Origin of the sequence: Bradyrhizobium viridifuturi, from assembly GCF_001238275.1 — a bacterium.
Lineage (GTDB): Bacteria > Pseudomonadota > Alphaproteobacteria > Rhizobiales > Xanthobacteraceae > Bradyrhizobium > Bradyrhizobium viridifuturi.
On record NZ_LGTB01000010.1, the window covers coordinates 115,344 to 173,014 of the forward strand.

Here is a 57,671-nt window from a genome sequence, read left to right on the forward strand (position 1 = left end):
CACCGTCGATCTTGATGATGTCGATGGCGCAAACACCACACTCGCCGCGCCGGCAACGCAATCACCTCGCAACCGGATTCATTGAGTACGTCCAGGAGCGAGCGAGCGCGCGGCAAAACGGCAGTACCCGCTGAGTTCGACCTCGCCGGCGCGCATGCCCGACCGCATCTCGCCCCAGAATCTGCGTTGACCTCATATGGCGATCTGCTGGGTCCCTAACCTGATCGGGCTCTCAGCACGGCGCACTGACTGGCCGGCAGCATAGCCCTCCCCCTTTGCAGGGATCGGACGTGGAGGTCATACTCCCGAGACCGGCCCGCACTCACGATTCATCTAGTGCGTCGCGCCCGCGATCTTTGGCAGCCCTGCGCTATATGCACGTCGCTTCTCAAGCGTGCGGCTCCAGATAAGCGCAACCTCCAGCGTGCGCAGCGGCCGCGCGATAGCCCGAGATCGGATCAAGCTTGGTACCTCCAGGAGAAATGGGCAGCGCGAATGGCAGCACTTTATTGATGCCGATATCATGCAGAAGCGCGCCCCGAAGCGATAGCAAAATCCGATGGGCGACATTCGACACCCAAGCTGAAGGCGCCATTAGTCCGTGCGATCCGGCCGCGACAGTCGGTGATGGCCTCCGCCAATTTGCCGAAGTGCGCCTCTGCGCTATTTATGATAGTGGCAGCCCCTCCCCCAATGCGCACGGATGGCGTGAAGGCGCGTTGCTCAGGCATCGCGCATGCTTGGACAATCCGATCAAAACCATGGAATCAGTGCGCCCATTCATGTTGCGCCGCGGCAGCCGCGCTGCATGCGCCCGTGCTCGGAGATTCTCATCGAACGACGATTCGGTTTTGTAGCGCGCGCCTACATGCGGGAGCTTTCGCAGCATGTGCGGTGTTCTCATTCGATTTGAAGCCCTATTCAACGCTGGCGGCGCCATATCCCTGGTCAACCGCGAGGCCGAGCAGCGGCGACGGTAGCCCGTCTTGAGGTGCCACGTTGCCCACTGAATCGGCAACAGACGGAAGACTTCAAGGGTCATAAGATTGCTTCTTCTTGGAAGACCTCTGCGCGCTCTTGTACGCACAAGCAGATGTCCGCCGTCTGCTGAACTGTGCGGTCACTTCACCTGGAGACAAACGCCCAGCGATCGGACATGCTTTGCCGGTAGCGAAAATGCAGCGCTCCCATCTCAGAATTTGTAGGCAATCGGGTTCTAGATCTTCGATGTGCCGGACATCCATTGCGTGAATGCCTACGATCGAAACTATCGATTTTACCAATCTCACGCAGTGTTGCATCAATCTTATCAGTCAGCGCATACCGATCACGCTAGGCTTCTAGGTCGAGAAGTGCCCACCCTACGCCCAGCCGACCAAAGATCCGTATTATGCCGCCACGTCATGTTCGGGCTTGCGACCGCGGTGCGAGCATTTGGATCGAGCCAATGGCGAGTTTATCCCCGAACACTTGATTGGCCGCAGATCGGGCATCTGGTGCATATCTTGCTTAGCGAAAAAAGATAACCTAACTGGACGCCTGCCTTTGGGATGACGCGCCGCCTCGCGGATCGTCTTCAATCGGACACGGCTAAAACAACGAGCCTCGCATGATGCTGTCGCCTCTCAACGACGCGGCGGCTTGCATTCGAGTATATTCGGGAAGGAAGCGTCATGACCACCATGGCAACCGCGGCACCCGCGCGCGCGTCGCAGACTTGGTATAAGATCCTCTACATCCAGGTGTTGATCGCCATTGTGGTTGGTGCCTTGGTCGGTTGGCTGTGGCCATCTGTCGCGACCAACGATTGGGTCAAGGCGCTCGGTGACGGATTCATCAAACTCATCAAGATGGTGATCGCACCGATCATCTTCTGCACCGTCGCATCCGGCATCGCGCACATTCAGGATGCAAAGAAAGTCGGTCGCGTCGGCGTCAAGGCATTGGTCTATTTCGAGATCGTCTCCAGCTTTGCGCTGCTGTTGGGCCTTATTATGGGTAATCTGGTCCAAGTCGGTCATGGCCTTGCAGTCAAGCCGGACGCTGCAGCGGTCGCCAATTACGTCAAGCAAGCGGAAGCCTCCAAGAGCGTCGATTTCTTTCTCAATATCATTCCCGATACCGTGGTCAGCGCGTTCGCTCGCGGCGATGTTTTGCAGGTGCTCCTGTTCGCGATCTTGTTCGGTTTTTCTATGATGGCGCTGGGAGAACGCGGGGAGCGGCTGCGCGGCATGATTGACGACGTCGCGCACGCGGTGTTCGGTGTAATCGCCATCATCATGAAAGCGGCCCCGATCGGAGCCTTCGGCGCCATGGCCTTCACGATTGGCAAGTTCGGGCCGGCGGCGCTCGGCAATCTGATCGGTCTGATCGCGCTATTTTACGTTACGGCTGCGCTTTTTGTCGTGGTGGTGCTCGGTGTCATCGCGCGCATCGTCGGCTTTTCGATTTTCAAGTTTATTGTCTATATCAAGGACGAGCTTTTGATCGTGCTCGGCACTTCCTCCTCGGAAAGCGCGCTGCCGCAATTGATGGAGAAACTTGAGCGGCTGGGCTGCTCCAAGCCCGTGGTCGGCCTAGTGGTTCCAACTGGGTACTCCTTCAACCTCGATGGCACCAACATTTATATGACGCTTGCTACATTGTTCATTGCCCAAGCGCTCGGAGTCGATCTCACCTTTGGCCAACAGCTCACGATCTTGCTCGTGGCAATGCTGACCTCCAAGGGGGCAAGCGGCGTCACCGGCGCGGGCTTCATCACGCTCGCCGCAACGTTGTCGGTCGTCAACCCAGCGCTGGTACCGGGTATGGCAATCGTGTTCTCGATCGACAAGTTCATGAGCGAGGTACGCGCCCTTACCAACATCACGGGCAATGGCATTGCAGCCGTGTTCGTATCCTGGTGGGAAGGCGAGCTTGAGCACGCGACGTTGCACGCTCGGCTCGACCGGCTCACCACTGTCGACACAGGGAGGTAGGCCGCGGATCTTGGTCGCCGTCATTGCAAGACGCGTCGAATCCAAGCGCAACCGCATTCACGATTCTTCGTAGTTTAAGTCGGCATGCACCGTGCCTGATCTGCGAATCCGAGCTTTCTCCCACGGCATCCCCAGAACGCAGCTCTTGCTCCGCGTCACGCCCTCGGCAGTCGCCTGTGAGGGGTTACCGCACGCGATAAGGAGCTGCAGTTTTAGAAAGTCATTTTCAAGCGTGGTCTTTCGAGGTCAGGCTTCTGGCCAGCCGGGCGCCTGTGCAATATTGCCGAGCCAGACAGTAAGGCTGCGAAAGAACGTATCCAGCTTGACGGACCAAGGTGTTGGCCCGCCCACAAATGCCCAGGTGCGTGGTCAACACACTTGCCTCGCCCGGCCGACGAGGCGGTAGCGTCTTCCGTGCAACTCAGTACTACGGTGCGTATCAGATCGCGATGGATGTGATCAGCGCGGACTAGATTGGCACCTTGACAGAGACGAGGCAGCTCGCGGAAGCAAGTATCGGCTCGGCCCTCATATACCCCCCTGGATTCCGGCTGACGCTTCGTCGGCACCGAGCCTGGGCGGACATGGCCGCGAGGCATAGATAGCAGTTGCATAACTTCGCCCTGCTATCTCGCACATTACATTGCCCTCCCGTCCGCATGATCAATTGCGAGATGCGTGGTCCCGCAGCTTGCACCTGGCCTTTCCGGGTTCGACGAGGGGCCTGCTTTTTCGGCCGCGACGTCCTGGCTGAACTGAAGTCCTTGTCCTCGTCGTGGGTGCCACGGGGTCGCGGTCCTCGGCCGCAGCCTCGAATGCCTGCCCCAAAGGTCACCGGCGGCGGAGGAAAGCAGACAACCCAGCCTCGATGTACAGAGGTCAGATGCAATATTGAAAGGTTTAGGACAACTATACGTACGTTTGTAATGCGTCTTCCTTCGGCGCGTGCTGAGTTCAAAAGAAGGCAATCAATCTCGCAACCGCGTACGAGCGTCTGTCGACACGGAAAGGATTGCCTCATTTTTGCCTAAAATGTTATAGCTCTCCCGCCGGAGAAAAGCCCGGACGATATAAAAATGCGTAGTCAGATCAGCAATTTGAAAGTTTCAGCCCCTCAGTTTACCTTCGGCAGCATAACGTTGGCCGTGGTAACGCTGGCTTGCTTGTACCTTCACGCGCAGTTCGCTGCGACCGCGTTCGCCTATTTGTTGGTCGTATTGCTGTTTTCGTTGATGGGCAGCCTCATCGCGTCATCCGCGCTTTGTGTCGTGGCCATCGTAGCTTTGGCTTACTATTTTGCGCCGCCAGCGTTCAGTCTGCGGATCGATGACCCACAAGATCTTCCGGTGGTCGTTGCGTTCTTCATTGTCTCGATCATTGGAACGCACCTGATGGGAAAAGTCCGCCAAGAGAGCCAAGCCGCGCGTGAGGCCGCAGCCAAACTCCGGATCAGCGCGGCCGATTTGGAAGACCGCGAGAAACGCTGGCAAGCAATCTTTGAACACAATCCGGCCATGTACGTCATGGTCGACGAAGCCGGTACCGTTCTCAATACCAATACGTTCGGCGCGGCACAGCTCGGCTATGCGCGTTCCGAACTGATCGGCCATTCCATCCTGGGAGTCTTTCTGGAGGAGGATCGCGAGTTAGCTCGCGAATGCATTCGCGCCTGCCTTGAAGATATCGGTCAATCGCGGACCTGGGAGGCCCGGAAAGTCAGGAATGATGGCTCGGTACTGTGGGTACGTGAAAATGCCAAAGCCATGCTTTGGGCTGATGACCGGCCCATTGTTCTGATATCCTGCGAAGATATCACGGAACGGAAGCGGACCGAGTTTGCCCTGCAGCGGAGCGAAGCACATTTGGCCCAGGCGCAGGAGCTGAGCAATACGGGCAGCTTCGGCTGGAACGTCGTCACCGGCGAGGTCTTCTGGTCAAAGGAGACGTTTCGAATATTTGAGTTGGACCCGCAGACCGTTCCGTCGCCGGACTTCGTCGTCGAGCGCACCCATCCAGATGATCGGGCCTCGGTTCAAGAGGTCATTGATCGGGCGATGCGAGATCCGAAGGATTTCGAACATGAATATCGGCTGCTGCTGCCGGACGGCTCGGTGAAGCACATCCATGCGCGGGCACGAGCCACGAGAACCGCCAGCGGTGATATTGAGTTTGTCGGAGCAGCGACGAATGTTACCGCGGAGCGGCAAGCAGAACAGAAGCTGCGCCGCAGTGAGGCCTATCTCGCCGAAGCCCAGCATCTCAGCCACACGGGCAGTTGGTCATGGGACGTTCATGGGCTCGATTTTGTGTATCGCTCCGCCGAGGTCGATCGTCTGTTTGAGTTCGATCCGCAAGAGACTGTATCGATAGAGACCATTCGCTCGCGCATCCATCCAGACGATCTCCCCGGGCTCCAGGAGGTTCAGCGCCAGGCTATCGAGCTCAAGGAAGATCGCTTCGAGTATGATTTTCGAATCCTTCTGAAAGACGGCGGGATAAGGCGCATACACTCCGTTGCGCATATCGTGGTCGGCAACGATGGTTGCGTGAGCGAACTGATCGGAACGCATATGGATGTGACCGAGCAATACGCCGCCAGAGAGCGTCTGGAAAACACACTGGCTGCGCTGCGCGAAAGCGAGCAGCGCTTTCGCGATTACGCCGAGACGGCGTCCGATTGGCTCTGGGAGACCGGGCCAGATCACCAGGTTACGCGCTTGTCCGAGCACACCAGCACTGCGGGAATCTTAGCGACAGGATTGATGGGCCTGCTCCGCTGGGACATTGCGTGCGATGTGGAAGAGGAACCTGAGAAGTGGCGGCAGCATCGGGCCACACTGGAGGCGCATCTACCGTTCCGGGATCTGGTCTACCGTACTGTCAACCGGGTCGGATCTCCGATCTACGTTCGGACGAGCGGCAAGCCCTTTTTTGATCCGAACGGCAAGTTCCTTGGTTACCGCGGCGTCAGCACCGACATCACCGCTATTATTCGCGCAGATCAAGCCGAACAACAGTTGCGGAAGGCACAGGCGGAACTTGCGCATGTGACACGTGTGACGACGTTAGGAGAGCTGACAACCTCCATTGCCCATGAAATCAACCAGCCACTCGCCGCAATTATCAGCAACGCCGACGCGTGCCTTGGTTGGATGGGCCGCGAAACTCCTGATCTATCGGCGGCGCGCTCTTCGGTTGAGTGGATCATCGAAGACGCAATACGGGCAAGCGAAGTGATCCGTCGCGTGCGCGCTCTGGCGAAGAAGGGCGAGATCGAGATGGTCCCGCTCGATATCAACGAGGTCGTTAGGGACGTCATTGTGCTGGTGACACGAGAGCTGGTGAGCCACCAGGTGGCGTTAAGAACCGAGCTGACGGCAGCTCTGCCTATGATTCTGGGTGACCGGATTCAGTTGCAGCAAGTGATCATCAATCTGGTGATGAACGGGATCGAAGCCATGGACGCAGTCAGGGACCGAAAGCGTGAGTTGCTGATTCAGTCGTCCATGGACGATATGGGGCATGTGCAGGTGGCCGTGACAGATTGGGGCGTCGGGATCGCGGAGAATGATGCGGACCGCGTGCTAGAGCCTTTCTTCACCACGAAATCCAGCGGCCTTGGAATGGGTCTTTCGATCTGCCGGTCGATCGTTGAGGCTCACGGAGGCCGACTGTCCGTGGTGCGCAAGCAGGAGCCGGGCGTGACATTCCAGTTTGCCCTGCCGTTGCATGAGGAGATCGTCTCATGACGCAACGCTTTGACTCGCCAAGCAGCAAACCCGAGGCTTCGACAAAGGCGATCGTCTTTGTTGTCGAGGACGATATCTCCATGCGTCGGTCGCTCACCAACCTTTTTCAATCGGTAGGTTTGGACGTCGTTGCATTTGGATCGGCCCGCGAAATGCTGCAGAGCGCACTTCCGGATGTTGTTAGCTGCCTGGTTCTTGATGTCCGGCTCCCCGGCTTGAGCGGCCTGGAGTTCCAAACTGAGCTGGCGAAGTTGAACATACATATTCCGATCATTTTCATTACCGGCCATGGCGACATTCCCATGAGCGTCAGGGCGATGAAAGGAGGCGCGGTCGATTTTCTTACCAAACCGTTTCGCGATCAGGAATTGCTTGACGCGGTGATTGCCGCGACCGAGCGCGACCGCAAAAGACGGGAGGCCCAGCAAGCCGTCGCAACCCTGCAGTCCCTATTTGAGACCCTAAGCCCGCGCGAACAGGCGGTGATGAAGCTGGTCGCTTCCGGTCTGATGAATAAGCAGGTAGCCGCTGAGCTTGGGCTCGCTGAGATTACGGTCAAGATCTACCGGGGACACGTAATGAGAAAGATGCGTGCCCGCTCACTGGCCGATCTGATCAGAATGGCTGAGACTCTGGGGATCGGAGCCAATCGTTCTGAACAAACCTAAGTATGATTTTACAATTTCGTCACTCGAGCCCACTTTTCGCCCAGGGTGGCTAATGCCTCGGCAGCCGTTAGTCCCGCGCCAGGAGAGATCGTCTTGTCCACGCCTTTGATTTCTGTCGTTGACGACGACGCATCTGTCCGTGCGGCGACGGAGAACCTATTGAAATCGCGCGGCTACATCGTTCAAACATTTACATCGGCGGAGGATTTTTTGAGATCGCCGCGGTTGAACGAGACCTCTTGCGTAATTACGGACGTGCAGATGCCGGTTATGAGCGGCTTGGACCTGCTGGCGGAAATGCGGACCCGTGGTTACGGGGTACCTTTCATTTTCATTACTGCGTTCCCGAACGACCGCGTGCGCGCTTCAGCCTTGAGCGCAGGAGCGATTGGCTTCTTGGCCAAGCCCTTCGCCGGACATGCACTGATCGAGCACCTCAATGCCGCACTGAAGGAAAACCGCAATGGAGGACGCACTTGAAACGATCAGCCGGCGGCGAGTCATTTCAGCCCTGAATGTTGAGATCCGGTCGCGAGCTCGGCGCGATCTTATTGAAGCGGGCTCTCCGAAATCAGCCGGCACCAACGGTAGTCGATGTCGTACTGCCTCTTGGCCCGTGAGTTGTCCACCAGGCATCAGGCCGCTCAGAACGACGTTGCCACCAAGGGTCGGCATACTTGGCACCTCTAGGCCCCGCTCGTCTCTGCTTTTTGGCACTTCAGGTGACCTTGCGCAGAAGTTGTTCGACAAGCTCAAGCGCTTCTTCGCTCAGATTCGTAGCAGCTAAATGCGATTGCGACATACCGCCTGGCGCAACAAAAGAGCTTCGTTCAACTCAGAAGCTCCCTGTGGGGCCATCGTGTGAAATCATGGGTGTTTTGGGTGATATTGATTGGCGCGCGAAAGCTCTGCGCGAGCTCCTTCGGCTACGGCGCCAGTCGGCACAGTTTTGCCCTGCTTGTCTATGGTGCCTGGCATCGCTCCGCGCTATTCTTCAGACCACCCCCTTATAGTGGCCTCTTCGACCCTCCCCACTCTTGTTCCCAGCTGGTAGCTGAAGTATCGCGCGTCGTCGGAATCTCGGGTTGTTCCATAGTCTTCGGCAACTTCTGCAGTCCGCCTTGCTCTAGCGGACACGAAGTCGGAGCACTCTTGCGGGTTTATCGGCGATGTACTTGATCTCGTCGCCATGATAGGCCTTCGCGGCTTCCCGGAATGATCTGCGATCCTTGAATTCTATCACAGGAGGAGTTGAAACCAGCAAATACGGTCTCGTTGCTGATGATGAGCTGCCGCTTGACCCAGATTCGGCTGACCGCATGTTGGCGAACGCATCCGCAAAGCTGTTTGCACCCGCTTGCTCGTCAGCTTCGGCAAAGGGCGGCGATTGGTAGTAGTACGAGCCGTTGATGCGATTATACATGGCGATTAGTGCTTCCGTCGGGCATAGATTTCTGCACTTGGTCAACGGCCTGTTCTCATGTTTGCTGTCAAGGGGCTCGATCAAGCGGAACCGCTTCCGGCTGAGCGCCCGGACGCTGGACTTCGAAGGTGCCCACGGTAGGAGGCAGGGCCAAAGACGACGGTTGATCAAGCTCTCATGCGCGGGTTGGCTACCGCATGACCGTGGTTTCGTCTTGGGGCTGCCTCGGTCTAGGAGCGAGCGTCGGCGATGCCGGCTCATAACAGGCCACGAGGATTCCCCACGGCGCCCTGCCTCCTGCCCTGGGCACCAGATATGGTCGAGCAGCGTTCTTTCAGGCGACCGGCCCGAGCTGTACTTGCCGAGTGATCGCCCACAGGAAGCCGACCATCTCGCGTGCAATGGCAGTGGTGACGATCACCTTGGGTTTGCCGGCCGCCGACGAGCGGCGATAGCGGGCGCACAGCCTGACCTAGGCTTTCCAGGCGATATCGCGGATAGCTTGAGGCAGGCGCTCGTTACGGTCATGGAGCTTGCTGACGTGGGCTTGCATGCGATAGGTCCACGCCCCCTCGATCAGAGCCCGCCTGTCCAGAGCGTTGCCAGCCTTGGTGATGCCGCCGCGTCGGATGGTGACGCCGCTCGAATGCTCTGACGGCACGAGGCCGAGAAAGGCCATCAACTGTCGGGGATTGTCGAAGCGGGAGAAGTCGCCGACCTCGGCAACCACCGTCACGGCAACGATGAAGGCGACGCCGCGCATGGCCTGCACGGCCTCTACGAACGGCGTCATCGACCATTGTGGCGCCAGCTCCTCGATCCGCTTGGTCAAGCAGTCCACACGGGCCTCAGCGTCGGTCACGGCATGAATGTAGTCCTGCAGAACGATTTGGCCCGCCGGGTGATCGAAGCGCACCGTGGTGAGCCATCGACGATAAGCCAGAGTCCACCCCCTTTTCCCGGCATAGATGCGCCCATGTCGCAGCAGGAAGCCTTGGAGATGTTGCCGCGCCTTTCCGAGCACACGCATCGCCGTGGCGCGGGCTCTCACCAAGTCGCGCATGGCCTCATGCGCCGCATCCGGAACCCACACGGCTGTCAGCTCGCCGCTCCGGTGCAGCTTGGCCAGCATCGCCGCATCGCGCCGGTCAGTTTTTACCCGATCCCCGGCCTTCATCGGGATCAGCGAGGGGGCCACCACGATGCAGTTGTGCCCCAGTCCCGTCAGTTGTCGATGCAGGCTATAACCGCAGGGTCCGGCTTCGTAACAAAAACTTACCTGCCGGTCACCCTTGCCAAGCTTCTTCGCCGCTTGTCGATTTGATCGGCGCGATTAGGGATGATCCCCAAGTTACGAACTTCACCGCCGCGCATCCCTTCCGCCACTGCGACCGAAATCGTCGTCTTGCGCACATCCAGCCCCACGAAAATGCTATCGTTCATCAGGCCCGCTCCCCATGCTTGAGGTTCGGCGCCGGACCATCCGGCGCAACCCTCGATGGAGCTTGCCGCGGGGCGGGCCGCCCGTCACCTCAAAGGGCAAACATAGGGTCTAGGCCGTGTGGAGTTGATAGGCAGCCTGGCTTACGAAAACCTGGCGTGGATCCCGCTAATCGTACTTCACTCTGGCTTGATTGCTTCCAAACGAGCACGGCGCACCCTCAAGCTATTGGCACTCAGTAGGTTTGATGAGGCCGCGAGCAAGTCCCAGAATGCATCTTCACAACCAATTGGATCGTTCGATGTTGGCTTGCTGACTCCAAGCGGATCGTTGGCTTTCCAAACTCCCACCGCACCGCCTCTTATCCCGTTCTTCGTTTGGATGCTTCAGTGCGGGTCGTAAGCGGGGCGTCTTAAATAGATTGACGATGTCCAGGCTTTGACCGGCGATATCGCCGATCTAACTGCGGCTCGTGGAAGCGCGCCCTTTGTCGGCGTCAGCGCTCATTTATCCAAATCCGCATTTCGCCTTCGCCGCGGTTAGCCCAGCTGAACCACGGAATGAATGTCAACCGCTGCGGTTCTAGCTGACCAGGCACCTTGTCGTAGTGATAAAGTGCCGCTTCTTCGGACTGCGTGTGTTGCAGTCGCACTCCGTCAGCCTGCAGCAAAATCTTGCCCTTGAAGAGACCAGTTCCGTCGACAAGCGAAAACTGGCTGTCTGCATGAAGCCAAACGTTGTGTAACTCGGTCCCGTTGTCGACTTCCTCAAGGCAATAAACTAACGGGCCACGCTCTATGGCCACCTTGCCGGCCAAATTGCGAACTTGCGGATAGCCGTAGACGCGACGCACTTGCATCGGCAGCAATAGTTTGACGCGATCTCCCTGCCTCCATGTCCGGTGAATGTGCAAATAGCCATTTCGCGGCTCGCAATTGATACGTTCTCCGTTCAGGCTCGCCGCCGGCGCGCTGCACCATTGTGGTAGGCGCAGAGCGAGCGTGTGAGAAATTGGCAGTGCGGATTCGACGGCGATCTCCACCTCGTCTTTCCAGGGATAGTTGCCGTTCATGAGCAGTCGCAGCTTAGCCCCGCCGACCGACATTTCCACCCTATTGCCGACGTAGAGATTTACATAGAGCGCATCGGCGCGGAGCGTATAGATATAATGACCAATCGATGCGAAAAGCCGTGCGATGTTCGGTGGACAGCACGCGCAGCCAAACCAGGGCCTTCGCACCGGCGAGACATGATTATAAATGCCATTAGCCCTCAGCGTTTTGGGATGCATTTCGAGCGGGTTAACATAGAAATAATGACGACCGTCGAATGCGATACTGCCGAGAACGGTATTGTAGAGCGCGCGCTCCATCACATCGGCATATTGACCATCCAGCTCCATCTCCAGCATACGACGCGCGAACATCATTAGGCCAATGGATGCGCAACTTTCCGCGTACGCGGTATCGTTCGGCAGATCGTAATCGCAGCTAAACGCTTCGCCCGCGCTTTGCGAGCCGATGGCTCCGGTGATATAGATCTGGCGCTGCACCATGTTTTGCCACAGCCGTAGGCAAGTCTGACGTTGCTGATCGTTCTGACGCAGACGCGCAAGATGCGCTACCCCAGTCATGAGGTATACAAAGCGAACCGCATGGCCGGTGGCCGTCCGCTGCTTGGAAAGTGGCAAATGCGCTTGGCTATATGCTTTGTTTTTTAACATCCAGGGCAGGCCGCCTGATTCGGTGGCACAGGATTGCCGGCGCTTCTCGTACTCAATGTCGTAAAAATGTGGCTCCGAACCGCGTTGCTCCACGAAAAAATGGGCTAGCGTGAGATATCGCTGCTCATGCGTCACTTCGTAGAGGCGTGTCAACGCAAGTTCAATTTCCGGGTGGCCATCGTAGCCATGTTGCTGATCGCGTTCCGGGCCGAAAACCGTGTCGACGTGGTCAGCAAGTCTGCAACCAACCTCGAGCAATCGCCGTTTGCCAGTCGCCTGAAAGAAAGCGACACCCGCTTCAATCAAATGGCCGGCGCAGTAAAGCTCGTGGCACTCCGCTAGGTTGCTCCAGCGCTCCCGAGGCGCGTTCAGTATGAAATAGGTGTTAAGATAGCCATCGCCACATTGGGCGGTCGCAATCAATTCAATCAGCTCGTCGGCAGCCTTCTCCAGCTCTGGATTGGGTGCCTGGCATAGTGACCAAGCTACCGCCTCTAGCCATTTTGCGACGTCACTGTCCTGAAAAACCGTTCCATGGAACTCGCCTCTCGCATCTCCTGCGGCGATGCGGAAGTTCTCCACCGCGTGGCTCGGTATCGCCTCGGGATTGCGATCGTTCAGCACCTCCCATTGGTAGGGAATTGCCACTTCCCTTACCAACTGCTGACATTTCCCAATCAGCGGATCCAAGACGTGTAGGTTGTGAAGATCGATTTCGGCCACATTCCGCTCACTCATTTCGTTCCTCCCTGGTGGGTCGAAAGGACGCCTAGCAAGGCAAGCCAACTCACCATGATTGCGTTGCTGGGGTTGCGGCCCTGAGGTTTGCGGCTGCACAGTCCTATTCCCGAAGCGAGCGTTGCAGTGACAGAAATGGAGAGGGTTCTCCTGCGGCGTCGTACGACCAGACACGTGCGGGCAGCGGCTTGTTCGAGGAGCGGGCCAGCAATTCCCATGCCGAGAATGAGGGCTGTTCTTCTGGTCGATCCGATCTGCGGCTCTGCGATAAGCGTCCGTTGGTCCGCCCAACTAACCGGATTTACCAGTCGAGCTAAATCCCGCATCGCTGCAGCGCTGGGTCGAATACGAACCGATCGGCTGTCCCAGGGCAGATAATCGCCCACGACCCTCGCCGGCCGCAGATACAGCCGGAACGCCGCTCCTTTCGTCGCGACCAGCCGCCCGCACCTGATCCGAGGCCTTCAATACGCTGCGCGGAATGTCCGGTTACGAACAATCCTTTGATGACGCGTGGCAGGTGGGCGGACCGCAGGGCGCGTGAAACCTAAGTCGGATCGAATGGGCCGCCGCCACGCAGGATTCAACGGAGACACTGGGGCGTTAATCCTAGGCAATCCCGACGGGTCGAAGCGCATGCTCCGTGAGCGTCACGAGAGGATCACCGGTTCCTGGGCTTGACCTGTGCGGAATGCTCTGGATAGCACGGTCGGAATGATTGACGCCGCTGGCGCGCGATGATGGGTTGATTCCGGTTCGGAGCGGGCGACGGGGATCAGAATGACCGGCGAGTCGCAGCTGCGCGAGAAGCTTCGGAAGATCGAGGCGTTGTTCGTGGTGCCGGAACTGCTGGTGAGCGCCTTGCAGCGGAAGCCGCACTGCAGCGGGTGCGAGCCCGGGTCGAGGAACTTGCTCGCCACGATCCACCGATCGAACAGCAATTCTCACTTCCCGACCAGTGGTCTCGGCACTTGTTTCTGCCGCTTTGCCGCCGATGTGGGGTGCGGCCGTTTCGTTATCGCCGGCAGCGACGCAACACGGTGATGGTCCGTGCGTCACGGGGCCTCGTTGATCGGGTCCTGCTGCCGGAGTTCACAGAGCTTGAGGGTGCGCTACAAGTGTATCTGCACGAGGTGACGCTGCGCGTGATCCGCGAAGAGATTTACGACGACGCCAGCGATGCGCAGGAAGTTCTCGACGCCTTGCCGTCGAACTGATCAAGCGGCGATCTTTGCCTCGGAACCGTCGCACGCAGCTTTCCAATGCCACGGCAACAGCGTGTTCAGCTGATTTATCTTGGTGCGTCCGGATACGATGCGCTCGAGAACGTCACTAAGATAGTGCCGCGGGTCGATGTCGTGAAGTTTTGCCGTGTTGATGAGCGACGCGAGAATGGCCCATGTCTCGTCGGCGCCTTCAGCTGTCAATCTCGATGCGCCCATCATCGATGAATCGCGTCAGGCCTTCCCAATGCTTGAGGGCGTAGCGGATCGCCTTGCCAAGGGCAGATTTCTTCGAGACTTCCAGCAGTCGCACTTCGAACCAGGGCTTGTTAGTCCTCGATCAGCGGCCTGGTGTCGGATTGTCGCACCGCAACTCGTTGCGTCGCCGGCAAACCGCGAATGCGATCCTCAGCGGCGTAGAACATCGCGATCCGCTGCAGCGCTTCCGCAGCAATCGCGACTTCGTCGCGACGTGAACGCCCCAGAACTTCCGCCGCGCATGCGCGAAGCAGAACGCCAGCTGCATCAGACGGCTGCCGTCTTGATCGGGCCCTTGTAGGCCGCATAGCCGATGGAGTGGACGCCCCCCGACGGCATCGATTGTGCCAAGATGTGGGTGTTTGAACCCGGTAAGGAGGACGTCCGTGGACGAGGTTAGCATCATTGGTTTGGATTTGGCTAAGAACGTGTTCCAGGTTCACGAAGCTGGGCGAGATGGGAGGACCGTTCTGCGTAAGAAACTCAACCGCAGCAGATTGCTCGAGTTTTTCGTGAAGTTGCCAAGGTGTGTGGTCGCGATGGAGCTTGCGCCAGCGCCCATTATTGGGGACGGGAGATTGGTACGTTTGGCCACGATATCCGGTTGATCCATCCCTCGTACGTGAAGCCCTTCGTTTAGCGTCAGAAGAACGATGCGGCGGATGCCGAAGCGATCGCCGAAGCCGCGTCCCGACCAACGATGCGCGTTGTCGGCGTTAAGAGCGCCGAGAAGCAAGGCTCCTCAATAGCGTTCAAGGTTCGTGATCTCTTAGTTCGACAGCGCACACAGGCGATTAATGCCTTGCGCGGGCATCTTGCGGAATACGGGTTGATCGTGGCTCAGGGCGTGAGACATATCCCCCGACTGGCTGCGCTCCTGGCACCATATCCGGACCTGCCCGATCTAGCCCGCAGCCTTTGCCAGAATCTCTTGACGCATGTGAAATCCCTGTCGGAGCAGAGAGCAGAGCTGGAGAAGGGACTGCGGGTGCGCGCGAGACAGGACGAAGTTGCCTCTCGTTTAATGACCATTCCGGGAATCGGCGCAATCTGCGCCAGCGATAGAGGCCTTGGCGCCGTCGGCGGAGACCTTTTCCAAGGGACGAGATTTTGCGGCCTGGGTTGGTCTCACGCCCAAACAGACTTCCTCTGGAGGTAAGGATAGGCTCGGCAAGATCTCCAGGATGGGCCGGCGAGATCTGCGACGCCTCCTTGTGCTTGGTGCGACCGCCGTTGTGCGATAGGCAAGACGCTATGGATCGCCAGCAGGATCCTGGCTGGCAAGAATGCTCTCGAAGAAGCCTCCAAAGCTGATCGCGGTCGCTCTAGCGAACAAGATGGCGCGTATCGCCTGGGCCTTGATGATCCGCGGTGGCGCTTACCAGGCTCCAGCGTCTGGCGCTGCTTAACGCAAGGCCAGAAGCCGAGAGACGTCGGGAATGTGGTAAGGTCTAACGGCGGGTTATGGGCAATCGGTCAGGGACTGGGATTGGAAGAATCAACAGGTCGATGAGTGCCAGCGAGCACGCGTAGCCGAATTGGATCCGATCCACGCATTCCATAAGGGCCCGCGACGTGTCGAGGTCGCATTACGATGCCGGACACACGTCAGCACCCAACCACATGCCTGTTCCGAAGTTATATTTTGCTTGCATTCACTGGGGCGTCCACACACATCGACCTGCAGGATGCCGCGGTACTCCCCGAACAGCCGCTTGGTGCGGATCGCCTTGCGATCCTCGGCGAACACGTAGATCACCGCCGGCGGCTCCGGGCCGCCCCATGGGCGGTCATCGGTGGCGATCGCCCAGAACTGGCAGACTTTGGTCCTGCCACGACCGGGATCGAGGACTGGCAGCGGCGTCTCGTCGGCAAACGGCCGCGTAGGACATCACCGCGTGGTGCAACAGCGCGTGAAGCGGCTTCAGCCGCCAGGCGAGGCGGCCCATCCACAAGGCCAGTGTTTGCGGATCGAGCGTGATGCCTTGGGCGGCAAACATCTGTTCCGCACGATACAGCGGCAGCTAGTAGCCATATTTCATACCGCGACGTGGGCCAGCAAGGCTTCCGTCATCATTCCACCGTCGATCGCCTTGGCCGACGCGGGTGCCTGTACCACACCCTGGCGGCAGCCCCGGCAGCCGTGCCGCGGAAGCACGATGCGCTTGATCCGGTACTGCATCGGACTGACGTCGAAGGCTTCCTTGACGGTCTCGGCGATCTTGTGCAGCTGCTCGCCGCAGCAGGGGCAGCTGTGGCTCTCGATATCGACCACGACATCGATGCGCGGCAAATGCTCCGGAAGCTTCCCGCGGTTGCGTCGCGCTGGTCGCTTTCCACGGCCCTCTGCTCCGTCAGGCAGCCTGCCTCCGATCACATCGTCGTTGGCGGCGGCACGAGCCGCCTGTGCGCTGATGGTGTAGAGAGACAGCTGTCCGATATCCAGTGTCTTGGAGCGCGCACCGAAGATCGCGCGCTTGTACTGGGACAGGATCATCAGGAGCTTGTCGTTCTCCTGGATCGCAGCGTCGCGGTGAGCGATCGCTGCATCACGCTCGGTCGCCAGCGTGCTGCATTCCTCCGACAACGCCGCAAGCCGTGACGATAGCGCCATCACGGTTTGTCGGAGCATTGCTGGATCGGAAGGCAAATCACTCATGCAGAGTAATCTACAACAAACTCCGCATGAGTGACGAACGCCTCTTGGTAATGATCAACCAGCTCGCACCGGCTGATCCACAGGTCGCATCGGCACACGCTTTCAGTCCGAGCCATCGCCGACCCTTCGCGTCTGCACGAATTGCTGCGCTGGGAATGGAAGCTCCCGCGGCAAGCCGACGAGCCCACCGATCAGCAAGCTGCCTAACCTTCACGCAGCGATATCATAACCCTACCCGGGTTCGATCCTAGGTCTTGATCGTAAGCCGCAGATGTCGGCTGGTCTGCGCTCCTGGCGCCACCTCGTTCATGGATTGGTGGAGATCTCGCATCACATAAAGTCTCCATCCGAGTCGGACGCTGACGAAGGTTCAGGATCGCTGGCGTATTTGGAGAGATACGTCGAATGCTGGGTATCACGCCGCCATTCACCATCCCTGTGGCTCCAAGGTCCGGACCGGGTTGGGTCAAGCACCATATCGTCTTCGTCCACATGGACGAAACCCATTTGTTCTGCACGGGTTCTCGCTTCGTCATTCGCAGGACGCCAGTTCACCAGAGGCCGTTCGCCGTCTTGCTGAAGTTGATGCTCGAGCAGAATATCGCCGGCGTTCGAAACGAGCGGATGAGCAACCTGGAAATCCACGATGGACGTGACGTCAGTTCGACCGGGAAACTGTTCTCGCCAGCCTTGGCTGTTGAAGTCAGTCATAGGAAATCCGCCTTCCGTTCTTTGGAGACCGACGCTCCTATTTCCGAGTTGGTAGCTGTAATATCGGGCGGCGTCCGAATCTCTTCGGATGCCATACTCACTAGCGACGTGCGCCGTGCGCCTAGCCCTTTCGGATACAAATTCTGAGTATTCCTGGGGATTGTTGGCGATATGATTGATCTCTTCGCCATGAAAAGTCCTCACCTCTCGCCGGAATCTCTCTTGGTTGATCTCGATAACAGGACGTCTTGAACTGTTGTAATAACTTGGACCCGAGGATGAGCCGGCGTCGGAATCCTGCAATCGCATTCTAGAGAATGCGTCCGCGAAGTCGGCGGCATTCCCGTGCTCCGGTGAGCTTGCGCGATGATATTCATCATCGGATGGAACATCCGACCAATTGTTAATTCGACCGTACATGACGACCACACTCCTATGGATGTTGCATTGTGTTCAGGTCGTTAGACCTGACTCCGCTGATAATCAGCTTAGCTGTCCGTAAGCTGACGCGGGCAAATAAAGGGAGAACTAAATTCGGTGAAACGATAGGGCGAGGCGCGCAGTCAGGCGCCGCGCTCACCGGGGCGTCTTCATAAGTGTCGTCCGTGAAGAAGTGTCCAAGCCGTTGAGTGAGAGTCGGTTTTCGTCCCCGCTGCGATACGAGATTGCAGGCTTTTCACGGCGGAAGGCCGGAAAGCCCGCAGAATAGCCAGCCGTGATTCGTTCGTAGCGGAGGCGCGCGATGCGCCCGAAGAAGCCGGAAACGACGGGGGAAGGCGACCTGCTTCGCGCCAGGTTCGATCGGATCATCCCCCTGAAGCAGGAGCAAGGGTTTGCTCGTTGCTTTCTTGAGGCGTTTCCGTGATCAGGATCTTTTCGATGCGGTGCGGCTCGGCTTGGCATGGAACGCGACCTTCGGCAAGGGCGCGAGGATACCGAGCATCGGTTCTGAATCGGCTTCAGGCTGATTTGGCCCTGTAGGAAGGGGGGCCAGGTCCCCATTCAGCGTTAGTCAGGGGTTACGATGATGACCCAAACAAGATTGAATCTGCTCGTCCAGCTAATCGGTCTATGATTTGAAACTTCGGACGCAACTATATCGATAACCTGTCCAGCTCCGTCATCCACAACCAACGCAACGGAGCGCAAACCCAACAGCCCGATGCCGAGGCGGGAGGCTCCGACATGACCACTGCGGCTTCATTCGACAGTTACCGATTTGGCAAGATTACGTGGCTGATCTACGTCCGCGCCTCTTACGAGGGCGGCATGGTAAGCCAAGAGCTGAAGCGGAATGGCATAGACCATCGGCGCAAAGTTTGCGACCATCTCCGGCAGCACAATGGTCATGAGTGTGTCTAGCGTTGCTTCCAAAGCGCCCTTCGCATCGGTGATCAGAACGATCTTGCCGCCACGAGCTGCAACTTCTTGCATATTCGATACGGTCTTATCGAAGAGCTCGTCGTAAGGCGCAATCATCACCACAGGCACGGCCTCATCGATTAATGCGATCGGTCCGTGCTTGAGCTCGCCGGCGGCATAACCTTCTGAGTGAATATAGGAAATTTCCTTCAACTTGAGTGCGCCCTCCAACGCCAGGGGGGCCGACGTGCCACGGCCGAGATAGAGCACGTCCCTCGAGTTGGCGATATCGCCCGCGAGCTTTTCGATCTGCGGCTCAATCAACAGCGCCGCAGCAATCAACCGCGGCACTTCGATGAGCTCGCGCACGAGATTCGATTCATGGATCTCTAACAGCTTACCGCGCTCTTTTCCTGCTGCGACGGCAAGCACCGCCAATACCATCAGCTGGCAGATGAATGCCTTCGTAGAAGCGACGCCGATTTCTGGCCCCGCCAGCGTCGGCAGCACGGATTCGCTTTCGCGCGCAATCGTCGACGTAGAGACGTTAACCACAGATATCGTGTGCAGGCCTTGGCTCTTGGCGTATCGCAGCGCAGCTAGTGTGTCAGCGGTTTCGCCGGACTGCGAGATGACGATCGCAAGATCGCCCTGACGCAAAGGCGCTTCCCTGTAGCGGAACTCAGAGGCTACATCTATCTCGACAGGCAAGCGAGCCAACCGCTCGAACCAGTATTTGGCGATGTGACCGGCATAGTTTGCCGTTCCGCACGCGGTAATCGAGATACGCTGAATGGAGCTAAAATTGAACGGCAATGTGAGCGGCAGGGCTACGCGCTCGCCTGACCTATCAAGATAATGCGCCAGTGTTTTGCAGGCCACTGTCGGCTGCTCGTGGATTTCCTTGGCCATGAAATGGCGATAGTTCTCTTTATCCACAAGGAGTGACGATACGCCAGGCTTTGATGTCTCCCGCTGGACGACGGAGCCGTCTGCGCCATAGATCACGCAGATCGCGCGGGTAAGCACAGCCCAGTCGCCGTCTTCAAGATAGGTAATGGTGTCGGTCAACGGCGCGAGCGCGATCGCGTCCGATCCCAGGTACACTTCGCCGTTGCCATGTCCGATCGCGAGGGGCGATCCTTTGCGCGTACCGATCAAAAGGTCGTCGTGGCCCTTGAAGAGGAATGCAAGCGCGAAGGCTCCGCGCAGCCGCGGGAGCGAGGCTTGTACTGCATCCTGCGGCGAGTAGCCATTCTTAAGATAAGATTCGACGAGATGCGCCACCACCTCCGTGTCCGTCTCTGAGCGGAAGTTGGCCCCATCCCTCTCCAGCTCGGCTCGCAACTCGCGGAAGTTTTCAATGATCCCGTTATGAACGACCGCGACATTTTCCGTCGCATGCGGATGAGCATTGCTCTCGGTCGGTTTTCCATGAGTAGCCCAGCGGGTATGACCTATACCGGCATGACCCTCGGGCGGACAATAGCGCAGCCGCTCCTCAAGGTTTCTCAGCTTACCTTCAGCCCGCCGGAGCTTGATATGTAGCCCTTCGAGCGTCGCAAGGCCTGCGGAGTCGTAGCCACGATATTCCAATCGCCTGAGCGAAGCGACCAACTGCCCGACGACCGGACCACGCCCCAAGATGCCGACAATTCCACACATATCAATTAATGCCGCCCAAGCTCAAAGAGCGCGAGGTCCCCGACAGGAAATCTGGTCATGAAATTCGCTCTCGACAAAAGCTGACTTTCGCTGGATAGCGACGATGGCGTCATTGCCGCAGAAGCCGCCGCAAGGATACGTCGTGCAAGTAGTGTGGCGTCACCTTACAACGTCCTGCTCTCGCATTCACGCAACCGTTCTAGGGTTTGTCGCGCTGGTGTAACAGGCTCATCAGCCTCTGACGGTTTCCAGCTATGTTGGTCGGAATGAGACTAATTGATTGCCACCGAAGCTCCATTGTACGAACGTAAGCTTTCCATAGCGAACTTATTTGAAGAACTATACCAATGTTTGCTGCATTCTCACATTTCGTGCTCGCGTCGATGATCCTGCCGCCCAGAGTATGGGTTCCGGTCAGAAGAATCGGGACATTTTTGTAGAGCTAATGTTGTGATGCGCGGGCTTCGCCGTGCTCTGGCTTACGTCCAGAGTTCAGATGCATCGACTACCGCGGCTTCAGCAAGTCACCCTCTTGCGCCATGGCCACATCGAGCGAATGCGCGCACCCAATGAAAGATAGAGACCACGAACTTCCGGCCCTCTCTCATTGACGTATGCACAGAAGGGGGTTCGCCGTCTGCGAAGGTTCGTCGGATTTCATTTTGAATCTCGATGGTATTCCCCCTCCAGCACGATATAAATCAATGTATATAGTGTGCATTCCTGCACGATGTGTATGACTAGATCTAACGATCGGCTTCCTTTGATTCCGGGTGACGTGCGCCGACGGATTTCTCGAGAAGCCCGTTTCGCAAAGGACGATTCGAAGGGAAGCTTTCTTTCCAGCGCAGCTAAGAGAGACCATGGCGGCTCAGGATTCGAAGCGGCGCGTTGCGCTGATCACCGGCGTCACCGGGCAGGACGGCGCGTATCTCGCCGAATACCTGCTTGGGCTCGGCTACACCGTGCACGGGGTCAAGCGTCGCTCGTCCTCGCTCAACACCGCGCGCGTCGATCATCTCTATCAGGACCCGCATGCCGGCAACGTGCCGTTCCTGATGCACTACGGCGACATGACCGATTCGACCAATCTGATTCGGCTGATGCAGCAGATCCGGCCGACCGAGATCTACAATCTGGCCGCCCAGAGCCACGTCCAGGTCAGTTTCGAGAGCCCGGAATACACTGCCAATGCCGACGCGATCGGCGTGCTGCGCTTGCTGGAGGCGATCCGCATCCTCGGCATGGAGAAGGAGACGCGGTTCTACCAGGCCTCGACCTCGGAGCTGTACGGGCTGGTGCAGGAGGTGCCGCAGAAGGAAACGACGCCGTTCTATCCGCGCTCGCCCTATGGCGTCGCCAAGCTCTACGGCTACTGGATCACGGTGAACTACCGTGAGCCTACGGCATGTTTGCGAGCAACGGTATCCTGTTCAACCATGAGAGCCCGATCCGCGGCGAGACCTTCGTGACGCGCAAGATCACCCGCGCCGTCGCGCGCATCGAGGTCGGCCTGGAGAGCAAGCTCTATCTCGGCAATCTCGACGCCAAGCGCGACTGGGGCCACGCCCGCGATTATGTCGAGGGCATGCACAGGATCCTGCAGGTGGATGAGCCTGGCGACTTCGTGCTCGCGACCGGCGAGACGCGATCGGTCCGCGAGTTCGTCGAGTTGGCGTTCGCGGAGGTCGGCCGCAACGTCGAATGGCGCGGCAAGGGTGTCGAGGAGGTCGGCGTCGACAAGGCGACCGGCAACACCCTGGTGCAGATCGATCCGACCTATTTCCGTCCGACCGAGGTCGATCTTCTGATCGGCGACGCGAGCAAGGCGCGCGCCCAGCTCGGCTGGGCACCCAAAACGCCGTTCGCGCAGCTGGTGAAGGAAATGATCGAACGCGATCTCGTCGAGGCCAAGCAGGATGCGGCCGATGGCAAGCACGGCGTTTGAACTGAAGGGCAAGAGGGTCTTTGTCGCCGGCCATCGCGGCATGGTCGGCTCGGCGCTGATGCGCCGGCTGGCGCGCGAACAGGCCGATCTCCTCACGGTGTCGCGCAGCCAGATCGATCTGCGCGACCAAGCCGCGGTCAACGCCTGGTTTGCCGCCAAGCGGCCGCAGGCCGTGTTCCTCGCCGCGGCCAAGGTCGGCGGCATCGTCGCCAACAACGCGCTGCGGGCCGAATTCCTCTACGACAATCTGGCGATCGCAACCAATGTGATCCAGGCGGCGCACGCCAATGGTTGTGAGAAGCTGATGTTTTTCGGCTCGTCCTGCATCTATCCACCGCTGGCGCCGCAGCCGCTGCGTGAGGATTCGATGCTGACCGGCCCCCTGGAGCCGACCAACGAGCCCTATGCCATCGCCAAGATCGCCGGCATCAAGATGGCCGAAGCCTATCGCAGCCAGTATGGCTCGGACTTCATCAGCGTGATGCCGACCAATCTTTATGGTCCCGGCGACAATTATCACCCCGAATACAGCCACGTCGTCGCCGCGCTGATCCGCCGGTTTCACGAGGCCAAGGTCTCCGGCGCCGGCAATGTCGTGGTGTGGGGCACCGGCACGCCACGCCGCGAATTCCTTTATGTCGACGATCTCGCCGACGCTTGCATTCATTTGATGAAGACCTATTCCTCCCCTGAACTGGTCAACATCGGTACCGGCGAAGATATCACGATCGCCGAGTTCGCCCTGTTGGTCGCGGCCGCGATCGGCTTTCGCGGCGAGATCGGCTTCGACACCTCGCGCCCCGACGGCACGCCGCGCAAGTTGCTCGACGTCAGCCGACTGGGTAGGCTCGGCTGGCGCGCCCAAACCTCACTGCAGGAAGGCATTCAGTTGGCGTATCGGGCGTATCTCGCCGACAGCAGATGGACGGCCAGAGTAACCGCGTGTCCCGACAAGCGGGCGCAGGGCCGATCCCAGAATACTCGGCGGTGAATGTCCCAACATAGCCGGGCTAACCGGTCACGCAGATATTCAACTTCGCCGCGCAGTCAACCCAGTTCGTTAACAACAACGCTCGGTGGGACGCCCAGCGCCGAGTGATCCGGTATGTCAAAGCTGCGGCTCAGCTATGCGGCTTGCAGGGACAGAGGCATCATCGACGTGCTGTTCCACAACCATCAAGTTGCGACCTATCGACGGTCGGCACGAACGCCGCCTTGCGACCGGTCATTAGCTCGACGCGCGTCGCTATTCCCTCTGAGCCGTCGCTTAGAGAGACTCTGCCATCACCATCCGCGCCGACAGCGTCGCGATGCACATGAGCACGCCTAACATCGCGAACGCCAACGGCAAGCCGACCATGTGTGCGACGAGCCCAATGCTGGCGGGACCGACCAGTATACCCGCATACCCGGCCGTGGTGATGACTGCAATCGCAACGCCTACGGGCATCACTCTCTGTTTGCCGGCGCATCGACACAGTACGGGTACAACATTTGAAACACCCAATCCAATAAGCACGAACCCCGCCATGGCAATCAACGCAATCGGCGCGGCCACCACAGCCAAGAAGCCGGTCAAAATTGGCACGGTCCCGAGCATCAATGTGGTACGGTCGCCGAGCCGAGCTACCATGGTATCTCCGCTGAGACGGCCTGCGGCCATCGCAATTGAGAAGAGCATACAGCCAAGGCCGCCGTGCGCCTCTGCGAGGAGGCCTTGCCCAACGAGAAGCAAAGCGCTCCAATCAAGCATTGCACCTTCGACGAGAAAGGTGACAGCCGCGAGTACGGCTACCAGCAACACACTGCGATTGGGCAAGACAAACAACGGTTCCTGCGGTCTCAAACTCATGGCGAGCAGCCGCGGCCATGCTGACATAATCGCGATCATCATTAAGGCCGAACAGACCAACGTCGAGATAAGCGGGCCACGCTGCAGCGAAAGAAACGAGGTCACCGCGGCAGAACCGGTAAATTCGCCAATGCTGTATTGGGCGTGGAAGCCGGACATCAATGGACGTCCCGTGGCGTGCTCCAATTCAATCGCATGAATATTCATGGCTACGTCGATCGAACCAAGTGAAACACCGAAGGCAAACAGCATGGCACCGAGGCTGAGAGGTGTGCCGGCAACTGCAAGCCACGGCAGGATGAGCGAGATGCCAAGCCCACCCGCGATGATGATGGGCTTGCTGCCATAGCGCGCATTCGACACACTGGTCAAAAGCATAGCGATGACGGACCCCGCTCCGAGACAGAGTAGCAGAAGACCGAGCACGCGGTTATCCACCCCGAGCCGCTCCTTCGCCAGCGGCACCAAAGGCGCCCAGGCCGCGAGGCCGAAGCCAGCCACGAAAAATGCGAGCCGCGTCCCGAGCAGGCCCGCAGACCAATTGGCAGATGGTATCACAGGCACTCCTGAGAGGACGGCTCGCGAGCGGGGCACCTCACCCCGTGCGCTACGCCTGCAAGCGGCCTGAAGCTCGATGATGACGGCCTCAAGTTGACAATCTTCATCTCTGCAAATGCTATGCCGTCGCAAAACGGCCCAAGTTCTGGCGAGCGAAGGTCAAATGAGAGTAATTGTCGATCACCATCCGGCGTGTCGCGCAGTCTTTCTGGGATAAACTAACCATACGAGTGACAATCGTCTTTGCTGGTACCCTACGGAGCGCAAAGCCCAAGGATTCCTTGTCGGAAAACATACAAAGCCCAGCGCGCCCTTGCCTGCGCTGACTCACCTCGAACACAGTCGTCAGTTTCTATGACATCACTTTTCAGCCAATCCGCAGCTCTCAGCAAAGCTGAGCAGGCTGAACGTGCGCGCGGGGCCTCTGGGACAAGCTGGGACGCAGTTAAGTCGCCGTGCGAAGACATCTGGCACGGCGTAGGGGATCACCGGCCTGAAGCTCTGAATACATGGAATCTCACAAGTATTGGACCGGCATTGACGGCTTGCGCGCGACCGCCGTCTATCGGTCATCGCCTTTCACTAAGGCTCAATCATCCCCGGCGGCTTTATCGGTGAAGAGGTCCTTTTCGTGATCAGCGATTTCGGGTGATCCGGTCTTTCAAGATTAGTGTGCACTGACGAAGATCACCACCATTTCGAGTGGAACGCAAGAACATCAGCCTACAAACGTTGAATTTCCTCTGATATTGGATATCTGGCTCGTGCGCCGTGTTGTCTTTGGAGCAATTAGTTCGATGTTCATGCCGTTCTCGTCGACACCGAAAGGGGCAGCGCGGCGCCGCGATCACATCAATTCAATTAGCTCCGCGATCGCTTGGCCAGGTCCAGGACGGGTGCCTTCGACATCAAGGAGCCCGCTGGCATCGTTCATGCGCTTATACCCGCACCTTGCCGAGGTCGCCGTTCTGACCAGCTCGAACGGCGCGTGGTAAGGAACGAGTATAGCAACCAAAGATCAATCAATATCGTCGTGGCCATCACGCTATAAGCCCACGCGCTCTGCACTAGATTGAGCTCGATTAGAACCCGTGACAAACCGAAGCCCACGATCCAAGCATCGAAACTCATGCAAATGCGTCGAAATATCTCCGGATCAAGTTGGCGAATGACGTAGGATCCCAGCGGGATGCCGAGCACAACGCTGGGTATTAAGACATGGAGAAGACTGCCGCTTTCGGAGATGAACAGGCCAAGCCTATAATAGACGAAAGCGGTCACGCTCGATTCCGCCACGCGCACCAGGGCAAGTCCGGCGCGAAATTCGTTTTTGACCAGGCCCTGATTGTTAAACAGCATCGCCAAGGGCGGGCCGGAGATAGTAGTCACCGAATAGAGGATGCCCAGCATCGATCCGAATGGCAGACTGATTAGCCAGCTTGCTTCGATAGGGCGGCGCCAACCGGCGGCTTGCAGCAGGATCAAAGGAAGAATGATCGTGTAAGTGGCGAATTTGATCCAGCCTGGCTGCAGTGAAGCCAATGCATACCCGCCAAGTGCAATGCCTGGCAAGAGTCCAACCAAGATGGGAAACACGCGCCTCCAAACCGCCGGTACGCCCTTCAGATTGATGAGGAGCACGTAAACGTTGACGAAGACTTCGACGGTGACAATGGCAGGATTGAGAATGCGATTGGTGTAGAAAACCAGCGCAAGCGGCACAGTGAGCGACGAAAAACCGTAGCCGATGGCTCCGTTTACGAAAGCCGCAAAACACGTCGTTGCGGCCAGGAACCAGATAGAAGCATCAAACTCAGGCATTTCCTTAACTTTCCCACGCCAGAGGGCGCCCAATCCCGCCGGGGAATCAGACGCAAACCTTGGTCTTCAAGATCGCGAAAGATTCTGACCACTCGCTTACGAGCTCCGGCCGCCTTAATAATGGCGATGGCCGCGGTCAAGTGCAGGGCTTCTACGTTTGCTCCCCGTTACGGGCTGCAGTTGTGCAACAAAAGCGGCGCTGTACTCCCCGTTACCTAACTAAATCATTCAGCCATGCGCCTCGGTTTGCTGAAACAATGGTCTTCGTATCGAAATCGCAACAGCGCCAGCATCCGTGTAAGTGCGGACAACCAGTTCTCTAATCCCACAGAATTGCACTTGCGGTAGCCACCCTAAGGCGGATCAGACCGGAATTCATCTCTTTCAGCTAGTAATTCAACGCGGCCAAATGAAAGAAAGTAAATTCTCTTTCAAGAGCAATTTGGATGATGGATAAGCTGCATCCTGCTCAATAACGCATTAATTCTCTCCGCGCGCGGCGCGGTGGGTCAACGTTCGGCTGCGGTGAACGTGCGGCAATTCATCGTGGCGAAGCAACTGCGGATTGTTGACGTGTTCTTCGAGCGCCCGATGCGCGCAGTAACCTCGGCAGCAATAGCGCGAAGACCTCGATGCAACGGAGCGTTACGCCCCTCCTGAGGCTCCGCCGTTCACGACGCCGACACCTTGAAATGATCTTCTTTCTCCTCTATGAGGCAGTCCTTTGCCGCGGGCGAACGATGGGTCGAGAGGAGCGCGCCGGGAGAGGCCGTCCTTTGGTCTCGCCACGAATCTCGGGGCATTACCACGTTGGCAGGAAACGCCCCTACCGTAGAGCAGTAATCAGTCAATCTGGCCTGATCCCGGCGTCATTACTCGGCCGGCTGGGCCTCGGCAGCGCTGGTGAGGTCGAACTTGCGGCCCTTCTTCGCGTGACCGGCACTCGCATCGACGCGGTGATCGGAGGCGATCGCGACATAGACCGCCGGCAGGACGAAGAGCGTGAACAGCGTGCCGATAGACATGCCCGCGACGAGCACGAGCCCAATCGAGAAGCGGCTCGCGGCGCCAGCTCCTGTTGCCGCCAACAAAGGTACCACGCCTGTGACCATAGCCGCCGTCGTCATCAAGATTGGACGAAGTCGGACGCGAGCCGCCATCTCTATCGCGGAGCGACGGTCAAGTCTCTCCTTGAGCTGCAGCTCGTTGGCGAATTCAACCATCAGGATCCCGTGCTTGGCAATTAGACCGACAAGCGTCAGCAGCCCGACCTGAGTGTAGATGTTCATCGTCGCCCAGCCAAAGAATAGTGGTGTCAAGGCGCCGGCAATTGCCATGGGTACACTGATCATAATAATGAGGGGATCGCGCAGACTTTCGAACTGCGCCGCAAGCACCAAGAATATGACGATCAATGCAAATGCGAAGGTGATGGCAAGTTGGTCACCCTCGTGCACATATTGCCGCGCGTCGGCAAGGAAGTCGTGGCTGAAACCCGCCGGCAGCTTCTTTGCCTCTGCTTCCAAGAAGTCCACGGCTTGACCGATCGTGACCCCAGGCATCGGCACGGCCTGAAAGGTCGCGCAGTTGAGCTGGTTGTAGTGGGTGAGCGCGTTCGGATCAGTCGCAGTCTCGACCGAGACGACGGTAGATAGCGGAAGCATCGAGCCCGTCGCAGTCTTTACATAATAGTTCCCAATCGCTTCTGGGGCCATGCGTTTCTCGCGCGGCACCTGCGGGATCACCTGGTAGGAGCGGCCCTGCAGATTGAAACGATTGACGTAGTTTCCGCCAAGTAGGGTGGCCAGCGCGTCGCCGATATTCTGCATGGTGATGCCAAGATTGTTGGCCTTGGACCGATCGACCTTGATTCGCACCACCGGCTGGTTGAATTCGAGGTCAGAGTCGCTAACCATGAACAGACCACTCTTGCGCGCGGCGTCCTTCAGTTTCAACATTTGCTCATAGACGGATTGGTAGCCAAGCGTCGAATTGATCACCATCTGAACGGGCAGGCCGTCCGATCCGCCCGGAAGCGCCGGCAAGCTAAAAGCAAATGCGTTAATGCCTTCGATTTTCGACAGCTCGGCTTGAACAAGGGACCTAAGCACGATCGATGATCGCTTGCGCTCGTCCCACGCTTCAGCAACATTCCGGCCATGCCTGATTGCGAGGCGCCACTACCGTTGAGCACGAAGCTCAAATCGGTCTCGGAAAACTTTCGGAAGGCCTTTTCGAGCTTGGCACCGTAGTAGTCGAGATAGTCGATATTGGCATATTTCGGCGCCTTCGTGAGTGCGAATACGATACCTTGATCCTCCTCGGGTGCAAGTTCCTTAGAGGTATGCACATAGAAAAAGCCGACAAGGCCCAGCATGGTCAGTGCAAACAGCCAGGTAATTGGGCGATAGTCGAGCGAGCGATCAAGCTTGCGGCTGTACCAGCATGTCATGGCAGCGAACACGCGGTTCGAAAATCTTGCAAACCGCCCCTCCTCGGCGCTCTTTAGAAAGACCGAGCACATCATCGGCGACAGCGTCAAAGCGATCACGCCAGACACGATCACCGCCCCGGCCAGCGTGAACGCGAACTCGCGGAACAGCGCACCGGTGAGGCCACCGAGAAAGCCGATGGGGGCGTATACGGCCGCCAACGTAATCGTCATGGAGACGACAGGGACCACGATCTCGCGCGCTCCCTTCGTGGCGGCCTGCAGGGGCGGCGCCCCTTCCTCTAGATGACGATAGACGTTCTCCACCACGACGATCGCGTCGTCGACCACGAGACCTATCGCGAGCACCATCGCAAGCAGGGTCAGGAGGTTGAATGAGAACCCCAGCGCCAGCATCAAGCTGCAGACGCCAACGAGCGACAGCGGAATGGTGACGACGGGAATGACGACCGATCGCAGCGAGGCTAGGAACAGGAAGATCACCATCACCACGATCACGATGGCCTCGATGAGCGTCTTCTCCACTTCATCGATCGACGATTGGATGAATTTCGTTGAATCGTAGGCCACTTTCATTTTGAGCGATGGCGGCAGGTTGCGCTCCATTTCTGGAAACAGCGCGCGAACGCCTCGCACTATGTTCAGCGGATTGCCTTGTGGACCCGCCTGCACGCCGATGACAACCGCGCGCTCGCCGTTCATGACGGCACTGACGTCTGTCGTCTGCGCGGCAAGCTCGACTGTCGCAATGTCCTCAATGCGCACAAAGCCACCATCATTGGCTTTAACGATCATGCGCTTGAAGTCATCTACACTCCGTAGGTCGGTATTTGCCGTGACGTCGGAGATAGTGAAATATCCCTTGGTCTGGCCGGCCGCCGCCTGGAAGTTATTGGCGGCGATTGCAGCCGAAACATCCGCCGGCGAGACGCCGCGCCCTGCCATTTTCGCCGTATCGAGCCATAGCCGCATCGCAAAACTTTGGCCGCCCAGGATGTCTGCCGCGGCGACGCCATCAACGGTTGACATAACCGGTTGCACGACGCGCGAGAGATAGTCAGAAATCGCGCTGGCCGTCAGTTCCTCGCTGGAGAAAGCGATATACATGACAGCGGTGGCCTGACCCGTTGCCTTAGTGACGACTGGATCGTTTGATTCCTTTGGGATTAAATATTTGATTGAGTTGACCTTAGAAAGCACCTCGGTGAGCGCCTCGTTGGGATCGAAATTCAGCTTTATGTAGACTTGGATTGTCGACGTACCGAGTACCGATGAGGAAGTGATGTAGTCGACGCCCTCGGCGGAAGCGACGGCCTGCTCCAGTGGAGTGGTGATGAACCCCTGGATCATGTCGGCGGAGGCGCCAGGATAGGAAGTCGTGATATTGACGACCGTATTGGACAGCTTGGGATACTGCCGGATCGGCAGAACAGTGGCCGCGCGAAGTCCGATCAGCAGGATCAGGAGACTGAGGACGACAGACAACACCGGGCGTTTGATGAAAAGTTCGGTAAATGCCATCTCGACTCGCATTCAAGGTAACGCAAATTCGTGAGCAGGTCGCGCTGCCCGCGGCTAATGCGCGTAAAACTTGGGAACTGAAAACGCCTGATCCAAAGGCAAACGCGCCCAAGTAGGGAGCTCAGTCCTGCGCTTCTTACATCGTGGTTGCTTGGCCCTGCCCTTCTCATCACTGACCGCGACCTCGAATTGCGGGCGCACTTCCCAAGTTAAACATCCATGTCTTTTGGCACCTAAGCAGCCTGCGGGCCGCCTCGAGACGTGGAATTGAGCTCACCTGTTTCCATGTCGTTTCGTCTTCAGACCTTGATGGAACGCAAGGGCTTCCAGCGAAGAATCAAGCCAGCTCAAGGCTTCGCTTCGATCGCTCGTTGATCCGGCCTCGATGTCGAAATTAGAAACGATCTGATGGATGCTCAACTCTACAAAGGTGAGTGGGTAATATAGGATGGGCTGTCAAACCTATACCAAGGTTTTGTCAAAGCGGAACGCTGAAGCCTCATCGCCCGCCTCAACACCAGTGAAGAGCTCGCTAGGTTGGAAAAACCGTATCTTATGACTTCGCGCCGACGCGGCCTGCTGATTCTACGCACGTCGCGCGCCTTCATAACGACACATGATAACTGCGCCAAAGCGGGCCTTCGGACCGAATTCACGCTTCGAGCTGCAGAACGGGGAAGGAACGTATGCGGAGAAGTCCGAAGCGCGGGCGCGGAAGTGTGACTGAACCTTGCGGGAGCGGCAGACAACCTGTAACGATGCCAGCATGCCGCGTCGCCGCCTTCTAGTGGCGGGGCCTGTAGCTCAATGGTTAGAGCCAACCGCTCATAACGGTTTGGTTGCAGGTTCGAGTCCTGCCGGGCCCACCATTTGTCGAAAGATCAAAGCCTTGGCTCCGGGATGCCTAATGGTGGGACATTCACGTGAGGCATTTCGGCTTGTTTATTCCCTCTTATCTGTCCGTGTCGCGTCACGGCATCTTCTATTTTCGATGGCCCATGCGCCTGCGGCGATGGAGCGCAGATCATCTAGCGTAAAGATTTCGCTACAAACACGTGATCCGAAGGACGCATTGCGACTGTCACGCGCTCTAAGCTATTCGGCTCAACAGTTAGTCCAGTACGGCACTGAGCGCGGAATGACGTTTGAAGAGATACGAAGGCTGCTGACTACGCACTTCAGTGAAATGCTGGCAAGGCAAAAACTAAAGATCGCGACTAGCGGTCGCCTCACACAACTGGATAAATCGGCCTTGGAGAACGGACGGGCTTTTGCTGCTGATGCCCTACAGGATGGGACTTCGCTATTCCCGGGCGACAATGACGATGACTTAGTTAATCGCTTTATGGAGCGATACGAGCTCAATCTTCAATCCGGTTCCGACGCCCACAAGACACTTCGCACAGAGCTAAAGCGGGCCTATCGCGATTACTGCTCGTCGGTGCTCGCCTACGATCGCTTATTTGAGAGCTATCAATTTGAAAACGAGACGGATAGAGCGCCGAGCGCAGATCGTGCAGTTGGCTTGCCCTACATTTCGCTACAGCAACTCATAGATCGCCATACGAAGGATAGTAATCTTGGCTCGCAATGGACGTCGAAGACGCAGCATGAGAAGGGAGATCATTTCGCACTTCTCGTTGAACTACTGACCGCAGATAGAGACGTTACAAAGGTCTCAATTGCGGATGCACATCGCGTCAAAGAGACATTGACGAAGTATCCCAAGAACCGTCGCAAAGACCCCAGGACGCGCGATCTAGCATTGCTCGACGCGCTTAATGTTCCGGATGTATCGACGATCAACGTGCAAACCATCAACAAGTACCTACAGACCTACGGTACGATGTTTGGCTGGGCCAAGCGCAACGGGCTTGTCAGCAACAATGTATTTGAAGGGCTACATATCCGACTTGGCAAAAAGCAATCGAGAATAGCTCGCACTGGATTTTCGGACGTGCAGGTGCAGACGATCTTAAGCGAGCTACTGAACAACACCAGCGGACTTGTACAGTTGGATTACCAGAAGTGGGGCCCACTGATCGCTCTATATTCAGGAGCGCGACTGAACGAGATTGCGCAGATACATCTTACTGACATTCGGCAGCAGGATGGTGTGTGGTGCTTCGACCTAAACGACGATGACGATACGAAAAAACTAAAAACAGATGCATCGCGCCGTCTCGTGCCCATGCATTCGCAACTGATCGAACTCGGTCTGCTAGACCACGTACAGAAGCTACGTACCGAGAATGCCAAGAAGCTATTTCCCGGGTTCCAGTACGATGCCAAGAACGGATGGGGCCGCAGCCTTGGCCGCTGGTTCAATGATCGCTTTCTGGTGAAGATTGGCCTTAAAGCTCAAGGCGTCTCCTTCCACGTCTTCCGACACACGGTAGTGACCAGGTTGTTGCAGGCCGGGATTGAGCAGCCCCTAGTCCAAACCATTGTCGGTCACGAACGGGAGGGCGTGACGCAAAGGAATTACTTCACTACCGGATATACGCTGCTCCAAAGGCGCGATGCGATTGAACGGCTGCGCTTTGACCACGTCGTGCTACCCGCGCCGCCTGAGTGCCACCGAGAAACGGAATGCAAGGCCGCTGATCGACTTTCTTCGACCGGCGCTAGCACCCACCGCCGTGAGCAATAGAGGCTTCTGTGGGTCCACGTGGGCGTTGGCGGACATGATTTTAATGGAGGATACTCGTGGGAACGATTGCGATCATTGCATTGGCTTGTGTGGCAATCTATTTGTTTTTCAAACACAACGCCGAACGCGGCAAAAATACGGTACGAGCTTATCTATATTTACGTGCCATCGCGGGTGGCGCTTCAACGGACGAAGCCAACCAGATTGCTGGTACTGACGTAATCAACGTGCAGACTGAGGTGATCCGCGCGGCCCATGATCATGTGCGGACTGCATACGATGGTAGGCAACTAGCAATGATCGCGGACGCAAAGAGGCACGGATTTGCGCAACGGTCACAGCGATAGCGAGGCGCAGCGGTGTCGAAATATGATCCTCTGTACGAGTATTTGCGCGGCCAGTCTCTGCAACAGTTCGTACTGAGCTTTGCCGAGATCGAACGCATAATCGGAGATCAGTTACCGCCGAGCGCAGCGCGCCCTCAATGGTGGGAAAACGCTACAGACCCAAATTCCTCTCATGTGCAATGCAGGGCATGGCGAGCCGCAGGCTATAGCGCCTATCTTGTCAGTGGATCAAACAGTGTTCGCTTTGAGAAGTACGATAGCGAATGAAGCTCAACGTACGAGCAGTAATTTTGAAGAGAGAGCTGACTGACGCTAGTGGCCCGTAAGCGAATTGCTCTGCGGCTAGCGAGACCGTAGGGCTTTAATCCAATCTCCTACGGAGCATTGCTATAATCTAGATAGTAGCAGCTACGCTGTAGGTAACTGGATTATATTATATAATCATTAGCTAGTGCTACATGAGTTGTGTTGTATCCTTCCCCACTTACTTTCTTTAGACCGATACGCCGAACTCGGCATATCGTTTTCAAGCAAGCAAGTGGGGGCGATACAACACACACTGCCGTCCAGCATCATTAGCTGAGCGCCACATTGAGCGTGTTTGTAGAGCCTTCCCCTATTCTTCTATTAGGGAGGTACGCGGGACTGGGCGCCAAACAGATGGGGGGACCTTGCCCCAGTCGCTCTGACCGCTCTCAGCGGGCCACAGCGGCCTGCTGACGCGACTTCACTGATCGCGCATCAAAACCCAGGGCAACTTCCCGGAGCGATCAGCGCGCTTCTCAGAGCCCGCGGCGACCAATCGCTATTCAACGCCGCCATCGGCTGTCGCGCCCCTTCGACGCACTGACTCAAGTACAGATCGCTTATCAGCTTCTGAGCTTTGCTCTTGAGACTTGCGCGCTCAGAACGCGATACACAGATGCACGGCCGATCTGTAGTTTCTCTGCAATCGCAGTTGGTCCGACGCCCATTGCTTGCAACTCGCGGACCTTCGCGACGTCAACCGACGGCTTCCGCCCCTTGTACACGCCTCGTGCTTTCGCTTTTGCAATTCCTTCTAACTGCCGCTCTTTGCGCAAGTTCGTCTCGAACTCCGCAAATACGCCGAGCATGTCTAGAAACGCCTTCCCCGCTGCAGTGCTAGTGTCGATGGGCTGTTCGGTAGCTCTCAGTGCAATGCCCTTCTCTTTTAGGGATCGCACGATGTCCTGTAGGTCTCCTATGGAACGAGCCAGACGATCAATCCGCGTGACGACAAGTGTGTCACCCTTCCTCAAGAAGTCTCGCAGGATCGCAAGCTCCGTGCGGCCCTTCGTACTTGTGCCGCTTACCTTCTCCGCACGTATGGTCTCACATCCAGCCGCCTTTAGTGCGTCCTGCTGTACGGTCAGGTCTTGATCGGCGGTGCTTACGCGGGCGTATCCGTAGATCGTCATGCGAGAACGTCCTGTGTCTCGTTAGGGTCTAGACCCCGTATCGCACAACGTCTCGCAATTGTAAAGATACCCATATGAGACATCGTCGGCGTCTCACTTGATCGTCTCGCTAAGGTATACCTCAAAGAGAGGACGGGCCCCCGCCCTTCGATCTTGCGCTCTAACGAGCGGCTGAGCCCTCATGATGCGATCTGTGGTTTGTGGAAGGGCGTCTCAGTTGTTCATATCTGCCGCCGCCTTCAAACCTTGGATGGCTTTTGTATTCACGGAAGGCGATAGATCACAGACGAGACAGCTAACGACGGAAATGCCGTGGCCGACAACGACGAACGCTATCTCAAGATAGTTCTCGACCCAATTCGGGTCTGTGCACATTACCGACCAAAGTTCGGGCAGGGCAATGCCACAGGAGGACTGACGCTCGCCGAGTTCCAAACCCTGTATCGCGCCGATGCGTTCTATAATTGGTTCGGTCTCGACAATCCTCTCATGTACGCCGCTCACAAGGCAGCGGGTGGAATGACGAGCGTCTACCGGCAAATCGGGATCGGCTGCGAGAAGCTGTTCCGCACCGTTTTGCGAGATGAGTTGGGTCTATCCGCAACGGACGTTGCTTGGTCTTATGGCGTCGCGTCTCCGACTGGAGGCCGAGACCGAAAACTTTCGCTCGACGGCCGAGTACCGCTTGAAAAGGTCTCCGACAAGAAGAAGCGCGCGCGCGTCCATGGTTGGATGCAGCAGTCAGCGGCGAAGTTGGGCGTCGACAAGAAAGTGTTTGAGAGCTTGACAGGCGCAGTTTTTGAAGTGCGCCAAGGCTACAAGAGCAAAGACAGCAAACGGCAAAACGCGGATATTGCTAACGCGGCCATGGCCTACACCCAAGGTTACATGCCCTGCGCAACAATTCTATCTGCACAAATCGATACCGATCTGGTTCTTCGATACACCAACGAGCGATGGGTCGTGCTGAGAGGCGTTGAAGGCGCGAACGACCCTCTAACGTCCACCTACGACTTTATGCGCGATGTTGTCGGCTACGATCTGGCCGGGTTCTTCACTCGAAACAGGAAGATGCTGAGAACTGAAATCGAGATTGTACTGAAGGCTCTACTAGCACCAGAAACAACATGACAGCCGCTGAAAAACTAAGACAACGCGCCGACTACACCCATAAGCATAACCTCAAAACGGGCAGGCACGGGTGGCTGAGGCTTACGCCCGCCTATTCGGTCAAGGTCGTCGAGGAGATTATATCTACGGTCGAGGGCCACGCGCGCATCTACGATCCATTCTGCGGAACGGCCACTACCGCGTTGAGCGCAGCTTACCACGGGCATCACGGTCTCACGACAGACATAAACCCTTTCCTCGTTTGGCTTGGTCAAGCCAAGACGGCAAACTATGACCTCGCTGCGGTCGAGGGTACACGGCATGCCTGCGCGCGCGCACTAGAGCTAGTGAGACGGCGCGGGGTCGATCCTGCTCCTGCTCCTGCTCTGCACAAAATCGAAAGATGGTGGGCACCATCTGCGTTGGAGTTCTTGAGGACGCTTCGGGCTGCCATAGACGCGGTAACTCAGCCATCGTCGCCTCAGCGAACTCTGCTTCTCGTGGCCTTCTGTCGAACTTTGATTAGCGCATCCAATGCTGCGTTCAATCACCAATCCATGTCTTTCAAAGACGCTGACCAAATTGCATTGGCGCTCGACCTGGACATGGCCGGGCTGTTCGCTGAAGACGTGCGTTTCATTCTCAACGGTGCAACAGATAACCCCGTCGGTGAAGCTGAAGTATTGCTCGGCGACGCGCGATCTCCCGAACTCTCGATTGATCAACCAGTCAACCTAGTCGTTACCTCGCCCCCTTATGCGAACCGAATGAGCTACATTCGAGAACTTCGTCCGTACATGTACTGGCTTGGCTTTCTCGTAAACGGCCGAGATGCAGGCGAAATGGACTGGGAAGCCATCGGAGGTACGTGGGGCGTTGCGACGAGCCGACTTACGGATTGGAAGCCCTCATCGGAGGAGTTCTCTCTGGACGTCCTGCGCGATGCCATTGAAAGGATAGCTCACGGCGACAACAAAAACGGAAAACTCCTTTCAAATTACGTCGCCAAATATTTCGACGACATGTGGGCACACTTCCGGGGTCTCAGAACCATTCTGGCTGACGACGCGAGACTTCACTACATCGTGGGGAACTCAACCTTCTATGGCGTTCTGTTGCCAGTCGAAGAAATCTATATGGCGATGCTGAAGGAATTGGGTTTTGCGAAGGTCGAATGCCGCGCTATACGAAAGCGCAACTCGAAGAAAGAACTGATCGAGTTTGACGTAACGGCTCGATGGCGGGCTTAAAGGCAAGCATTGCGATCGCCCTACATGCTTTCCCACCGATATGCGGCCTTCCTTCAAGAGCATAGCAACCCTCGCCCCCATTGCAGACGCGAATGCAGATCGGAGCGTAGGTACCCATAGGGGCCAAGCCTCGCTGTGAGCATACGAACAAGTGGCAGTGAGACTGGATCAGATGCTAATGCAATCGCATTATCAGGCTATGATCGCAGCCCCATGGGGGACATTCGGGCGGTGATGATCTTGTATACCCGCTCAAAAAAATCCGCCAAATCTGGCATCTGACTTCGTTGCTTGCGAACTGGCACCGGTATTCAATCGCATAGTGGCGAACGGTCGCCCTGCAAGGGTTGTCAACGATTACGTCGTTCGGCTAGAAGTGGGACACTAAGGTGAGACATCCTGTCCCGCCTTCTGCCGTCGCTCCCGGAAATCAAGGCCCAACGACGATGGTGGATGCTCCTGCCGGGCCCACCATTCAGAACGCGGCGTCGAATCCGCGCCTCCGCCGCCGCCTTCATCGGGCGGCACGCCCGACATTTCTGCAATCAGATTAAAGGGTTGACGGAAAGTCGGCGTGAGCTGCCCACCACGCCACGTGGAGTTCGAGAGTACAAAATTTAGAAGACAGCGCTTGTCCGCTGCCGGGCGTTTCTCGAAAAGTCGCTGCGCATCTTTGGCAACTGTTAATAGCTTGACGCCTTCGTCCATGTAGGACTGCTCGGCAGCCTGGTGCCAGCCAATCTCTCGCAAACAGCGATCCTGGCTGCTTAATCTTAATAGTGATTAGCGCTAAAAGCGGACCTATTGCTGCGTCAATCAAAGCAGCATCGGAGCCGGATTTGTCCACTGAAGGGAATGGACGGTAAGCCGTTAGGATCCGACCGTTCATCAGAGGCTCGACAACTCTAAGGGATCAACTTCGGTGGCAGCCTTTCCTTCAGCCTCTTCAATATAGGGCTGGGAACTGGTTGCTTGAGCCTCTTGAACAGCGCAGCAAATGCCTCGTGAATGAGAACGTCAACTGGAACGTCTTGTTGCGCTGCGAGCACCTTGATCGCGCGAAAAGCCTCTGGGTCGAAATAGCCGGCAATCATCCTTTTGCCTTCTCGCCCTCCGCGACGCGCATTGCGATCCTTGAGGTCACTGCCTCGTTTGGCAGCGTTTCGGCTTTTGAACTCCATTGTTAACACCGCTAGATTGTTATCGTCCGCTGAGCAGCCTCGCAGGAGGATGCAAAAGAATCAACGACTATGTCCTGATATTTGGAGCCTCCGGCTGTGCCGCATGTAACGGCGACGATGACTCTCCTGTCTAGGATATTTCGGGATTTAGTTTGGTCCTTCGGCTTGTCCTTGCTTTTAATCGATGAGCACTCAGCAAAGTGCTTGCAAACGTTGCGGCGGCGGAGGATGAAACTAGCGTTGAAATTGTATTTTAGGCCGCCATGATTGAACCGACTTATAATATTGCCGATCTCCCCGATTATCCCGCTTTCCAGCAGCTGGCTCGTGCATTGTGGCGCAACGGCTCCGTTCGCGGCGCCTCGGTCCTGGTTGGTGCCGGCCTCAGCAAGAATGCGGAGCGGCCTGGCGAAGATACGCCCGAACCACCCTTGTGGTCTGAACTCATGACGGAAATGGTCGAGCGGCTGTATCCGCACGATCAGAAGAGAGCGCCAAGCAACCCCCTGCGCATTGCCGAAGAATACCGAACCTATTTTGGTCAGGCGGGGCTCGACGACTTTCTCCGGACACGGCTTCCGGACAAGTCGTGGTCCCCAGGACCGCTGCATGGCGCTCTGCTGAGCTTACCGTGGGGCGACGTGCTCACGACCAATTGGGACACGCTCCTTGAACGCGCCGAACACACCAGCGACCAATCTTACGAGGTCGTAAGAACGGAAGCCGATCTCACCCACGCCCGATCGCCGCGCATCGTGAAACTACACGGATCGATCGGTGATCCAGGTCCCCTCATCTTCGCGGAAGAAGATTACCGAACCTACCCCGTGAAGCACGCGGCCTTTGTTAATCTTGCCCGGCAAATCTTTATCGAGAACGAGTTATGTCTGATCGGCTTTTCCGGCGATGATCCCAACTTCCTGCAATGGGCTGGCTGGGTACGCGATCATCTCGGCGGCAGCGCGCGCCGAATATACCTGGTCGGCAATCTGCGGCTGGAACGAGCAACCAGGAAGTATCTGGAAGCTCATAACGTTGCGCCGATTGATTTCTTCCCCATCGTTGAAAAACTGTCGCCGAGCCTTCAGCATGCCGCAGCGATCCGTATTTTCATCGATGAGCTGCGCAAGGTGAAGCCGCCTTTACGGCACGAATGGAAGTTGACCGCCCACGGCGAATTTCCTTTGGCTAAGGCAGGCGGTGATGCTCACCAGCGCATTCACAAGGACAGCGAATTTGCCGCCGATCTGCTGAAGCGGACAATTCCCTTCTTCAAGGCCGACCGCGGCAACTATCCCGGCTGGCAGATCTGCCCGGCCCATCTGCGCCGGTCAATCGCTTACACCGGTGATGCGCATTGGTTGGTACGAAAGCCGGTGCTCGATCTTTTAGAGCCGAAGCTGCGTGCCGAAGCCCTATTCGAGATTCTGTGGCGCCGCACGCTCGCATTTGTTCCCTTGGATGTTCGGCTTGCCGAGGCACTCACGGAGATTGTCGACAATAAGTCACCCGAGATCGACCCCGATGCGCGCCTGGAATTCGCGCTGGCGCTTATGCGAGACGCCCGTGTTTCACGTGACGAGGAGGGCATGCAGCGATGGGCAGCGTTTATCGATACGGAAGCCGCCGCCGATGCACTTGTCCGGCAAGAGGCTCAGTATCAATGGTGCTTGCGCGCGCGTGATCGGATGGAATTCGATACGTTGGCAGCAAGGCTTGCCAAGCTAAAGTCGGACGATCCAATCTGGAGATTGCGGCGTGCTGCCTTGCACACGGAGTGCGGCGAATACGCGAAAGCGGCGAAGCTGATCAAAGACGCGATGGCGGATCTCGAACGCCGTCACCGGCTCGATCGCAATTCGTTGGTTGTCAAATCGCAATTGGGATGGGCCAGTTGGATCAACAGGGCATCTGAGACGTGGGATTCGATTGGTCAAGCCGACCGTCCTCTTCTCTCCAGGGACTTCAAGGAACTCGATATCGCCCCCCGAGCGGAGGTTGAGTACATAGAAAATAGCGCCGCCAGAATCATAAAGAAACGCAACGAAGATACTGTCGCCGTTCAACCCGCATTCGAGGCGGGACATTATCGCCACGGTGCAGCCGAAACGCATTTCGGTTCAAATCCTGCTCTCGAATTGCTTTACGAGTTCGATCAACTCATCGAGCATATCGGCCTTCCTCTCCGCATCAATCGAGTTGATGTCTCCTCGACGGCGGCGCTTGCCGTTGTAGAGGCGGCTCCCCAATCCGACCCGGAATGGTTTGTCTGGCTCTTCCGCGCTTTGCACTCTCATTTCGAAAAGCCGTTTGAGCGGCATTTCAGCCGGGTCGCGACTGCGCGAATACCGGCGACGACGGCTTCGCTCCTTCATTCCATCATTGGGTCCGCGGTCGCGTTCTGGGCTCGCCGTATCAAGGATGCGCGCGCCGCCGAAGCTAAGAACGATCTTGGCTACGCCGTCGATGCATTGCGCCTGATGTTGATGGCCTTGGCGCGCCTGACGGTTCGAATGAGTCCCGAAGAAGCGTCTCAGGCGCTGCAAATGGCGAGCGATCTGGCGAAGGATCCCATGGTCACTCACCATTGGTTGATCGATGCCATCGGCGAATTGGCAAAGCACGCGGTCAAAGCTCTTCCAACGGCGCAACGGGGTACGGCCGCCCTCACCTTACTCGAATTTCCGTTGCCTTCGGAAAAGGGTGTACAGGGGTCGTATGCTTCCTGGCCGCAGATCGTTTTTGATATTTGGAATACACGGCCCAGCCGTCAGCCGGCCGACACCCGTTGGGATCATCGGATAGGTCAACTCCTGGCTGCGTCCCAAAAAGGCAACACCGACAGACCGATAGCCATCCCACAGCTCGCTTATCTCGCTTTTAACGAGACGCTCAAACCTGACGAAATCACGGCTTTCGGCAACGCGCTCTGGTCGGACCTCGATGCACAAGAGGGGGGGCTTCCGGCAAATACATATCTCAATGCTGGTCTGTTTCTGAAGATGCCTGCACCGGAGAGTATTGATAGACATGCGAGGCTGTCTGCTCGGCTGCTGGGCTTGGACTTACGCGATGTCATGCGGCTCCCCTCTCCGTTAAACACAAGCGTGATGGGGGATAAGACCAACCATTTGGCCTCAATTACGAATGCAGCCCGCTTCGGTCTCACCATTTCAGCCGATCGGGCAGCGCAAATGTTCGACGAGATCACCGCGTGGGAGATTCAAAAGGTAGAGGGTGACAGGGATCCTTTCGGCGTGTCGTTCGCTAAGAGTTTCAACGATGCGATCCGGCTTGCCGCGGGTTATGCGTTAACCGTCGCCATCGTACCCGCCATGCGCACTGACCAACGGACGATCGAGCGGGCGCATGCCCTTATTGTGTTCATTGGACGTACGCAGTCTTGGACCAGCATGCAGGCGTTGCTATACTTTATCGCATCGGCAACGGATGTCACCGACGAGGCCATTTCTGTTATCCGCGCAAGATTGCTCGGTTCGGATCCCGAGCAGGTAGGAAGTGCCGCGCAGGCCATAGTCGTGTGGGCGCGATTGGTCCTTAGCGGAACACTTCCCGAATTGCCGCAAACGCTTATCGAACGGCTTATAACGACGATCGAAGTGCGCCGCCCAATCGGTCTTCTCGCCCTGCTCGATGCCGCGCTCAAATTGCTAAAGCTGGATTTCCTGGGGCCGGAAGACCTGAAGCGCCTGACAGAAACGATCGCGGAGATTCGTGGAGTCCGCTACGAGGATATCGCACTGAACAGCATGGAGGCCGTTTCAGCTTCACTCGTACGTGCAGAGTGCGTCAAGCTCGCCGTTGCACTCAAGGCGCGTACCAAAGACGACGGATCACTTCAGGCGTGGATCGATGAAGCCCGTATTGATTCCTTGCCTGAAGTCCGGTTTAGCCTGACGGAGCCCGATCAAGATGATCCAGAGTAAGCGGGAGACACTTTGCCAACGGAAGGACCATAGCCTGACTGGTCATGACGTCTTTTTGGACAGAACCTCTTCTAGTCGTGCGACGAGAATGGCTCGCTTGTTCGCGGACAGCTTATCCAGATTCTGCTGGCGCCAGCGCACGGCGGGCAAGTCGGCGGCGCCAGGTACGGCTAGCAGATCCCAGTTGGGCTGACCTTTTTCAAACGAGATCAGAAACTTACGATGATTGTCGGGCATATCGCCGACAATCGACTTTATCAATGCCGCTCTCGCAGCGAGCAGATCCGCAAGCTCGACGGGATCACGGCTCATGCCAGCGAAACCATGCTTGAACGCATCCTCGATATTCTTAAGCGTCGGCGCCAGCACTTCCGACATCGGCCGGTCGTGGCTCAGTAGGTAGACGATGAAGGCCTTGCGTAAGTCGTCGCTGATGCCTTCGTTGGCAATCAGATCGCGTACATCGAAAAGGTCACGGGGATGCTGACGATCGAGGGCTGCAACAATCTTGCCGCCATAAAGATCTTCGAATGATACGGTTCGCGCCTCAGCAAACCCGAACTCCTCTTCAACAGCCGGTTTGACCGGAACTATTGCTGGCTCGAAGACGCAACCACGTAGAACGGGCGTCACTTCAATCTTGATCTGTACGCCTTGTGAGCGGACGATCAGTTTGACGACGGCATTTTCGGTCTTGCTCTCGGTGATTTGCGCATCGGGAATTTTTGCTTTGATCTTACTGGCAATGCGTTTCATGGCGTCGTCGATATTGGCCAACGATTCCGTTCGCGGCGCTACGGGCAAATAGGTGAGATCGATATCGACCGACAGACGTGGAAGATCGCGAACAAACAAATTGATCGCGGTACCGCCCTTGAGAGCAAAACAGGCTTCATCCGTCACGAAAGGCAGGGCGCGGATGAGCAGGGCAACTTGCCGCTTGTAGACATCAGCGAACGCCATGCAAATCCTCAGGCACCGTTATGTGGTAGGTTGGATCGAGAACACCGCCTTTGACAAGCATACGCTTACCACTGCCGAGATCGACATTTTCTTTCTTGACGTGCTTGAGCCATGGATGCTGATGCCGATCGGCAAAGAAGAAGAACAGCCGCTTCACCTTCACACTGGTGCAGTCGTTCAGTAGTTTCTGCAGGCGTTTTGGCCGCAGATTGCTGAGGCCGCCGAACAGGGCGTCAACCTGATCAAAGCTCTCGTGGTGTGGCAGCTCATCGAGCAGCTCAAGAACTGCGCGTTCCGGCGTTGAGAGTGTCAGGGGCCAATCCCACTGACCCCAGGTAAGCTCCGTGACCTCGCCGCCACGAAAACTCGTCGCGTCGCGGGCCTCGCCTTTGTCGACGTTCCATCTGAGGCTACCCAGCCCCTTGGTCACCGGCTCGTTTTTGAAGAGCCGTTGGTCATTGTGATAGACGAAGCGGGCCTTAAGCGGCAGTTTGGAAACCCAGCCGGGCGGCGCCTTGGGGCCGTACAAATGGACGGGCGTGGCCGGTGACTGCGCGAGGTAATGAGCATAGCCCTGCAATTCGAGCGCCGTGCGTCCGCCGACGACGAGCGGCGAGTAATTCAGGATAGTCTGGAGCGAGATCACGACCTGCTGCCAGCTCAAAGTCCCACGGGGCCGGCGAAACACACTGCGGGTCGGCTGTTCGAGCCAACCTGATTTGACATAGAGGTGTTGGAGCTGCGGTGAGTAGCCCTGAGCCGTGAGCCATGCGGCATCCACAAGCATTCCCTCGGGAAGCTTGCTGGCGAGCTGGTTTAGAAGTCCTCCTTTTTCTCTATTCATAATTTATAATATAGCACATTTTAAAACCAAATGCCAGTTTGACAATTCCTAGAAAGATCAATTATGTATTGATATATGGCAGGAAACGTAAACCGACATCGGCTTGTTGACGCCTTTGAAGCAGATGTTGCTCCTCGAACAAATACTGAACAAAATAGCATATGACTCAGGAATCGTATCAACCAGCGCAAGTCGCTGCTCCGTCGGCGACGGGCAATGCCGGACCTCAGTTCGAGGCTAAGGTCGGCGCATTTTATGTTCTGCCTTTGCTGTCCGGCAGCGAGCCGCGCGGCCTGCCCGGCGCCACCGTCCGCAGTGTCGCTTTTCAGCAGCGCGTTGCCGAACATCCTCTGGATGATGTGGTCATCAAGGCAGTCAATCGTGATGGCTCACCGGCAACGCTCGAGATTCAGGTCAAACGCACCCTCACCTTCACCGCCTCGGATAAGGAATTTCGCGAGGTTGTCGGACAAATCTGGGAAGCGGCGCAGAAGCCCGACTTTGAGACGAGCCGCTATGAACTTGCGGTAGCGATCGCGCGAACGACCACGCGTATCGAGCAGGCATACCAGGAAGTCCTGCACTGGGCGCGTCAACTCCCCGATGGCGCGACCTTTGCGGCGCGCATTGGCCGCCTCACATTCGCATCGGACGGGATGCGCAGCTTCATCGAAGTCTTCCGCACCAATCTCGCATTGGCCGGAGCGCCTACGGATGACCAGACGGTTTGGCGGCTACTTCGCCGATTTCAGATTCTGGTCTTTGATTTCGAGTCAGTGGCCTCCGACTATGACCATCGAGCCCGCGAACATTTGCGCTGGATCCTTCCTCTCGATCAGGCTGACCGTGCCAATGAACTCTGGTCTATTATCATCGATCAAGTCGGAGCAGCCGCGCGCGCGGCTGGCGCAATGGATCGGGCCACGGTCGTTACGGCGCTCCAGCAGCAGCACGGAGTTCACTTCACGGCGCATGGCTATGTGCGGCCGGTCTATGAGCGCCTTGCGGAAGCTACCGAGCAGGCGCTTGATGAAATAGATGAAACCGTTGGTGGTGCTCGTCTTGCACGCAATGGGTTGATCGACGAAGCGTATAATCTCCTTCAGCAGCATCCGGTGATGCTGATCGAGGGCCGACCAGGCGTCGGCAAATCCGGCGTCATGAAACACCTCGCAGTTCGTCTGCAAGCAGAGAGCTGTGTCCTGGTTCTGCGCCACGGCAGAATTATTGCTGGCGGCTGGTCCGTGATGGCCCATACAATCGGCTGGGCCGGTTCGCAGGCGGAGCTATTTAATGAGCTTGGAGCTGGCGGCGGCGCGATGTTGTTTGTCGACAATATCGATCAGATCGACAACCAAGGTGAATGGGCGACGGTGACCGATCTGCTGTCGCAAGCAATCCGCAGCCAGGGATGGCGTGTGGTCGCAACCTGTGGGGTCGAAAGCGACGACTGGAAAACGAAGCTTCCCGCCCGTATGAGAGCTGCTGGTATAAGCTGCTTGGCAGTTGGGAACCTGTCGGATGAGGAAAAGGCCGAGCTATCTTCGCAAAATCAGGCACTGGCTCTGATTTTAGCTGACGGTCATCCAGCTAAAGGAGTTGCCGAAAACCTCTTCTACCTGTCGCGCATGGTTGAGCTCGGCGTCGGCGAAGTCGCTGGCATGGCGACCGAACTTGATCTCGCATGTTTGTGGTGGCGATACGGTGCTGGCCGCTCCGAGGATGATCGAAGATTTGCACGCTTGAAGGCGCTCCGCACGCTCGGCGCACAGGTGATCTCGAACCCATCACAGGCGGCTTTCAATGTCGACAGTCTCGATTCTGCGACCGCGGCTGAATTACTGCGCCTCGAAAGCCTGCGTGAGGAAATCAAGGGTGCAAGCGTAACGTTCCGCCACGATGTTCTTCGTGACTGGACGATTGGATTTCAGCTGCACGAAGACGCGAGCCTCCTGGCAACGCAATCAATGGAAAGGCCATTGCCAGTTGTCTTGGCTCGGGGCCTGGAGATAGCAGCACGGTTGGCGCTGGCGGATGATCCGACCGGTCAGCGTTGGCTGGCACTTCTTGCTATTACAGAGCGCGAAGGCAGTCACGGAAGCTGGAAGCGACCGGTCTTGCTTGCACTTCCGCGCTCGGAAGATGCTCTGACACATTATGTCGCGCTGGCGCCGGTCCTTTTGGATGCGGGCGGGCGACGTCTGCGCGAAATCATCCGGCTCATGATCGCGGTTGAGTCCGAACCTCTTGCTGCTCTGATCACACGCCTCAGGCCCGACATTTCCATTCCAGCCGGTGCGGGCGATCTTATCGCGCCGAAAGGGCCCAGTTGGATTCCACTCGTGGTCTGGCTGACGACCTCGGCCAAGTCTATGCCGACCGAACTCATTCCGGACGCCGTCAAGGTGTTTCAGGCCTGGTTGATGACGACGCAGGGCCACGGTTATCCAATCAACGCTCAGATTGTCCAAATCCTCTTTGATTGGCTCGCGCTAATCGAATCCCACCTGACGCAGCGCATCTATAGGGACATCAGCGAGCTTCCGCCAAGCCTCAATATTGATCATCTGGACGATGTGCGTAACGAAATCCGCATGATCGTGTTCACTTACGCGAACCTCAATCGGGCGGCTGCGGAACGTTACCTCTCCCACCTCAATTCAGAAACGATCCGCTATCACGATCAGCAAGCTCTTTTGAAATCGCCCGGCACACTGCCCGAGGCTGCGCCAGGGCCATACGCAGATTTTGTGCTGGCGGCGCTGATTGAGAAAGATGATCCGGACAGTTACCATTCGCGACGCAGTGAATACGGCCCGTTCGAAATCCATGAGCACGTTTTTCTGGATATCCCGCCGGATGGTGGTCCTTTTCTGACCGTCCTGAACAGCTCTCGCGATGACGGATTGCGGCTCATTCGAGGCCTAGTCGAGCACGCGACGAATTGGCGCCGCGAGCAATACCAGAAAAAGCGAATACCGTTTCCGCAGATCAAGATTTCATTTTCTGACAATCAGAGAACCTTCGAGGGCGATCTCACGATCTATCTCTGGGCGCGTGCCGCGGGCCCCTCCCTCATCACAGCCACGGCATTGAGAGCGCTTGAGGCCTGGGGCCATATCCAGATCGAAACGGGACGTTCGTTCGATGATGTTCTGCAGGACATTCTTGGTCCCGATGGCTCGAGCGTCGCGTTTCTCTCCGTCGCAATAGACCTTAGCCTGTCGCATTGGTCGGTTGCCGCGGAAGCAGCTTGGCCCTTGGCGGCCAATCCTCGGTTGCTACAATTTGATGAGGACCGATTCAGGCACGACATTACTGCTGCCAGTCGTCCTTCAGGGGTGTTAAGGCAGCGGAATACAGCCGCCATTCGCGTGGACCTGGATGTGCAGCCGTCTCGACGCTCGCGCTTATTCGACCAGATCGGGCGCTATGTTTTTGGCGAAGACACCGCGATACTCACACAGCTTCGGAGCGCGCTCGAACTGGCCCGTGATGAACTCGGCACCGAAGAGAAGGCTGGTCAAGATCAAGCTGGTGAGTTGCGCGCAACGGTTGTCCGCGCCCTTCGGATGACGGATGCGGCGAATTGGGAGGCGGTGACGCGCACCTTGCAGGACGGCACGCAGGTCGATGCCTATCAATTCAAGGAGGCTCCTGAAGAACAGCAAGAGCGCGAAGACCAGGCGCGCGCAAGCGCTGGCCTTCAACGCATGAATATACGGCTTCGAATCCAGGCCGCTCTCCTTGAGCCCAGCCAATCAACTCCGGAACTGCTGCAGGAAGCGCTCGATTGGGCAAAAGACCAGCCCACGGAAGTTCTATCGACGTCAGACGACGAGGACGATAACTATGACGCCGAATGGGACCGGCGGGCCGTGGTGATGGCTGCGGCACTCGCCGCGCGTGATTATGAAGCCGCGGATCGTGCCGATGTGATGAGTTGGGCCGTGCCCGTCTTGCTGGCTGCATCAACACAACGAGACAGGGAATATCTTGGTAATCAAATTGAATACAATGCGACGGCGATCGCAACGCTTGGAATCGTGTCCGTCTTCCTGAGAGGCGCAGACAACATTAATCGGAGCCATATCCTGTGCGCCGCGGGACAAGACCATCCCGCCGTGCAGGAAGCACTCGGCCAAAACCTGCAGCGTCTCGGTCAGATCGACGATCGGCTTCCGCGATCAATCGCGCGTATTGTCATGATCCGTGCTGTCCACACGCGCCGGGCCTTGAGTGTCAAGCAACAAAAGGTGAATGACCAGCGTGATCGTCAGATGATCGATGCCGCTATCGACGCCGAACTGCGTTGGCTCGACGGAGAAGATGGAGAGCCAGCATGGCCCACGTTAGCGCCTTGGCGAACAAGACCACGCCGCGAAATTCGTCTCGGAGACAATGGACATATCGAAGACGATGATCCGGAAGATCAGCCGCCGAGCCATATTGTCGACGAGAGAGCGATAGGTGCACTTGTTCACCACCTCATCGGCTTCACGATCGGCGACCCGCCGGTCTGGGTAAAGAATTTGGCCGTTCACCTCATGGCGTGGACGGACGAGGCAAATGGACCGCACGATAAAGACCTGCGCGAGCGCGACCATCGGCCGGACACCTGGAATATCAATTTCTTCGATTTTCTTGGCATTTTGAGCGTTGCCCTGCCGCATTCGGAGGTGGTCAGCCTGTTTTTGAATTCCATCGTGAAATTCAATGACGAGGCGTTCCATGATGTGATGGCATCGTTCCTTCGCGGCTATGATGGGGCAACGGTGGCAACTGACACTAAAAATCCCGAGAATCCAGCTGACGTTCGCGGATTGCTGGCAGATCGCATTAAGCGCGCCTGGAACTATCGGCGCCTGGGGCGAGAGAAAGGATTTACCAGCGAAACGCATGCGGGTGATGCCCTGAACGCGATGTTCTATCAGCCGTCGCGCTGGGCCAACACGGGACGTCCAACGATTCCAGTCAATTGGCCCGGTTTGTCGGCAACCATCGCAACATTAACGGACCTTGTGGTAGGGGCTCCGACGTCTGGTTACCTCGCCAGCCTCTTCCTGAATCTGGCTGAATCTTCGTACAATAAAGTTCTTATCCCATTCGTGATCCAGGCTATGGAGGCCTGGTGCTCGGCCTACGGCGTCGACCGAAATTTCTGGGCAGAGAAGAATATTGGCAGCCGCGTCTGCACCTGGTTCGATTCAGCTTTAGCGAAAGATGCCACGGTACATGACGCTCTGACTGAGCGGGCTGACCAACTTTTCAAATGCCTCGATATTCTTGTTCAATCGGGCGTTGCTCAAGCACGCATTCTCGAGGAGAAGATCGCCAACGCTGGCGACACTCGTAAGGCCAGTTAGGCGACCTTCTCGGATCGGTTCAATAGGGCTTCGATCTTTTTGATGTTTAGTTAGGCGCGCATTTGTTTATCTCCATGCGCGGAGCGAGGCGATCGCTTGATTTGCCTTTGTCAATAGTGCGCGCAACGGAGGACATTCGGGATAGTATTGCGCGAGCGTCGCCACTACCTCGGCAAGACTGGCGATGTGCCGCTCGCGGCCCGCAGGAGGCACCGCGAGCGGATCATCCTTCGGCAATCCTTGATAGTAGAGATTGAAAAAGACCTCGTCCGACAGCTCGTCGCGCTTGTACTCGCACTGAACCCAGTTATCGAGTTCGCAGCGAATGGCGTCGACCCGCCGGTAGACGCCTGCGCGCTGACGAGTATCGACCAATACCGATTTCAAAAGGCGTCCAACAGCCTTGTGCCCCTCGACCGGCATTTGGGCCTTAGGTCGGCGGCTCGGGCCGGATGGGAACAAGGCATATTCAACCGAGTTGTTGGTCCCGCGAGGTCGCTCTGACTTCGGCATAGCTGCCTTTGCCTTGGTCTCAGCCAAGCGGCCCGGACTGACGAATTCCGGCAGGAAGGGCCTGGACTCGCCACTCCAATCCGCAACCACAATGGGAGCCGGGGCCGCGGCGAGCTTCAAGATGATCGGGTCCAGCGAATAACCCTTCGAGGTGTCGGCCGCGAGAAAAAGCCATGATCCACCGTCTGGGTTATACATGCCTTTCCAGGGTGCCGCGGCCACCGTCCAGCCATGCTGCGTTGCCCATTTTAGCTGCTCTGCCGTCACATCACCCTGGCTATAGGGCTCATTCGCCCGAATATAGATCTTCGTGGCGGGATCAAACCATGCGCTATCGTGGTCGGATCCTGGCATTCGGTTCTGGAAATCCCCTCGCGGCAAAGAACGCTTGGCCTTTGACGGCTTCAGATTCGTCGCATCAATGAACTGGAGGGTACGCGCTGCGGCACATGCTGCCTCCTGCGCCGCCAGCTTGGACGAAGCGGTGTAGGTGTCCGCGATATGGTCAGGACCCTCGCGCCGCATCGCGATCAGTCCGCGCGCTATCTTGTACTGCGCTGGGCTCACCAGCGCATCCAGCGGCTTGCTAACCATCATTTTGAGGATTTCGCGCCCAGTTGCTTTGGTCGCGCGGTCACGCCATGGCACCGAGATATAGATTTCACATGCCGCTTGTCGTGGCTTCGCATTAGTACCCAGGCTGCGACGCGCGTGCGTGAAGTTTTCGCAGCCAGCCGCCTTGGATGCCATATCCAGTGCGACGCTATGCTTCAGGCCATTTGCCTTCTTGAGACGGTTGGCGAGTTGCTTAATCCCCTCGATCGAGGAAGGACGAATGTGATCGTGCGACATGTCCAGTCTCCTGGCCCTTAGCGAAGCGTCGCCCGTCAACCACCTCTCGGACCCGACTGACATGCGGGAACGATGCATCAAAGCAGTGCCTCAACGGCTTCGCTACGACGGGCGGCAGGCTCCTGCCGGGAGCCAATCCGTACCATACCAGAAGTTGAGTATTTTGAAAGGGCCGGTCGGCTACACACGGCGCAAATGGCATCGGATGCTGTCGGGGGGACGACCGATCGCCGAGCAAGTGGATAGTTGCGCAAATCTCGGGCAGCGAGACAATTCGCCGCCTCATCAACAGCGAGTGCGAGGGGCACATGCGCGAAAGCTTCTTCCATGCTGCGTCTATGCTGCGTGGAGCTAGCAGCAAGAATTGGAAGCGATTGAAAAATCACGAGAATTTTTTGGAATGATGACCGTGCGGAAATTCGCGGAGGATCTCGTAAGAAACCCAATGAAATCGGGCTCTTTGTACTATTTGGGAACGAAAAAGGTGCCAAAATCAGTGACTTCGAGTGGAATCAAAATCCGCTTGTCTTCAGATTTAGGCGAACTCGCTCACGCTTCCGCGCCGAATTTCCTCAAAAATTTCGCGGGCCTCAGGGGGCGGGGCGACGCAAAAAGTTCGATACGTATCCAGGAAGGCCCACCAATTTCGTTAATAATAATATGTGAGGACACTTTTTACGACGGCCGAATTTCCGCTCGTTTTTTTTGCCGATTTTTGAGCTTGAGAAAACCGAGGGTGGTGCCTTCAGGAAATCTGCCTCATGAAACCTGCTGGTCGACGTGGCACCACAGCCGGCGATCCGGACCAGGCGACGGCTCGCTCGGAGGGTAGAGGTTACTCCCAAATCGGGAGCGTGCAGCAAACGCTCCTCCGTCCAGGACTTACGCCACCCGATTTAGTTGTTCCACCAGCTGCCCGGCTTCTCCTCCGCATGGGCGAGCCAGGTCTCCGGCACATCGCTTCTCCTGTTCTCAGATGCAGGATTGATCGCGCCGGCAATATGTCCGCTCGCGCCGAGAACGAAATGAACGACTCCACGGAATAGCCAGTAATCTGGTAAGCAGAGCGTTCCAACACCCCTCTACTTGAGGGCTTTCCCACAGACGATACAATGGCCATAGACGAGTGTAAAAGCATGCCGCTGCTGCTCCCTGCACCAGCCTTATGGCGACAAGCAATATCAATGAGTGAAATTGTCGATTGCCAAATTCAATCCATCGAGATTGAAGGAGAATGTAACGAACTCCGCACCGACCACGCATTTCTGCGGCCCGACTGTAGGCACTATGCACCCGTCGTCAGTACACAAGCGGCCTGTTGCCCCGAATACGATATCCAATTAACACCATAGTTGGTCTCACGGATGAATTCGTCGAAAGCTAGTCTTTCATGCTTCTCGAACCCTACGTAGTTGAAGTATTCGTCAAGCACGATAACGCATCCTGGACGAATCTGAGACTTGAGCCCCGTAAAGATACTTTTTGTGCTTGAATATATGTCGCAATCGACGTGGATGAACGCAACGGGCAGCTTGCGCTGAGCAAACAACGGAATCGTCTCATCAAACAGACCAACAATAAGCTCTACGTTCTCCGGAACGTCAGGCGCCTTGCCTCCACGATCGAAGTCCACTGGAAGATATCCATTCCAGCGCTCCGGCAGGCCATTAAAGCTATCGAAGCCATAAAACTTCCGCTCCGGAAATCGCTCGGCCATGGTGCTGATGGTGTAACCGGTATAGACACCGAACTCGAGAGCAACACCCGCATCCGCTTTTGACAAGGCATCAAACCTGAACTCATCATGATCGGCAAAAAAGACAGCATCAGGCATTTCTGTACGGATTATCTCAATCGCTCGTTCTTGTGCAATCACAGACAAAGTACGAAACAAGCTATGATTTGTTCTGGGTAGCCCGTACATTTCCGCAGCGGTTACAAGTTTGCGCAGGTGTTCATTTGCAATGTCCTGCTTGCTCAGCATTGTCGACAAAGCTTTGGCTACCTCGCTGGAAGATTTCGCTAACCGATCAATTGCTGCCAATAGGCGATTATCAACCGTTTCTTTCATCGCGTCATTCCCTTTGACTACACAAATTCAATTGCTCTCGCCGAGCCCGACGAATTTATCTCAACGATCCTCTGAAAAAAGCGGTTGTTTCGAAGAAGAATTTCATGAGACAGGTAAGAGCGACTCGATTTCGGACCATAAGAACAACTGATTTGCTGCTGCTGCGACTACCAAATTCAGCAAAGTCCAAGGTTGACGCGGCAAAGATCCCGACGCTGGAGCAATTCGAAGAATGGGCGCCGAATTTCGCATGGCCGGTAGGCCGCTGGCGCCGGTATCAGGCGGGGGTGAGCCAACTCTTCTGCTCGTGCTGCTGCTGGGTCACGACCGACACTCGACGATGCCGATGATCGGTATGTCGATGATCATTACCAACATGAGGTGATGCCGTCGAACAGCATGCTCATAGTGCAGATGATCAGTTGATCATCGGGTATCTGGCACTTTGGCCTCGGCCCGATTGGCGTTCAATTCAGTCAGGTCTCAGCCGCACTACGTCGCGATCCGGCTGGTAGGCCGATCCGAGAGAATCCTGTCGTCGAACGACGATCGAAAGCCTCGTTTTCGATCACCAGAAGCGCGATATCTGCTTCACCGTACCATTTTGCGCTTCGGTCACTGGTAACTAACGCTCGCGGTCTGACAACGGGACACGCCGACGTACTTCTGAGAGTTAGATTTCTACTCAACAGACTTGTAATCCTCGTTCGCTTGAATTCGAGATTGCGCCTGACGGGCCCGTTCGTCGATCGCGCGTCTGGCCGCGGGACGCGCGTCCAATTCTGCGGCAGCGACGCTGTTGGCGAACGCCAAGCCGTTTCTCCGTATCAGGAAGCCTCGCTTTTTGAGGAAGCGGCCCTCGTAGTCCGCCCTGAGCCTGCAAACCTGCCGGATGTCGCCGACGATGCGGAAGGCCAAACCGCAAGGAATCTGCGGCGATCATTTCCTCCAGCTCAACTAGACCAAAACGAAATGCAACCCGGTATCATAGATGGCGGTCGACCAGTTCCGATAGATCCTAAGAACCTTCCGGTTGAACATCGCGCACAGTCTTGATGCTTCTCGACCACCCTCGGATCCCACTCTTCAGCCCCGCGGAGGCATCACCTGCCTCACCAACGTCATAAGCCCTCCATCCATAGTTCTCACATCGGCGCCGTATCCATGCCGCTGGTGACTCGTTCTGCCCTCCAGAAGCTTAAGCTGGAACGCCGCCTGCGATCCTGATCGAATGCTCGTTCGTGTCTTCCTCAACGAATCCTTGGGAAATCGCCAGAGCCGAGGTCTCGAAGGCAACGGATTCTTTCCCATTAAATGAACCGGCCCCGCCCTTTACCGGAACGTTTCAAATTATAGCGATCGTTCGCGGCACTCGTTCACCGCCGCCGGCCAATCCTCGAAGCACACGCGGGAGCTTCTCCCGCGCACGAAGAAACTTTGCCGCAGGCGACGTGCCTGGCCGGCGCAAAAATGGATGTGCGACGTGTCCTCGGCCCCCTCAAGCATCTGCAGGCGAAAACTGCCTTATCGGGACTGCCACGTAATCGTCTCAGGACCGGAAGATCCGGCGGGCCCGGGTACCCTCACCTGTATCGACGTCGAGACCGGCACGTTCGTCGGTAACGCTCGGATCGCCGATCGGTACTGTCGTCCGATCGGGGACGAGGAAGTCACGCGGATGGTCGGGGGAGCGTACCGATTGGCCTCGATCGCGGTGGATTTGGAGACGGATCTCCTGTCTCGCCGCAGCAGGCGCATTTCGGATATCCTGCGGACCCGCCGACGTCTCTGGCGTCGCCGCTGCCACGCCAGACTGCACGCTCTCGGCTGATTTTTCGCGCCGCCCGCGTCTTGCAGGGCCGAACCCTTAAAGTCTTGAGCACGAATGTAGCGCGATCACGGCCACTTCGGACCGGCCGGGAAATCATCCGGATCAGGCTCGTCGGCATCGACTCATCTTCCTGACGGCCGGTCAGCCGAGCGCAGGTATCGTCGAGGAGCCGCTGGCCGACCTGCTGCCAGATCGACTCGGGACCGTACAGTCGTAGCGCTAGCGCCGGCGTCCGCCGGTCCTTTGTTCGAATCCTGGATGTCCCGATGGCGCCATTACATATCTGCCCCTCTCCTCGTCCTCTCTCGGGAGGCCCTCATTAGCGAGTTCGGGAAGGCAGGCGATGATGAATATCCTTATCAACCTCAATATCGAAGCAAATGGCGGATCCAATTATCGCCAACAGGATCGCTCTTGATCTCGGACGCGCCCTACCTGCCATTCGACAGATAAGGCTCCGTTCAAGGCGCCCTGAGAAGACCGCGAGAGTCTTGCTGTGGACATGGACGCCACTGGTCTGATCGAGACCGTTGACCTCCCGACAGCACACGTCCCGGTCGCTCTAGCATCCCCACCGGCAATGGAGAGCTATTCCACGAGAGGGACATCTCATGTGCGCCAAGGTTGGGGATGTCCCCCTATTCGACTTACTCTCCCCCCTCGTAGAAGAGCTCCAGCGGCAGACCGACCATTGCCTTTCCGATCCAGTCGCGCGCGATGACATTGGAGGGCCCCATCGCGATCGCTGCACGGGCGTCGCGATAGGCGCGCTCTATCGGACCGCGATGATAACCGTAGCCGCCCGTCACCGTCAGCGCGGTCGCGGCGACCTTGTTGGCGACCTCGGCGGCGTGCACCTTGAACTCGGTCAGCGGAATCAGGATCTCGCTTTGCGGCTTGCCGGCACGCCAGAGCGCGTCGAGCTTGCCCGCGAGCTCGTTGCGCCACGGTCGCAGCGTCTCGACCAGCACCTTGGCGGCACCGAGTTCCTGGCGGATCGCCTGATAATCCGACAGGCTCTTGTTCCTGTCCTTGTGCACGAAGCTCGTGGTGTGGGCGATCGCCGCGTTCAACGCGCCGCGCGCCACGCCTTCCCAAACCGCGCCGAGCCCGATCAGATAGACCGGCGAGACGCCGTCATAGATGATCTCCTTGCCCTGCCCTTCGGCGCCGAGCCGGTCGCGTTGCGGCACATGCACATTGCTGTAGCGGATCGCCCCGGAATGGTTGGCCCGCACGCCGAGCGCATCCCAGGGCCGGGACTCGATGCCCTCGGCCTTGCCGTCGACGATGAAGAAGATGATGTCGGCCTGATCCTTGGCATCAGGCGTGCGCGTCTGCACCACGTAATAATCGGCCTGGCCCGAACTCGTCGTGAACGACTTCTCGGCGTTGACGCGATAGTCGTCGCCGTCGCGCGAGGCTTCGGACAGATTGTACCACCAGTGCCCGCCGGTGGCGCGTTCGCTGGTCGAATAGGTGCCGAGCAGGCCGCCATTATTCGCCTTCAGCCAGCGCTCCTTCTGATCGGTGTTGCCGAACAGATTGATGGTCTGAGCCGCGCCGACATGCATGACGTAGATGAGCCCGGTGGAGGCATCGGCCTGCCCGATCCGGTAGGCGGCTTCCGCGAAGTCCAGATGGCCGAGGCCGAGCCCGCCGAACTGCGGCTCGTTCAGCACGCCGGTCCAGCCGGCCTCCGCCAGCGCGCGAAGGTTCTCGCGCGGAAAGCGGCTCTCGCGGTCGTTGCGGTCGGCATGCACCTTCACCGTCGCGTCGATGGCGGCATCGAGCCTGGCATAAACGTCGTCGTCGATCCTGCGTGCTAGATTGTCGTTGGCCATGGTCAGTCTCTCCGGGTTGCAATCATGCGACAGCCTCGCGCGGCTGCCTTGGGCGCGGGTCGGCCTGCGACGATCCGCCGAGATAGTGGGTCTTGATGTCGGCGCGCTGGCGCAGTTCGGCCGCGCGGCCGGCCAGCACGCTGCGCCCGTTCTCGAGCACAACCGCATGGTCGGCAAAGCGCAGCGCCACGGTCGAGTTCTGTTCGGCGACCAGGATCGACAGCCCCTGCTCGCTGTTGAGCTGCTTGAGCGCCCGAAAGATGGCCTCGACGACCAGCGGCGCGAGGCCCATCGACGGTTCGTCGAGCACCAGCAGCCGCGGACGCGACATCAGCGCCCGGCCGATTGCCGTCATCTGCTGCTCGCCGCCGGAGGTCAGTCCGGCGAGCGTGCGGCGATGCTGCTTCAGCCGCGGAAACAGCTGATAGATGCGGTCGAGGTCCGCGGCGATCTCCGCCCGGCGCGCATCGCGCCCGATCGCGCCGGTGACGAGGTTCTCCTCCACCGTCAGCGAGGCAAAGCAGTGCCGCCCTTCGAGCACCGGAACGAGCCCGGCGCGCACCAGCGTCGCTGCGGACGTACCCGCGACATCGCGGCCATCGAAAACAATCCGGCCCGCGGTGATCTGGCCGCGACGCGCCGAGAGCAGCGCCGAGATGGCCTGCAGCGTGGTCGACTTGCCGGCGCCGTTGGCGCCGAGCACGGCGACG

General features: G+C 57.4%; 37 protein-coding genes, 1 tRNA gene and 6 pseudogenes (2 of these 44 cut by a window edge). 19 read left to right on the forward strand and 25 right to left on the reverse strand.

The features are described 5' to 3' along the window. On the reverse strand, nt 1-25 hold the 5' end (the start) of the coding sequence (locus ALC15_RS47875) for a hypothetical protein (RefSeq protein WP_430649157.1). The gene continues 128 nt to the left of window position 1, outside the view; only the first 25 of its 153 coding nucleotides appear in the window; it begins with the start codon at nt 23-25; its stop codon lies beyond the left edge, outside the window. A 1,648-nt stretch (nt 26-1,673) separates the two neighbouring features. Here ALC15_RS47875 and dctA point away from each other — a divergent pair. The 4 genes from dctA (at nt 1,674) to ALC15_RS11330 (ending at nt 7,875) form a co-directional block, all read left to right on the forward strand. Continuing rightward, nucleotides 1,674-2,978, forward strand: a complete 1,305-nt coding sequence (dctA, locus tag ALC15_RS11315) for a C4-dicarboxylate transporter DctA (protein WP_050402929.1) — start codon at nt 1,674-1,676, stop codon at nt 2,976-2,978. Nucleotides 2,979-4,054: 1,076 nt separating this feature from the next. After that, entirely contained in the window at nt 4,055-6,727 is a 2,673-nt protein-coding gene (locus tag ALC15_RS11320; protein ID WP_050627287.1) for a PAS domain S-box protein, read from the forward strand. Next, complete coding sequence (locus tag ALC15_RS11325; protein WP_050627288.1) at nt 6,724-7,395, forward strand: response regulator transcription factor; 672 nt, start codon at nt 6,724-6,726, stop codon at nt 7,393-7,395. The genes ALC15_RS11320 and ALC15_RS11325 overlap by 4 nt, the downstream gene beginning before the upstream one ends. 93 nt (nt 7,396-7,488) lie before the next feature. After that, on the forward strand, nt 7,489-7,875 hold the full coding sequence (locus ALC15_RS11330; RefSeq protein WP_050627289.1) for a response regulator transcription factor: 387 nt from the start codon (nt 7,489-7,491) through the stop codon (nt 7,873-7,875). Between the two features lie 507 nt (nt 7,876-8,382). Here ALC15_RS11330 and ALC15_RS48170 read toward each other — a convergent pair. The 4 genes and pseudogenes from ALC15_RS48170 to ALC15_RS11340 form a co-directional block, all read right to left on the reverse strand. Next, entirely contained in the window at nt 8,383-8,586 is a 204-nt protein-coding gene (locus ALC15_RS48170; protein ID WP_488240843.1) for a hypothetical protein, read from the reverse strand. Continuing rightward, nucleotides 8,522-8,818, reverse strand: a complete 297-nt coding sequence (locus ALC15_RS41845; RefSeq protein ID WP_200914662.1) for a hypothetical protein — start codon at nt 8,816-8,818, stop codon at nt 8,522-8,524. The genes ALC15_RS48170 and ALC15_RS41845 overlap by 65 nt, the downstream gene beginning before the upstream one ends. 334 nt (nt 8,819-9,152) lie before the next feature. Then, nucleotides 9,153-10,261 (reverse strand): annotated as a pseudogene (locus ALC15_RS11335) (IS110 family RNA-guided transposase). Nucleotides 10,262-10,755: 494 nt separating this feature from the next. Then, entirely contained in the window at nt 10,756-12,720 is a 1,965-nt protein-coding gene (locus tag ALC15_RS11340; protein WP_050627290.1) for a glycoside hydrolase family 127 protein, read from the reverse strand. Between the two features lie 780 nt (nt 12,721-13,500). Between ALC15_RS11340 and ALC15_RS46090 the strand changes: the two genes are divergently transcribed. Continuing rightward, a complete protein-coding gene (locus tag ALC15_RS46090) occupies nt 13,501-13,764 on the forward strand; it encodes a hypothetical protein (protein WP_244486023.1) in 264 nt (87 codons plus the stop codon). A gap of 173 nt (nt 13,765-13,937) precedes the next feature. On the opposite strand, the gene ALC15_RS46095 is transcribed toward ALC15_RS46090, so the two are convergent. Together ALC15_RS46095 and ALC15_RS46100 are read right to left on the reverse strand one after the other, a co-directional pair. After that, nucleotides 13,938-14,165, reverse strand: coding sequence for a transposase domain-containing protein (locus ALC15_RS46095; RefSeq protein ID WP_244486024.1), 228 nt, complete (start codon nt 14,163-14,165; stop codon nt 13,938-13,940). Beyond that, nucleotides 14,137-14,256, reverse strand: a complete 120-nt coding sequence (locus ALC15_RS46100; RefSeq protein WP_244486025.1) for an IS66 family transposase — start codon at nt 14,254-14,256, stop codon at nt 14,137-14,139. Before ALC15_RS46100 ends, ALC15_RS46095 begins: the two co-directional genes overlap by 29 nt. A gap of 331 nt (nt 14,257-14,587) precedes the next feature. Here ALC15_RS46100 and ALC15_RS11355 point away from each other — a divergent pair. After that, nucleotides 14,588-15,610, forward strand: a pseudogene (locus ALC15_RS11355) (IS110 family RNA-guided transposase). Between the two features lie 89 nt (nt 15,611-15,699). On the opposite strand, the pseudogene ALC15_RS46105 reads toward ALC15_RS11355, so the two are convergent. The 4 genes and pseudogenes from ALC15_RS46105 to ALC15_RS48175 all read right to left on the reverse strand — a co-directional run. Further along, nucleotides 15,700-16,065: pseudogene (locus ALC15_RS46105) on the reverse strand (IS66 family transposase); the annotation flags it as partial. After that, entirely contained in the window at nt 15,992-16,201 is a 210-nt protein-coding gene (locus ALC15_RS47160; RefSeq protein ID WP_283806264.1) for an IS66 family transposase, read from the reverse strand. The gene ALC15_RS47160 and the pseudogene ALC15_RS46105, both read right to left, overlap by 74 nt. A gap of 38 nt (nt 16,202-16,239) precedes the next feature. Next, nucleotides 16,240-16,833 (reverse strand): IS66 family transposase, encoded by a 594-nt coding sequence (locus ALC15_RS46110; RefSeq protein ID WP_244486026.1) that lies wholly within the window; start codon nt 16,831-16,833, stop codon nt 16,240-16,242. A 357-nt stretch (nt 16,834-17,190) separates the two neighbouring features. Continuing rightward, nucleotides 17,191-17,991 carry an effector protein NopP gene (locus ALC15_RS48175; RefSeq protein WP_488240844.1) on the reverse strand — a complete coding sequence of 267 codons (801 nt, stop codon included), beginning with the start codon at nt 17,989-17,991 and terminating at the stop codon, nt 17,191-17,193. A 322-nt stretch (nt 17,992-18,313) separates the two neighbouring features. Between ALC15_RS48175 and ALC15_RS47170 the strand changes: the two genes are divergently transcribed. Then, nucleotides 18,314-18,436, forward strand: a complete 123-nt coding sequence (locus ALC15_RS47170; protein ID WP_283806265.1) for a hypothetical protein — start codon at nt 18,314-18,316, stop codon at nt 18,434-18,436. Nucleotides 18,437-18,771: 335 nt separating this feature from the next. On the opposite strand, the gene glmS is transcribed toward ALC15_RS47170, so the two are convergent. Then, a complete protein-coding gene (glmS, locus tag ALC15_RS11370; RefSeq protein WP_050627293.1) occupies nt 18,772-20,598 on the reverse strand; it encodes a glutamine--fructose-6-phosphate transaminase (isomerizing) in 1,827 nt (608 codons plus the stop codon). An 863-nt stretch (nt 20,599-21,461) separates the two neighbouring features. On the opposite strand from glmS, the pseudogene gmd reads away from it, so the two are divergent. Both gmd and fcl read left to right on the forward strand, forming a co-directional pair. Beyond that, a pseudogene (gene gmd / locus ALC15_RS11375) lies at nt 21,462-22,546 on the forward strand (GDP-mannose 4,6-dehydratase). Continuing rightward, nucleotides 22,527-23,537: a GDP-L-fucose synthase gene (fcl, locus tag ALC15_RS11380; protein WP_063781807.1), complete on the forward strand. Its 1,011-nt coding sequence runs from the start codon at nt 22,527-22,529 to the stop codon at nt 23,535-23,537. Before gmd ends, fcl begins: the two are co-directional and overlap by 20 nt. 276 nt (nt 23,538-23,813) lie before the next feature. Here fcl and ALC15_RS11385 read toward each other — a convergent pair whose 3' ends face one another. The 3 genes and pseudogenes from ALC15_RS11385 to ALC15_RS11395 form a co-directional block, all read right to left on the reverse strand. Beyond that, entirely contained in the window at nt 23,814-24,899 is a 1,086-nt protein-coding gene (locus tag ALC15_RS11385) for an MFS transporter (RefSeq protein ID WP_244486027.1), read from the reverse strand. Nucleotides 24,900-25,886: 987 nt separating this feature from the next. After that, nucleotides 25,887-26,777: a sulfite exporter TauE/SafE family protein gene (locus tag ALC15_RS11390; protein ID WP_050402920.1), complete on the reverse strand. Its 891-nt coding sequence runs from the start codon at nt 26,775-26,777 to the stop codon at nt 25,887-25,889. Between the two features lie 872 nt (nt 26,778-27,649). Then, nucleotides 27,650-30,750: pseudogene (locus ALC15_RS11395) on the reverse strand (efflux RND transporter permease subunit). A gap of 793 nt (nt 30,751-31,543) precedes the next feature. Between ALC15_RS11395 and ALC15_RS11400 the strand changes: the two are divergent. From ALC15_RS11400 to ALC15_RS47880, 4 genes are all read left to right on the forward strand, one after another. Next, nucleotides 31,544-31,619: transfer RNA gene (locus tag ALC15_RS11400), tRNA-Ile, on the forward strand. Between the two features lie 269 nt (nt 31,620-31,888). Further along, nucleotides 31,889-33,403, forward strand: coding sequence for a site-specific integrase (locus tag ALC15_RS11405; protein WP_050627295.1), 1,515 nt, complete (start codon nt 31,889-31,891; stop codon nt 33,401-33,403). 56 nt (nt 33,404-33,459) lie between these two features. Further along, the gene (locus ALC15_RS43285) at nt 33,460-33,750 is read left to right on the forward strand and encodes a hypothetical protein (protein ID WP_128089494.1); all 291 of its coding nucleotides are present in this window, start codon (nt 33,460-33,462) and stop codon (nt 33,748-33,750) included. 12 nt (nt 33,751-33,762) lie between these two features. Next, entirely contained in the window at nt 33,763-34,017 is a 255-nt protein-coding gene (locus ALC15_RS47880; protein WP_094193822.1) for a DUF7662 domain-containing protein, read from the forward strand. A gap of 602 nt (nt 34,018-34,619) precedes the next feature. Here the strand turns inward: ALC15_RS47880 and ALC15_RS11410 are convergent. Continuing rightward, entirely contained in the window at nt 34,620-35,189 is a 570-nt protein-coding gene (locus tag ALC15_RS11410) for a recombinase family protein (protein WP_050627296.1), read from the reverse strand. Between the two features lie 312 nt (nt 35,190-35,501). On the opposite strand from ALC15_RS11410, the gene ALC15_RS11415 reads away from it, so the two are divergent. The 3 genes and pseudogenes from ALC15_RS11415 (at nt 35,502) to ALC15_RS46120 (ending at nt 37,549) form a co-directional block, all read left to right on the forward strand. Continuing rightward, the gene (locus ALC15_RS11415; RefSeq protein ID WP_050627297.1) at nt 35,502-36,320 is read left to right on the forward strand and encodes a hypothetical protein; all 819 of its coding nucleotides are present in this window, start codon (nt 35,502-35,504) and stop codon (nt 36,318-36,320) included. After that, nucleotides 36,317-36,577: pseudogene (locus tag ALC15_RS47885) on the forward strand (DNA adenine methylase); the annotation flags it as partial. The gene ALC15_RS11415 and the pseudogene ALC15_RS47885, both read left to right, overlap by 4 nt. Before the next feature lie 279 nt (nt 36,578-36,856). Next, the gene (locus ALC15_RS46120; protein WP_244486028.1) at nt 36,857-37,549 is read left to right on the forward strand and encodes a hypothetical protein; all 693 of its coding nucleotides are present in this window, start codon (nt 36,857-36,859) and stop codon (nt 37,547-37,549) included. Nucleotides 37,550-37,933: 384 nt separating this feature from the next. Here ALC15_RS46120 and ALC15_RS43290 read toward each other — a convergent pair whose 3' ends face one another. Beyond that, nucleotides 37,934-38,257, reverse strand: a complete 324-nt coding sequence (locus ALC15_RS43290) for a hypothetical protein (RefSeq protein WP_128089495.1) — start codon at nt 38,255-38,257, stop codon at nt 37,934-37,936. A gap of 197 nt (nt 38,258-38,454) precedes the next feature. Continuing rightward, the gene (locus ALC15_RS11425) at nt 38,455-38,730 is read right to left on the reverse strand and encodes a ribbon-helix-helix domain-containing protein (RefSeq protein ID WP_128089496.1); all 276 of its coding nucleotides are present in this window, start codon (nt 38,728-38,730) and stop codon (nt 38,455-38,457) included. Between the two features lie 263 nt (nt 38,731-38,993). Here ALC15_RS11425 and ALC15_RS11430 point away from each other — a divergent pair, with 263 nt between their 5' ends. Next, nucleotides 38,994-42,677 carry an SIR2 family NAD-dependent protein deacylase gene (locus ALC15_RS11430; RefSeq protein WP_050627299.1) on the forward strand — a complete coding sequence of 1,228 codons (3,684 nt, stop codon included), beginning with the start codon at nt 38,994-38,996 and terminating at the stop codon, nt 42,675-42,677. Between the two features lie 42 nt (nt 42,678-42,719). Here ALC15_RS11430 and ALC15_RS11435 read toward each other — a convergent pair whose 3' ends face one another. Both ALC15_RS11435 and ALC15_RS11440 read right to left on the reverse strand, forming a co-directional pair. Then, the gene (locus tag ALC15_RS11435) at nt 42,720-43,640 is read right to left on the reverse strand and encodes a nucleotidyl transferase AbiEii/AbiGii toxin family protein (protein WP_050402916.1); all 921 of its coding nucleotides are present in this window, start codon (nt 43,638-43,640) and stop codon (nt 42,720-42,722) included. Then, entirely contained in the window at nt 43,627-44,484 is an 858-nt protein-coding gene (locus tag ALC15_RS11440; RefSeq protein ID WP_050402915.1) for a type IV toxin-antitoxin system AbiEi family antitoxin domain-containing protein, read from the reverse strand. The genes ALC15_RS11435 and ALC15_RS11440 overlap by 14 nt, the downstream gene beginning before the upstream one ends. Nucleotides 44,485-44,645: 161 nt before the next feature. Between ALC15_RS11440 and ALC15_RS11445 the strand changes: the two genes are divergently transcribed. Further along, on the forward strand, nt 44,646-49,850 hold the full coding sequence (locus tag ALC15_RS11445) for a hypothetical protein (protein ID WP_050402914.1): 5,205 nt from the start codon (nt 44,646-44,648) through the stop codon (nt 49,848-49,850). Nucleotides 49,851-49,916: 66 nt separating this feature from the next. Here the strand turns inward: ALC15_RS11445 and ALC15_RS11450 are convergent, their stop codons facing one another. Together ALC15_RS11450 and ALC15_RS11455 are read right to left on the reverse strand one after the other, a co-directional pair. Next, the gene (locus ALC15_RS11450; RefSeq protein WP_244486029.1) at nt 49,917-51,215 is read right to left on the reverse strand and encodes a DUF5623 domain-containing protein; all 1,299 of its coding nucleotides are present in this window, start codon (nt 51,213-51,215) and stop codon (nt 49,917-49,919) included. Between the two features lie 1,285 nt (nt 51,216-52,500). After that, nucleotides 52,501-53,286, reverse strand: coding sequence for a class I SAM-dependent methyltransferase (locus ALC15_RS11455; RefSeq protein ID WP_094193823.1), 786 nt, complete (start codon nt 53,284-53,286; stop codon nt 52,501-52,503). 232 nt (nt 53,287-53,518) lie between these two features. Here ALC15_RS11455 and ALC15_RS45450 point away from each other — a divergent pair, with 232 nt between their 5' ends. After that, nucleotides 53,519-53,671, forward strand: coding sequence for a hypothetical protein (locus ALC15_RS45450; protein WP_157113573.1), 153 nt, complete (start codon nt 53,519-53,521; stop codon nt 53,669-53,671). Between the two features lie 296 nt (nt 53,672-53,967). Here ALC15_RS45450 and ALC15_RS45455 read toward each other — a convergent pair whose 3' ends face one another. From ALC15_RS45455 to ALC15_RS11470, 3 genes are all read right to left on the reverse strand, one after another. Continuing rightward, nucleotides 53,968-54,204: a hypothetical protein gene (locus ALC15_RS45455; RefSeq protein ID WP_050402912.1), complete on the reverse strand. Its 237-nt coding sequence runs from the start codon at nt 54,202-54,204 to the stop codon at nt 53,968-53,970. Nucleotides 54,205-55,764: 1,560 nt separating this feature from the next. Next, on the reverse strand, nt 55,765-56,961 hold the full coding sequence (locus ALC15_RS11465) for an acyl-CoA dehydrogenase family protein (protein ID WP_050402911.1): 1,197 nt from the start codon (nt 56,959-56,961) through the stop codon (nt 55,765-55,767). Between the two features lie 22 nt (nt 56,962-56,983). Continuing rightward, nucleotides 56,984-57,671: the 3' portion of an ABC transporter ATP-binding protein gene (locus tag ALC15_RS11470; RefSeq protein ID WP_050627301.1), read on the reverse strand. Its footprint extends 101 nt past the window's final position; the window shows 688 of its 789 coding nt (coding positions 102-789); the start codon falls outside the window, past its right edge — the gene reads right to left on this strand; the stop codon is at nt 56,984-56,986.

Bases quoted from the DNA above. Each gene is read 5' to 3' on its own strand.
- ALC15_RS11325 (WP_050627288.1), top strand. From the start codon at position 6,724: ATGACGCAACGCTTTGACTCGCCAAGCAGCAAACCCGAGGCTTCGACA.
- ALC15_RS11465 (WP_050402911.1), bottom strand. From the start codon at position 56,961: ATGGCCAACGACAATCTAGCACGCAGGATCGACGACGACGTTTATGCC.
- ALC15_RS47160 (WP_283806264.1), bottom strand. From the start codon at position 16,201: ATGTTTGCCGCCCAAGGCATCACGCTCGATCCGCAAACACTGGCCTTG.
- ALC15_RS46090 (WP_244486023.1), top strand. From the start codon at position 13,501: ATGACCGGCGAGTCGCAGCTGCGCGAGAAGCTTCGGAAGATCGAGGCG.
- ALC15_RS11435 (WP_050402916.1), bottom strand. From the start codon at position 43,640: ATGGCGTTCGCTGATGTCTACAAGCGGCAAGTTGCCCTGCTCATCCGC.
- ALC15_RS11450 (WP_244486029.1), bottom strand. From the start codon at position 51,215: ATGTCGCACGATCACATTCGTCCTTCCTCGATCGAGGGGATTAAGCAA.
- ALC15_RS11320 (WP_050627287.1), top strand. From the start codon at position 4,055: ATGCGTAGTCAGATCAGCAATTTGAAAGTTTCAGCCCCTCAGTTTACC.
- ALC15_RS48175 (WP_488240844.1), bottom strand. From the start codon at position 17,991: ATGTACGGTCGAATTAACAATTGGTCGGATGTTCCATCCGATGATGAA.
- ALC15_RS11445 (WP_050402914.1), top strand. From the start codon at position 44,646: ATGACTCAGGAATCGTATCAACCAGCGCAAGTCGCTGCTCCGTCGGCG.
- ALC15_RS46110 (WP_244486026.1), bottom strand. From the start codon at position 16,833: ATGCTCCGACAAACCGTGATGGCGCTATCGTCACGGCTTGCGGCGTTG.
- ALC15_RS11340 (WP_050627290.1), bottom strand. From the start codon at position 12,720: ATGAGTGAGCGGAATGTGGCCGAAATCGATCTTCACAACCTACACGTC.
- fcl (WP_063781807.1), top strand. From the start codon at position 22,527: ATGGCAAGCACGGCGTTTGAACTGAAGGGCAAGAGGGTCTTTGTCGCC.
- glmS (WP_050627293.1), bottom strand. From the start codon at position 20,598: ATGTGTGGAATTGTCGGCATCTTGGGGCGTGGTCCGGTCGTCGGGCAG.
- ALC15_RS11405 (WP_050627295.1), top strand. From the start codon at position 31,889: ATGACGTTTGAAGAGATACGAAGGCTGCTGACTACGCACTTCAGTGAA.
- ALC15_RS46120 (WP_244486028.1), top strand. From the start codon at position 36,857: ATGTCTTTCAAAGACGCTGACCAAATTGCATTGGCGCTCGACCTGGAC.
- ALC15_RS47170 (WP_283806265.1), top strand. From the start codon at position 18,314: ATGCGCCCGAAGAAGCCGGAAACGACGGGGGAAGGCGACCTGCTTCGC.
- dctA (WP_050402929.1), top strand. From the start codon at position 1,674: ATGACCACCATGGCAACCGCGGCACCCGCGCGCGCGTCGCAGACTTGG.
- ALC15_RS41845 (WP_200914662.1), bottom strand. From the start codon at position 8,818: ATGTATAATCGCATCAACGGCTCGTACTACTACCAATCGCCGCCCTTT.
- ALC15_RS43290 (WP_128089495.1), bottom strand. From the start codon at position 38,257: ATGGACGAAGGCGTCAAGCTATTAACAGTTGCCAAAGATGCGCAGCGA.
- ALC15_RS11430 (WP_050627299.1), top strand. From the start codon at position 38,994: ATGATTGAACCGACTTATAATATTGCCGATCTCCCCGATTATCCCGCT.
- ALC15_RS46095 (WP_244486024.1), bottom strand. From the start codon at position 14,165: ATGATGGGCGCATCGAGATTGACAGCTGAAGGCGCCGACGAGACATGG.
- ALC15_RS11440 (WP_050402915.1), bottom strand. From the start codon at position 44,484: ATGAATAGAGAAAAAGGAGGACTTCTAAACCAGCTCGCCAGCAAGCTT.
- ALC15_RS11390 (WP_050402920.1), bottom strand. From the start codon at position 26,777: ATGCCTGAGTTTGATGCTTCTATCTGGTTCCTGGCCGCAACGACGTGT.
- ALC15_RS48170 (WP_488240843.1), bottom strand. From the start codon at position 8,586: ATGGCGACGAGATCAAGTACATCGCCGATAAACCCGCAAGAGTGCTCC.
- ALC15_RS45450 (WP_157113573.1), top strand. From the start codon at position 53,519: ATGGGCGCCGAATTTCGCATGGCCGGTAGGCCGCTGGCGCCGGTATCA.
- ALC15_RS11425 (WP_128089496.1), bottom strand. From the start codon at position 38,730: ATGGAGTTCAAAAGCCGAAACGCTGCCAAACGAGGCAGTGACCTCAAG.
- ALC15_RS11455 (WP_094193823.1), bottom strand. From the start codon at position 53,286: ATGAAAGAAACGGTTGATAATCGCCTATTGGCAGCAATTGATCGGTTA.
- ALC15_RS11410 (WP_050627296.1), bottom strand. From the start codon at position 35,189: ATGACGATCTACGGATACGCCCGCGTAAGCACCGCCGATCAAGACCTG.